The organism is Salmonella sp. SG203 (assembly GCF_013350575.1).
Lineage (GTDB): Bacteria > Pseudomonadota > Gammaproteobacteria > Enterobacterales > Enterobacteriaceae > Salmonella > Salmonella enterica.
Window position 1 is genome coordinate 1 of sequence record NZ_SNMT01000028.1, and the last position, 50,582, is coordinate 50,582.

Annotated in this window: 40 protein-coding genes and 1 pseudogene; 18 read left to right on the forward strand and 23 right to left on the reverse strand. The window is 52.2% G+C overall.

Annotated elements, in window-relative coordinates; translation table 11 throughout:
* From HV477_RS24265 to napF, 8 genes are all read right to left on the reverse strand, one after another.
* On the reverse strand, positions 1 to 141 hold a 141-nt coding region (locus HV477_RS24265; RefSeq protein ID WP_133308259.1), incomplete at its 3' end, for an ATP-binding cassette domain-containing protein.
* A 20-nt stretch (positions 142 to 161) separates the two neighbouring features.
* Positions 162 to 764, reverse strand: a complete 603-nt coding sequence (gene napC, locus HV477_RS24270; protein ID WP_000431778.1) for a cytochrome c-type protein NapC — start codon at positions 762 to 764, stop codon at positions 162 to 164.
* A 9-nt stretch (positions 765 to 773) separates the two neighbouring features.
* Positions 774 to 1,223: a nitrate reductase cytochrome c-type subunit gene (gene napB / locus HV477_RS24275; RefSeq protein ID WP_000835182.1), complete on the reverse strand. Its 450-nt coding sequence runs from the start codon at positions 1,221 to 1,223 to the stop codon at positions 774 to 776.
* A 115-nt stretch (positions 1,224 to 1,338) separates the two neighbouring features.
* The gene (gene napH, locus HV477_RS24280; RefSeq protein WP_052932173.1) at positions 1,339 to 2,208 is read right to left on the reverse strand and encodes a quinol dehydrogenase ferredoxin subunit NapH; all 870 of its coding nucleotides are present in this window, start codon (positions 2,206 to 2,208) and stop codon (positions 1,339 to 1,341) included.
* The gene (gene napG, locus HV477_RS24285; protein WP_000091679.1) at positions 2,195 to 2,890 is read right to left on the reverse strand and encodes a ferredoxin-type protein NapG; all 696 of its coding nucleotides are present in this window, start codon (positions 2,888 to 2,890) and stop codon (positions 2,195 to 2,197) included. The genes napH and napG overlap by 14 nt, the downstream gene beginning before the upstream one ends.
* A 6-nt stretch (positions 2,891 to 2,896) precedes the next feature.
* Positions 2,897 to 5,383, reverse strand: coding sequence for a nitrate reductase catalytic subunit NapA (gene napA / locus HV477_RS24290; protein WP_000778097.1), 2,487 nt, complete (start codon positions 5,381 to 5,383; stop codon positions 2,897 to 2,899).
* Positions 5,380 to 5,643 carry a chaperone NapD gene (gene napD, locus HV477_RS24295; protein WP_001260058.1) on the reverse strand — a complete coding sequence of 88 codons (264 nt, stop codon included), beginning with the start codon at positions 5,641 to 5,643 and terminating at the stop codon, positions 5,380 to 5,382. The genes napA and napD overlap by 4 nt, the downstream gene beginning before the upstream one ends.
* Positions 5,633 to 6,124 carry a ferredoxin-type protein NapF gene (napF, locus tag HV477_RS24300; RefSeq protein ID WP_079899019.1) on the reverse strand — a complete coding sequence of 164 codons (492 nt, stop codon included), beginning with the start codon at positions 6,122 to 6,124 and terminating at the stop codon, positions 5,633 to 5,635. Before napF ends, napD begins: the two co-directional genes overlap by 11 nt.
* Before the next feature lie 413 nt (positions 6,125 to 6,537).
* Here napF and eco point away from each other — a divergent pair, with 413 nt between their 5' ends.
* On the forward strand, positions 6,538 to 7,032 hold the full coding sequence (gene eco / locus HV477_RS24305) for a serine protease inhibitor ecotin (RefSeq protein WP_000781589.1): 495 nt from the start codon (positions 6,538 to 6,540) through the stop codon (positions 7,030 to 7,032).
* A 208-nt stretch (positions 7,033 to 7,240) separates the two neighbouring features.
* Here eco and HV477_RS24310 read toward each other — a convergent pair whose 3' ends face one another.
* The 5 genes from HV477_RS24310 to HV477_RS24330 form a co-directional block, all read right to left on the reverse strand.
* Entirely contained in the window at positions 7,241 to 8,884 is a 1,644-nt protein-coding gene (locus HV477_RS24310; protein ID WP_023237740.1) for a multidrug ABC transporter permease/ATP-binding protein, read from the reverse strand.
* 75 nt (positions 8,885 to 8,959) lie between these two features.
* Positions 8,960 to 9,610: a DNA oxidative demethylase AlkB gene (alkB, locus tag HV477_RS24315; protein WP_079899018.1), complete on the reverse strand. Its 651-nt coding sequence runs from the start codon at positions 9,608 to 9,610 to the stop codon at positions 8,960 to 8,962.
* Positions 9,611 to 9,612: 2 nt separating this feature from the next.
* Positions 9,613 to 10,674 carry a bifunctional DNA-binding transcriptional regulator/O6-methylguanine-DNA methyltransferase Ada gene (gene ada, locus HV477_RS24320; RefSeq protein ID WP_038393899.1) on the reverse strand — a complete coding sequence of 354 codons (1,062 nt, stop codon included), beginning with the start codon at positions 10,672 to 10,674 and terminating at the stop codon, positions 9,613 to 9,615.
* 80 nt (positions 10,675 to 10,754) lie between these two features.
* On the reverse strand, positions 10,755 to 11,807 hold the full coding sequence (apbE, locus tag HV477_RS24325) for an FAD:protein FMN transferase ApbE (protein ID WP_023138042.1): 1,053 nt from the start codon (positions 11,805 to 11,807) through the stop codon (positions 10,755 to 10,757).
* Between the two features lie 114 nt (positions 11,808 to 11,921).
* Positions 11,922 to 13,058 (reverse strand): porin OmpC, encoded by a 1,137-nt coding sequence (locus HV477_RS24330; RefSeq protein ID WP_052932177.1) that lies wholly within the window; start codon positions 13,056 to 13,058, stop codon positions 11,922 to 11,924.
* Positions 13,059 to 13,786: 728 nt separating this feature from the next.
* Between HV477_RS24330 and rcsD the strand changes: the two genes are divergently transcribed.
* Positions 13,787 to 16,456 carry a phosphotransferase RcsD gene (gene rcsD, locus HV477_RS24335; protein ID WP_079899017.1) on the forward strand — a complete coding sequence of 890 codons (2,670 nt, stop codon included), beginning with the start codon at positions 13,787 to 13,789 and terminating at the stop codon, positions 16,454 to 16,456.
* A 16-nt stretch (positions 16,457 to 16,472) separates the two neighbouring features.
* Positions 16,473 to 17,123, forward strand: coding sequence for a response regulator transcription factor RcsB (rcsB, locus tag HV477_RS24340; RefSeq protein ID WP_001061919.1), 651 nt, complete (start codon positions 16,473 to 16,475; stop codon positions 17,121 to 17,123).
* Between the two features lie 102 nt (positions 17,124 to 17,225).
* Here the strand turns inward: rcsB and rcsC are convergent, their stop codons facing one another.
* The 4 genes from rcsC to HV477_RS24360 all read right to left on the reverse strand — a co-directional run bounded on the left by rcsC (position 17,226) and on the right by HV477_RS24360 (position 25,778).
* On the reverse strand, positions 17,226 to 20,072 hold the full coding sequence (rcsC, locus tag HV477_RS24345) for a two-component system sensor histidine kinase RcsC (RefSeq protein ID WP_000876084.1): 2,847 nt from the start codon (positions 20,070 to 20,072) through the stop codon (positions 17,226 to 17,228).
* A 117-nt stretch (positions 20,073 to 20,189) separates the two neighbouring features.
* Positions 20,190 to 22,826 carry a DNA topoisomerase (ATP-hydrolyzing) subunit A gene (gyrA, locus tag HV477_RS24350; protein WP_001281212.1) on the reverse strand — a complete coding sequence of 879 codons (2,637 nt, stop codon included), beginning with the start codon at positions 22,824 to 22,826 and terminating at the stop codon, positions 20,190 to 20,192.
* A 409-nt stretch (positions 22,827 to 23,235) separates the two neighbouring features.
* Positions 23,236 to 24,438 (reverse strand): mandelate racemase/muconate lactonizing enzyme family protein, encoded by a 1,203-nt coding sequence (locus HV477_RS24355; RefSeq protein WP_023207571.1) that lies wholly within the window; start codon positions 24,436 to 24,438, stop codon positions 23,236 to 23,238.
* 14 nt (positions 24,439 to 24,452) lie between these two features.
* On the reverse strand, positions 24,453 to 25,778 hold the full coding sequence (locus HV477_RS24360; RefSeq protein WP_000098078.1) for an MFS transporter: 1,326 nt from the start codon (positions 25,776 to 25,778) through the stop codon (positions 24,453 to 24,455).
* 49 nt (positions 25,779 to 25,827) lie between these two features.
* Between HV477_RS24360 and HV477_RS24365 the strand changes: the two genes are divergently transcribed.
* The 5 genes from HV477_RS24365 (at position 25,828) to yfaE (ending at position 31,661) form a co-directional block, all read left to right on the forward strand.
* Positions 25,828 to 26,712 (forward strand): GntR family transcriptional regulator, encoded by an 885-nt coding sequence (locus tag HV477_RS24365; protein WP_000944714.1) that lies wholly within the window; start codon positions 25,828 to 25,830, stop codon positions 26,710 to 26,712.
* 82 nt (positions 26,713 to 26,794) lie between these two features.
* On the forward strand, positions 26,795 to 27,523 hold the full coding sequence (gene ubiG, locus HV477_RS24370) for a bifunctional 2-polyprenyl-6-hydroxyphenol methylase/3-demethylubiquinol 3-O-methyltransferase UbiG (RefSeq protein WP_001091009.1): 729 nt from the start codon (positions 26,795 to 26,797) through the stop codon (positions 27,521 to 27,523).
* 355 nt (positions 27,524 to 27,878) lie between these two features.
* Positions 27,879 to 30,164, forward strand: a complete 2,286-nt coding sequence (gene nrdA, locus HV477_RS24375) for a class 1a ribonucleoside-diphosphate reductase subunit alpha (protein WP_001076494.1) — start codon at positions 27,879 to 27,881, stop codon at positions 30,162 to 30,164.
* 112 nt (positions 30,165 to 30,276) lie between these two features.
* Positions 30,277 to 31,407 (forward strand): class Ia ribonucleoside-diphosphate reductase subunit beta, encoded by a 1,131-nt coding sequence (nrdB, locus tag HV477_RS24380; protein WP_000332026.1) that lies wholly within the window; start codon positions 30,277 to 30,279, stop codon positions 31,405 to 31,407.
* Positions 31,407 to 31,661, forward strand: a complete 255-nt coding sequence (gene yfaE, locus HV477_RS24385) for a ferredoxin-like diferric-tyrosyl radical cofactor maintenance protein YfaE (protein ID WP_000533921.1) — start codon at positions 31,407 to 31,409, stop codon at positions 31,659 to 31,661. Before nrdB ends, yfaE begins: the two co-directional genes overlap by 1 nt.
* 1 nt (position 31,662) lies before the next feature.
* Here the strand turns inward: yfaE and HV477_RS24390 are convergent, their stop codons facing one another.
* Positions 31,663 to 32,853 (reverse strand): MFS transporter, encoded by a 1,191-nt coding sequence (locus HV477_RS24390; RefSeq protein WP_000660247.1) that lies wholly within the window; start codon positions 32,851 to 32,853, stop codon positions 31,663 to 31,665.
* Between the two features lie 161 nt (positions 32,854 to 33,014).
* Here HV477_RS24390 and HV477_RS24395 point away from each other — a divergent pair, with 161 nt between their 5' ends.
* A complete protein-coding gene (locus HV477_RS24395) occupies positions 33,015 to 33,893 on the forward strand; it encodes a LysR family transcriptional regulator (RefSeq protein WP_000176719.1) in 879 nt (292 codons plus the stop codon).
* Positions 33,894 to 34,007: 114 nt separating this feature from the next.
* Here HV477_RS24395 and glpQ read toward each other — a convergent pair whose 3' ends face one another.
* Positions 34,008 to 35,078, reverse strand: coding sequence for a glycerophosphodiester phosphodiesterase (gene glpQ, locus HV477_RS24400; protein ID WP_000858952.1), 1,071 nt, complete (start codon positions 35,076 to 35,078; stop codon positions 34,008 to 34,010).
* Positions 35,079 to 35,082: 4 nt separating this feature from the next.
* Complete coding sequence (gene glpT / locus HV477_RS24405) at positions 35,083 to 36,441, reverse strand: glycerol-3-phosphate transporter (RefSeq protein ID WP_000948739.1); 1,359 nt, start codon at positions 36,439 to 36,441, stop codon at positions 35,083 to 35,085.
* Between the two features lie 272 nt (positions 36,442 to 36,713).
* Here glpT and glpA point away from each other — a divergent pair, with 272 nt between their 5' ends.
* The 4 genes from glpA to sseL all read left to right on the forward strand — a co-directional run bounded on the left by glpA (position 36,714) and on the right by sseL (position 42,226).
* Complete coding sequence (gene glpA / locus HV477_RS24410) at positions 36,714 to 38,342, forward strand: anaerobic glycerol-3-phosphate dehydrogenase subunit A (protein ID WP_000857218.1); 1,629 nt, start codon at positions 36,714 to 36,716, stop codon at positions 38,340 to 38,342.
* Entirely contained in the window at positions 38,332 to 39,591 is a 1,260-nt protein-coding gene (gene glpB / locus HV477_RS24415) for a glycerol-3-phosphate dehydrogenase subunit GlpB (protein WP_000667152.1), read from the forward strand. Before glpA ends, glpB begins: the two co-directional genes overlap by 11 nt.
* Positions 39,588 to 40,778, forward strand: coding sequence for an anaerobic glycerol-3-phosphate dehydrogenase subunit GlpC (gene glpC / locus HV477_RS24420; RefSeq protein WP_079899015.1), 1,191 nt, complete (start codon positions 39,588 to 39,590; stop codon positions 40,776 to 40,778). Before glpB ends, glpC begins: the two co-directional genes overlap by 4 nt.
* A gap of 425 nt (positions 40,779 to 41,203) precedes the next feature.
* Positions 41,204 to 42,226 (forward strand): SPI-2 type III secretion system effector deubiquitinase SseL, encoded by a 1,023-nt coding sequence (gene sseL, locus HV477_RS24425; protein WP_001017732.1) that lies wholly within the window; start codon positions 41,204 to 41,206, stop codon positions 42,224 to 42,226.
* Between the two features lie 109 nt (positions 42,227 to 42,335).
* Here sseL and HV477_RS24430 read toward each other — a convergent pair whose 3' ends face one another.
* Together HV477_RS24430 and HV477_RS24435 are read right to left on the reverse strand one after the other, a co-directional pair.
* Positions 42,336 to 43,532: a nicotinamide mononucleotide deamidase-related protein YfaY gene (locus HV477_RS24430; RefSeq protein ID WP_023226623.1), complete on the reverse strand. Its 1,197-nt coding sequence runs from the start codon at positions 43,530 to 43,532 to the stop codon at positions 42,336 to 42,338.
* Between the two features lie 114 nt (positions 43,533 to 43,646).
* On the reverse strand, positions 43,647 to 44,189 hold the full coding sequence (locus HV477_RS24435) for a YfaZ family protein (protein WP_001670658.1): 543 nt from the start codon (positions 44,187 to 44,189) through the stop codon (positions 43,647 to 43,649).
* Between the two features lie 278 nt (positions 44,190 to 44,467).
* Here HV477_RS24435 and nudI point away from each other — a divergent pair, with 278 nt between their 5' ends.
* Positions 44,468 to 44,893, forward strand: coding sequence for a nucleoside triphosphatase NudI (gene nudI / locus HV477_RS24440; protein WP_001249900.1), 426 nt, complete (start codon positions 44,468 to 44,470; stop codon positions 44,891 to 44,893).
* A gap of 44 nt (positions 44,894 to 44,937) precedes the next feature.
* On the opposite strand, the gene pmrG is transcribed toward nudI, so the two are convergent.
* Positions 44,938 to 45,543 (reverse strand): lipopolysaccharide core heptose(II)-phosphate phosphatase PmrG, encoded by a 606-nt coding sequence (gene pmrG / locus HV477_RS24445; RefSeq protein ID WP_000879258.1) that lies wholly within the window; start codon positions 45,541 to 45,543, stop codon positions 44,938 to 44,940.
* 298 nt (positions 45,544 to 45,841) lie between these two features.
* On the opposite strand from pmrG, the gene arnB reads away from it, so the two are divergent.
* The 4 genes and pseudogenes from arnB to HV477_RS24465 all read left to right on the forward strand — a co-directional run.
* The gene (gene arnB, locus HV477_RS24450; RefSeq protein ID WP_052932181.1) at positions 45,842 to 46,981 is read left to right on the forward strand and encodes a UDP-4-amino-4-deoxy-L-arabinose aminotransferase; all 1,140 of its coding nucleotides are present in this window, start codon (positions 45,842 to 45,844) and stop codon (positions 46,979 to 46,981) included.
* A gap of 2 nt (positions 46,982 to 46,983) precedes the next feature.
* Positions 46,984 to 47,967, forward strand: a complete 984-nt coding sequence (gene arnC / locus HV477_RS24455; protein ID WP_052932182.1) for an undecaprenyl-phosphate 4-deoxy-4-formamido-L-arabinose transferase — start codon at positions 46,984 to 46,986, stop codon at positions 47,965 to 47,967.
* Positions 47,964 to 49,946, forward strand: coding sequence for a bifunctional UDP-4-amino-4-deoxy-L-arabinose formyltransferase/UDP-glucuronic acid oxidase ArnA (gene arnA, locus HV477_RS24460; protein ID WP_079899013.1), 1,983 nt, complete (start codon positions 47,964 to 47,966; stop codon positions 49,944 to 49,946). The genes arnC and arnA overlap by 4 nt, the downstream gene beginning before the upstream one ends.
* A pseudogene (locus tag HV477_RS24465) lies at positions 49,943 to 50,479 on the forward strand (polysaccharide deacetylase family protein); the annotation flags it as partial. The gene arnA and the pseudogene HV477_RS24465, both read left to right, overlap by 4 nt.
* Positions 50,480 to 50,582: the final 103 nt, after the last annotated feature.

Consider the following 50,582-nt stretch of genomic DNA (forward strand, 5'->3'; position numbering starts at 1 on the left):
CAGCAGGCGCAGCAGGGTGGTTTTTCCGGCGCCGTTGCCGCCGGTGACCTGCACCCACTCCCCGGCGTCCACGGTGAACGACAGCCCGCGAAACAGCGTCCTCTCGTCCCGCTCGCAGTGCAGATCTCTGGCTTCAAGCATTCCCACTCATCAACGTCCTGTCAGAAACCTGGTTTAACATCACGCATATCCGGCAGTTTATGCGCGATCCCTTTGTGGCAATCGATACAGGTCTGTCCATCTTTTACCGCCTGATCGTGCATTTTCGCCGCGACGCCTTTTTGCGCGGTCAGATCCATAAAGTCGAAATTGTGGCAGTTACGGCATTCCTGCGAGTTGTTGTCTTTCATGCGCCGCCACTCATTTTGTGCCATTGTCAGGCGATGAGCTTCAAATTTCTGCGGTGTATCTATCAGCCCAAATACCTTCGCATACAGCTCTTTACTGGCTTTGATCTTACGGATCATCTTCGGCCCCCACTCATGCGGCACATGGCAGTCAGGACAGGTGGCGCGAACGCCGCTACGGTTGTTGTAGTGGACGGTTTCCATATACTCCTCATACACCGTGTTGCGCATTTCATGGCAGCTAATACAAAACTCTTCGGTGTTAGCCTTTTCCATTCCGGTATTGAAGCCGCCCCAGAAGATGATGCCGCCGATAAAACCGATTAACAGCAGCGTCCCCAGCGCCAGGCGGCTGGGGCTGCGCCACCATCGCCAGACGCGCTTTATCCAGCCAGGTTTACGGTTAGAATTTTCCATAATGACCTCTTATTTCCCGTAACCTTGCGAGGGGGTAAAGGTATTGTCGATAATCGGCGCGGTATCAGACTGCGGTACGTGGCACTGCAGGCAGAAATAACGACGCGGCGCGACGTTGCCCGACACTTTACCGTCGCTGTCCATAAAGTGCGTCGGACTGATACGCGGCGCGCCCGTCGTACGATAACTTTCCACGCCGTGGCATTGCAGACAGCGGTTGGTATTGGTCGTCACCTGGTAGCCCTCGACGCTGTGCGGGATCATCGGCGGCTGGTTGACGTAATTTAGCGGCATACGCTCCTGCTCTTTCGGCATACGAATCGCCCCTTCCTGCGTCCCGGATACTTCCGGCGACTGGCTCAGATCCACTCCGTTTGCCGCCCAAACCGCACCACTTACCACCAGGGCAAGCGTGGCCATCCATTGACACAGCGCTTTCATCAGGTCATGGCTTTTCATTGTTTCGCTCCCGAACTCCATCGCATTTACACTTCATCCTTCGAGCTGCCTCTTTGTTGGCTGCGCTCCAAAATCCCAGTCACATCGTTATCTATGCTCCTGGAGATTTCCTCGCTTACCGCCGCGATGCATCCCGAATGATGTTGCGTATCGTTATTGTAAAAACATCCTCAGAACAGACATCCACGCAGCGACCGCAGGTCATGCAGTCGCGGTGAGTGACCTGCGCCGGGCTTTGCTCATCCAGCACCGGCGCACGTAGCACATGCGGTTCCGGGCAAACATGAAAACAATCCATACAGCGATTACATTTCTCACGTTTTTTGGCCGTCACGGTCACTACGCCTTTACTGCCCAGCACGCCATACAGCGCGCCCATCGGGCAAATATGGCCGCACCAACCGTGCTCAACGACTAATAAATCAAATAAAAACAAAGCAATAATCAGCAACGCGCCGCTACTAAATCCCATAATCAGACTACGACCTAACAGCGACACGGGATTAATCCATTCCCACAGCAGCGTGCCGGTCAACGCCGAACCGATTAACACCACCACCAGAAGGACGTACCGTATATGGCGTGGAATCGTCGCAGACTGGTTCAGGTCAAATTTCCTGCGCATCCAGTTAGCCAAATCGGTAACGGGGTTTAGCGGGCAAACCCAACTGCAAAATAGTCGCTTTCCCGCCAGCGCATACAGCACAGCGATAATCACTGCTCCCGTCAGCGCCACGGTAGCGGGAAGATGTCCACTGGCGAGACTTTCCAGAGTAATCAGCGGATCGGTCAACGGGAGGGTATCGAACAGCAAACTACTGCTGTAGTTGCCATGCAAAACCCAAAAGCCCAGCCACGGGCCGCTGAGAAACATCCCCAGCACCATAAACTGGCTGATACGGCGTAACACCAGCCAGCGGTGGCTACGCCACCAGCCTTTTTTCGCCAGCGCTTCTCGCCCGGCGTCGCGTTTACGATTTGCCATCTTTCCCCTCCAGCCAGCCGAAGCGGTAATGGTGTCCTAACTCCCCTTTCGCCAATGACAACGGCAACACTTTTATCGCTGGTTGCTCCAGTACGCAGACTTTTTCGCATTTGCCGCAGCCGGTACAGGCGTCGCTGTGTACGGTGGGCAGAAAGCGCGCATGTTTGCCGGTGCGCATGTTGCGATCCAGTTCCAGCGTGATGGCCTCATCGATTTTCGGGCATTCGCGGTAACAAACGTCGCAGCGCAGCCCCTGAAAGTTGAGGCAGTTTTCCTGATCCAGCAGCACCGCCAGCCCCATGCGCGAGTCATCAATGGAGGCGATATCTTTATTCAGCGCCCCGCTGGGGCAGACTTTGGCGCACGGAATGTCTTCACACATTTCGCAGGGGATGTCGCGAGCGACGAAATAGGGCGTGCCTGCCGATAGCCCGGAGGCCAGCGTCGCCAGTTTTAGCGTGTCGTATGGACACGCCTGAACGCACTGCCCGCAGCGCACACAGGCGCTGGCGAAAACATTTTCATTCAGCGCGCCAGGCGGACGCAGCCGCACGCCCGTTGCGCGCGCGGTTTGCTGTTGCAAGCCCAGCGCCACGCCAACCGCCGCCAGCCCGCCCGCAGTGCGCACAACATCACGCAGAAAGCGGCGGCGGCCATTTTGGGGTTTCGCTGTACGGGACATAACGCGTTACACCTTCGCCAGCTTAACGGCGCACTTCTTGAAGTCCGTCTCTTTAGAGAGCGGGTCCGTCGCATCCAGCGTCAGGTTGTTCACTAGCTGAGCGGCATCGAAGAACGGCATATACACCAGTCCCTGCGGCGGACGGTTACGTCCACGCGTTTCGACAATCGAAATCACTTCGCCGCGGCGGGACGACACTTTAACCTTATCCCCACGACGCAGATCGCGCGCTTTCGCATCCAGCGGGTGAATAAAGACCACCGCTTCCGGGAAGGCGCGATGCAATTCAGGCACGCGGCGCGTCATACTGCCGGTATGCCAGTGTTCCAGCACGCGACCGGTGGAAAGCCACAGATCGTACTCGTTGTCCGGCGACTCCGCCGCGGGTTCAAATGGCAGCGCGAAGATCACCGCTTTGCCATCCGGTTTACCGTAGAATTTGTACCCTTCCCCCGCTTTTACATACGGGTCGTTGCCTTCGCTGTAACGCCATTGCGTCTCTTTGCCTTCGACGACCGGCCAGCGCAGACCGCGCGCGTTGTGGTAATCGTCGAACGGCGCCAGATCGTGACCGTGGCCACGTCCAAACCAGGCGTATTCTTCAAACAGCCCTTTTTGCAGATAGAAGCCCAGCTCACGAGACTCATCGTTTAACTGATCCTCTTTCAGCTCGCTCAGCGGGAATTTGCTGACCGCCGGCGTGGCGAACAGAACGTCATACAGAGTTTTACCGCGCAGCTCCGGCTTCTGAGCCAACAACGCCTCCGGCCAGACCTCCTCGGTTTTAAAACGACGGGAAAACTGCACCAGTTGCCAGAGGTCGGATTTGGCTTCGCCCGGCGCTTTAATTTGCTGACGCCAGAACTGCGTGCGGCGTTCGGCGTTGCCGTAAGCGCCTTCTTTCTCAACCCACATGGCGGTCGGCAGGATCAGATCCGCAGACAGCGCGCTCACCGTCGGGTAAGGATCGGAGACAATGATAAAGTTACGCGGATCGCGCCAGCCCGGCATCCGATCTTCATTGATGTTCGGCCCGGCCTGCATATTGTTATTACACATTACCCAGTAGACGTTCAGCTTGCCGTCTTTCAACGCGCGATCCTGCGCCACCGCGTGTAAACCCACTTTTGCCGGGATAGTGCCAGCGGGGATCTGCCAGTGTTTTTCGCAGATATCACGGTGTTTTTCGTTCGTCACGACCATGTCTGCGGGCAGACGGTGTGAGAAGGTTCCCACTTCACGCGCCGTACCGCAGGCGGAAGGCTGGCCGGTCAGCGAGAAAGGACCGCAGCCAGGCTGGGAGATTTTTCCGGTCAGCAGATGGAGGTTGTAAACCAGGTTATTCGCCCACACGCCGCGGGTATGCTGGTTAAAACCCATCGTCCAGTAAGAGATCACGCGCTTATTCGGATCGGCGTAGAGCTGTGCCAACTGTTCCAGTTGATCTTTCGGCACGCCGGTCATTTCAGCGGTCTTGTCCAGCGTATATTCCGCCACGAAGGCTTTATACTCGTCGAAGCTCATCGGCTCGGAAGCGTCGGAGCCCGGATTCTTCGCCGCTTTTTCCAGCGGGTGCGTCGGGCGTAAGCCGTAGCCGATATCCGTCGCCCCTTTACGCAGGTTCACATGCTTTGTGAAGAAATCCTGATTTACCGCGTTGTTCTGAATAATGTAATTCGCGATATAGTTAAGGATCACCAGATCGCTTTGCGGGGTAAAGACAATACCGTTGTCCGCCAGCTCAAAGCTACGGTGCTGGAAGGTGGAGAGGACAGCGACCTTCACATTCGGGTCGGACAAACGGCGGTTAGTGATGCGCGACCATAAAATCGGGTGCATCTCCGCCATGTTGGAACCCCACAGCACAAACGCATCGGCCTGCTCAATATCGTCGTAGCAGCCCATCGGTTCATCCATGCCAAAGGTGCGCATAAAGCCCACCACCGCCGAGGCCATGCAGTGACGCGCGTTCGGGTCAATGTTGTTAGAGCGGAAACCAGCCTTGAACAGTTTCGCGGCGGCATAGCCTTCCCAGATGGTCCATTGACCCGACCCAAACATGCCGATCGCTTCTGGCCCTTTCTCTTTCAGGGAGGTTTTAAACTTCTCCTCCATCACATCGAAGGCCTGTTCCCAGCTCACCGGCGTAAACTCGCCGTCTTTGTGATAGCTGCCGTCTTTCATGCGCAGCATCGGCTGCGTCAGACGATCTTTACCGTACATGATTTTGGGCAGGAAGTAGCCTTTAATGCAGTTCAGACCACGGTTGACCGGCGCGTCGGGGTCGCCCTGGCAGGCGACCACACGGCCCTGCTGCGTTCCCACCAACACACCGCAACCCGTTCCGCAAAAACGGCACGGCGCTTTATCCCATTTGATGGCTTCCTGCTGCCCGACAACGGCGCGGGCGACGCCCGGCACGCTCAGACCGGCAGCCGCCGCAGCGGCCGCAACGGCGTTAGCTTTCATAAAGCTACGACGACTGAGTTTCATGGTGTTTCCTCACCTTGCTCATCCTGCTGGTGATAAACCAGCGACACCGCCAGTACGCCCTCGACATTGCGTACTGACTCAATTGTTTGCATCAGCGTTTCACTCTGGTCTGCTTCCGCCACCACGATCAGTTGCCCGCTTTCAACGTCGCTTAACGCGACTTCGCAACCCGGCAACGTGTTCAACTGTGTGCCAATGGCGGCGATGTTCTGACTTTTGGCCTGCACGACCAGGCTACAGACCTGCCAGTTAGTGCGCATGGTGGTTCTCCGCTTTGATGGCTGACACGGGACAGATAGCCACACACGCCCCGCATCCGTTACAGGCCTGCGAGTCAAGCTGCGGCTGGTAAATGCCGGATAGCGTGGGACGAAAGGTGATGGCCATAGGTTCACAACTGTCCTGGCAACGATGGCATTCAACCGACTGCCTGGCGAGGCAGTTTTCCGTGAGTGTAAAAATCAGATCCCAGGCCCTGGTGTGGCGCGGAAGAAAGAGAGATTCGGGACAGGCCTGCGCACAGGCATAACAAAAGCTGCACTCGCCCCGTTTGAAATCTACGCTCGGATATCCCCCCGTCCCTCGCTGCAGGATGTCGGCCTCACACGCCTGGATGCAGGCGTCGCAACGCAGACAATGTGCGAGAAAATAGGTTGTTTCTCTGGCCCACGGCGGAAGAATCCCATTGCTGGCGTTGCGCCAACTGCCGGTCAACATGCTTCGACGGGATAAATCAACCATGATATCGCCCTTCCATAACGACACGCTTCCATAGGGAGTGAATACCAATAAAAACCGTACAATTTATGAGTAGTTGTTTTTGTAAATAAGATATTTCAGGATGTGTAAGAGATGCATACCCCGATAGAGGTAAATGCTGTTGCCGGATCAAAAGAGTGCCGGGTAAAGACCCGTAAACGTGCTTTTTCTCACATTTCAATGAGTTATATAGATATTTATATAACGAAAACCACTAATAGCTGATAATTTCATTTGCATTATCAATATCAGAATATTCCACTATATAAAAATACGCTATTTTATTAATAATCTTGAAAATATGAGTAAATACAGATTAATAGATAATATGAATGTGTTAATCTGTTGCCCGTGCATACCGAAAACAGCAGAAAGGAAATACTGTGAACAATCAAATGAAGATGTTTGTCCCTGCCGTCGTCTTCGCCGCCCTCGCCAGCGCCTCTGCCTGGGCTAACAATGGCGATACCGCCCAGCCGCTGGAAAAAATCGCCCCCTATCCGCAGGCGGAAAAAGGAATGAAGCGGCAAGTGATAACCCTTACCCCTCAGCAGGATGAATCTACCCTCAAAGTGGAACTGTTGATTGGTCAAACGCTGAATGTGGATTGTAACCAGCATCGCCTCGGCGGCACGCTGGAAACAAAAACGCTGGAAGGCTGGGGCTATGACTATTATGTCTTTGATAACGTCACCTCTCCGGTATCAACCATGATGGCCTGCCCTGAAGGTAAGAAAGAGCAAAAATTCGTCACCGCCTGGCTGGGTGAAGACGGGATGCTGCGCTACAACAGCAAGCTGCCGATCGTGGTGTATACCCCAGCGAATGTGGACGTGAAATACCGCATCTGGAAAGCGGACGCTAACGTACAGAACGCCGTCGCGCGATAATGTTACGCTGCCCGGTCACACTTACCGGGCATCTGAACACGCCGACTCACGCAGCGCTCCGGGGTTCTTTTTAAAACACGTCTGGAGCCCCGCTCGTCCACCGCAAAAAATACCCCGATGCCTGGTGGCGACGCGTAGCATCTTATCAGGCCTACCCGCGTGCGGACGTAGGGCTGCCATCAGGCGGTTCATCCGGCGCCATAGTCCATTACGCAGTACGCGCAACCGCATCACGCGAAGCGGCGTCACGTTCGTCGCCGGTGAGTTCGGTTAGCTGTCCGTTACGCATTTCAAGCAGACGATCGGCGTGAATAAAATAGTGATCATCATGGCTGATGGCGAAAATGGTTTTGCCCATTTCCTGCATTAACGGCAACAGTACCTGATAAAACTCCCGGCGGAAATGCGGGTCCTGATCGGCGGCCCACTCATCCAGCAAAATAATATCGCGCTCTTCCGCCAGCGCCAGCAGCAGCGCAATGCGCTTTTTTTGCCCTTTCGACAGTTTAAGATTCAAAATGCGCCCGTCGTTTAGCTCCAGCTTGTGCGTCATTTTCAGGTGCTCAAGCCACTTTTCGACCAGAGCGGGATTGGCGGGTTTCCCCTGCGGCCCCAGCAGGCGGTCGAATAACCACACATCGGTGAACACCGCAGAAAACAGTTTGCGATAATCTTCCGGCTGTCCGGCGGCAATAGGTTGACCATCAAGTAAAATCGTTCCCGATTGCGGCTGGTATAAACCGGTCAATAACATGGCCAGCGTCGATTTCCCGCTACCGTTGCCGCCAATTAAAAACAGCAGTTCGCCGCGGTGAATCGTCAGGTTGATGGGCCCCACGGAAAACGCGTTATCCTGATAGTGGAAAACCACGTTGCGCAGCTCCAGCGTCTTCCAGTCGGGAAAGGCTTTCGGCTGTGGAAAATCAGGCTTATACGGGGCGAGCGCGAATTTATTCAGTTTATTAAACGCCACCTGGGCGGTCAGTAGCGTTGGCAACGCCCCCACCGCAGACAGCAGCGGCGTGCGCAGGAACAGCAACGTCAGTGAATAGGTCGCCGCGACGTTGGTATCCGCCCAGCCGAGACTATTCGCCATCCAGAAGACCAGGCCTATCGCCCCCAGCATCATGATATTCGACCAGTTGACGGCGCTCAGGTGAAAAGTATCGGCACGGATAATGTGATGACGGTACTCTTTGGCGTCCGGGATATAGCATTGCTGAAAAATCTGCTCCGCACGCTCGCGGTTTAGCGTCAGCTCTTTGCGTCCTTCCAGCACCGTCTGATAGTCGTTGTACAGCTTATCTTCGGTCTCGCGCAGGGTCGCCATATGCTGGTAAACCCGCGCCACCAGCACAAATCCGCCCCAGATAGTGGCCGCCATCCAGATAGCCGTAACCAGCAGCATTTTTGTCGATAGCATCGCCAGATACGCCGCCGAGCCGACGGTGAGGATAATGCCCTGCACCAGCTCAGGCAGACGCACAAAGGCGATAGTAATATTGCGAATATCGCTGGTCAGACCGGCCAGTAAAGAGGCGCTGCCCAGTTGCTCAATGCGTTCAACGTGCGTATCCAGAATGCGCTTGATAAATTCGCTGCGCAGGCGGTAAACGAAATGGTGTCCCAGAGTGGTGAGCGCCAGTTGGGAACCTAATGTGACGACCATTAGTAACAGGAGCAGACCGAGAAATTCCGGCAGCACCATGACGGTGGTGTCCACCGTTTCAATCAGGCGCTGATTGATAAACGCGATCAGGCCAATCCCCAGCGCCGCGCTGGCGAGGCTCAGCGCCATCACGCTAATAAATGGCCAGCGGTACTGCCGCCAGACAAGAATAAGAAGTTCCATGCATACAACCCGGACCGATAATAACAGCCCGCAGTTTAACTAACTCCACCTGCACAGCAATAATAATTCTTATTTTTATTCTTTTTCAGCCGCCTGACGGAAGGTGAGATTGTAACGAAATTCACCGGTCATGGGATGAAAGCCCGCTTTAAGCGGCTGGATACCATGATAAAACAGCCGGGACTCGCCGCCCCAGACCACGATATCGCCATGCTCCAGTAAGATCCGCTGGATCGGGTCGCTGCGACGCAGGCCGCCAAACTGAAAAACCGCCGGCACCCCCAACGAAACTGAGATAATAGGCGCGCGCAGATCCGGCTCGTCTTTATCCTGATGCAGCGACAGTTTTGCGCCAGGCGCGTAGCGATTGATCAGGCAGGCGTCCGGTTGGAAGCTCGCATACCCTGCCGCGATTGCCGCCTGACGACATACGCTGGCAAACGATAACGGCAGCGCAGGCCAGGGTTTATCGGTCAACGGATCGCGCACGGCATAACAATAACCGTGAAGATCGGTGGTCCACCCTAACGCGCCGCAGTTGGTCATCGCCACCGACATGGTGTAGCCGCCCGGCGTCACCATCTGACGAAACGGAGACTGACTGGCGACAAACCCGATATCGTCTAATAGCGACTGCGCCGCGCGAAACGCAAAGCGGCGCAACACCACCGCGCCAGGCGCCAGGGGCTCTTGCCAGGGCGCTTCATCAGCAAACAGATCCAGCATTGCTACTCCTCTTTTTGTGCTTCTCGCTTTAATAGCTGCGCTTTTCGACGCACGCCCCAACGATAACCGGAGAGCGCGCCATCGCGACGCACGACCCGATGACACGGGATCACCATCGCCAGTTTATTCGCGCCGCACGCGCTGGCGACCGCGCGTACTGCCGTGGGTTTGCCGATAGTCGCGGCAAGCTGTTGATAGCTTACGGTTTCGCCGCAGGGAATCGCGCATAACGCCTGCCAGACCTGCTGTTGAAACGCGGTTCCCTGGATATCCAGCGGCAACGAGAGCAGCACATCGCGTGTGTTGATAGCCGCGACAACCTGCCGCACCCGTTGCTGAAAAGGCGCGTCAGCAGGTTCGTGGCGGGCCGCCGGGAAAAGGGTGTGTAATTCAGCCAGTAGCGCGTCGTCGCTATCACCGGGGAGAATCGCGCAAATCCCCCGCTCGCTCTCCGCCACCAGGCACCGTCCGTAAACCCAGTCCGTCAGCGCATAGCGAACGGAGACATTATCGCCGCCTTTGCGAAACTGTTTTGCCGTCATGCCCAGCGTCTGGTCGGCATGACGATAGTAGCTACTGCTATCCGGGAAGCCGGCGCGGTAAATAGCCGCCGTGATCTGCTCTCCTTTCGCCAACGCCTCACGCAGCCGCCGGGCGCGCCACGCCTGCTGCCACCCTTTCGGCGTCATTCCGGTGCTCGCTTTAAACAAACGGTGCAGATGAAACGGACTCATCGCCACCGCCTGCGCCAGAGACGCCAGCGTTACCGGCGTCTCCTGCTCAAGTAAACGGCAGGCGCAGGCAATCTTATCCAACCGCCGTTGCTGCGCGCGCGCATTATCCGGCTGACAGCGCTTGCAGGGGCGAAAACCGGCGTCCAGCGCCTGCTGCGCGTTGGCAAAAAAGCGAACATTTTTACGTAACGCCCGCTTCGAGCGACAAGAAGGGCGGCAAAAAACGCCGGTGGTTCGCACCGCAAAAACGAAACGCCCATCCGCGCTGGCATCGCGCGCCTGCACCCGCAGCCAGCATTCATCATCGGTAAGTAACGCTTTTTTCATCATAGACTCCTTCATTAAGCATAGTGCTTGCTTACATGCAGTGTGTCCGTAAATCCGCCCACAAAAACCCGTAATCTTGCGTTTTAATTCTTATCGCTCACCAGGAACGTTTTGAACTGCGGCGACATCCAGGTTTTAAAGCCTTCACCTTCTTTCATGATCATAAAGACCGCCAGCCCTTCCCGCCGCACGACCTCTTGCGCCTTTTGCGTACCAAGCACCATCAGGCCGGTGTCCCAGCCGTCCGCTTCCAGCGCCGTTGGCGCGATGACCGTAACCGATACCAGGTTGTGTTCAATGGGGCGCCCCGTTTGCGGATCGATAACGTGCGATACGCGCTTGCCATCCAGCTCATAATAGTTACGGTAGCTGCCGGAGGTGCTGATGCCATGCCCGTTGATATCCACAATCGCCTGCACCGCGTTTTCCCGGTCGGTCGGCTTCTGAATCGCGACGCGCCACGGCAGCCCTTGCGCATTCATCCCGCGACTGCTTAATGCGCCGCCCACCGAGACCAGATAACGCGCAATGCCCTCCTGCTCCATCAGACGCGCCAGGTGATCCGCCGCATAGCCCTCCCCGACCGTGGAGAGATCAACATAAAGATCCGGCAGATCTTTTTGCAAAAACTGATGTCCAGCCCTGTCGATAACCTGCAAATGTTGCAGGCCTGTTTTCGCTTTTGCCGCATCGATTTGTGCTGGTGTTGGGATATGCAGCGGCTGCCGATCCGGCCCAAACCCCCACAGATTGACCAGCGGGCCCACGGTGATATCCATCGCGCCATCCGTCTTCGCGCCAATACGCAGCGCCGAGGTCACGATATCCGCCATGGCTTCGCTGACCGGCCAGGGCGCAAGACTGCGTGAATGGTTAAAACGCATCAGCGCGGAGTTATTTTTATAGGTAGAAAGCAACCAATCATCAGCATCAAGCTGAGTCTGGATTTTAGTCTGTAACTCTGCGGCGCGTTTCGCATCGATACCAACCACGCTCACCCGCCAGAGGGTCCCCATCGTTTTACCTTCCAGCACCTGAGCGGCAGGTGACGCTGTTGTCGTTTCGGGAGCCTCATCGCAGCCCATAAGTAAAAAAGCCGCCGCCAGACACACGGCCCGGCAAAAAGTCATTTTCATCGCTGTTTATCCTCATTCGAATGGACGCAAGCGTATATCAAAACGTCGTATTTGTACGCCGGAATAAGGCATGAAAAAAGGGCCCGTAGGCCCTTTAGCAACATCTTTTGCTGATTAGAACTGGTAAACCAGACCCAGCGCTACGATGTCGTCGGTGTTGATGCCCGCATCGCGGGTAAAGTCGTTTTTATCCAGCAGGTTGATTTTGTAATCAACATAGGTGGACATGTTTTTGTTGAAGTAGTAAGTCGCGCCGACATCAACGTATTTTACGATGTCCTGGTCGCCATAACTGGCGCCGTAACCGTTGCTGATGTCCTTACCTTTAGACTGCAGGTAAGCCACAGACGGACGCAGACCAAAGTCGAACTGGTACTGAGCAACCACTTCAAAGTTCTGCGCTTTGTTGGCAAAACCGTAAGAGGTGGACGGGTTGCTGCCGTTAGAGGTACCAAAACGGGTTGCGTTATAGGTCTGAGAATACTGCGCTGCCAGATAGATGTTGTTCGCATCGTATTTCAGGCCGCCGGTGTAAACCGTGGCGCGATCGCCGTTACCATACAGGCGAGCTTCAGCGGTGTTGTTCTGATCAGCAGTACGTTTAGACGTGGTGATAGCGCCACCGACAGAGAAGCCTTCGCCGATTGCATAAGTCAGCGATCCGCCGTAACCGTCGCCGTTCTGGTTCAGCAGGCTGCGACCGTTGGTGTTTTCACCGCTCACGCTGCCGTTTTTGCCCTGATACTGCAACGCGAAGTCCAGACCATCCACCAGACCGAAGAAGTCGGTGTTACGGTAGGTGGCATAGCCGTTACCACGCTGCTGCATAAAGTTGTCAGCGCCGTAGGTGTCGCCGCCGAACTCCGGCAGAACGTCGGTCCAGGAGGTCACGTCATAGGTTACGCCGTAGTTACGACCATAATCGAAGGAACCTGCGTCAGCGAATTTCAGACCCGCAAACGCCACACGCGTCCAGGAGTCGTTGCTGCCTTCAGTCTGGTTGCCCTGAATCTGATATTCCCACTGGCCATAACCGGTCAGCTGATCGTTAACCTGCGTTTCGCCTTTGAAGCCGATACGCATGTAGGTCTGGTCGCCGTCGTTGCCTTTGTCGTCAGAGAAGTAGTGCAGGCCATCAACTTTACCAAACAGGTCTAATTTGTTGCCGTCTTTATTATAAATTTCAGCCGCATTCGCTGCGCCCGCCACCAGCAGAGCTGGTACCAGGAGGGACAGTACTTTAACTTTCATGTTATTAACCCTCTGTTATATGCCTTTATTGCTTTTTTATGCCACTGCTTACTGGTTAACCCTCATTAACCAGTCGGCAAGTCCATTCTCCGCAAAAATACAGAATAATCCAACACGAATATGATACTAAAACTTTTAAGATGTTACAGTTATCTACATAGATGTTTCAAAATATTAATTTTACGGAACTTTTTTAAAGCAAAAATCAAGTAAAAATAAGCACAAATAGACAAAATATATTCACGAAACTTTTAAAATCAACGGGTTAAATTGATGAAATTCATAGCACTGAATGATAAAACAGAATCTTCATTCGCAACTAAAATAGTGACCGCTATCATCATTAACTTTATTTATTACCGTCATTCACTTCTGAATGTCTGTTTACCCCTATTTCAACCGGATGCTTCGCATTCGGTTTTTTTTACCCTTTTTCAGACACACCCGGCTGATTTATGCTACCTGCCTAAAACTATCACGGTTATTCACTACACTCCCCTGCTCGACCGTTCGTAAGACATTAGCAAATAATTTCTTGATATTTAGTGCTAAACATTTATAAGTAGTCTTAATATTTGTACCGTTCTGCGAAGGTTGTACGCTTTTCCCGTCCCGCCGACGGAGCGCGTGTTAAGTTGCCCGGCATGACGTAAGAGTCTGGAAATTCATTCATTACCCTTTATACTGCCCTTCACCTTCAGCGTTGCTTTTACAGGTCGTAAACATAAATGAGTCAGTCTGACACAACGGTCTCTACCCGATTCTCCCTTCTACCGGGAAGCATTACCCGTTTCTTCTTATTGCTGATCATTGTGCTGCTGGTAACGATGGGCGTTATGGTACAGAGCGCCGTCAACGCCTGGTTGAAAGACAAAAGCTATCAAATTGTCGATATCACTCACGCTATTCATAAACGCGTGGACACCTGGCGGTATGTTACCTGGCAAATTTATGACAACATCGCCGCCACCACTACGCCATCGACAGGTGAAGGACTTCAGGAAACGCGTCTGAAACAGGATGTGTATTATCTTGAAAAGCCGCGACGTAAAACTGAAGCGCTGATTTTCGGTTCCCATGACAGCGCCACGCTGGAAATGACGCAGCGTATGTCAACCTATCTGGATACGCTGTGGGGCGCGGAAAACGTGCCGTGGTCAATGTATTATCTCAACGGACAGGATAACAGCCTGATTCTTATCTCTACCCTACCGTTGAAAGATCTCTCTTCCGGCTTTAAAGAGTCCACTATTGGCAATATCGTCGATTCCCGCCGGGCAGAGATGTTGCAGCAGGCGAATGCGCTGGATGAGCGCGAAAGTTTCTCCTCATTGCGAAAACTGGCCTGGCAAAACGGTCACTATTTTACGCTGCGCACGACCTTCAATCAGCCAGGACATCTGGCGACCGTGGTGGCGTTTGATCTGCCCATTAATGATTTAATCCCGCCGGGAATGCCGCTGGACAGTTTTCGGATAGAGCCTGACGCAACCCAGGCGACGGGGCGAAGCAGTGAAAAGGAAGCGCCAGATAGCGTCACGATTAGCTTTAACGGTTCAAAAATTGAGATCTCCTCAGCGCTTAACTCTACCGGAATGCGCCTGATCTGGCAGGTACCGTTCGGTACGCTTTTGCTTGATACGTTGCAAAATATTCTGCTGCCTTTACTGCTGAACATCGGGCTGCTGGCGTTGGCGTTATTTGGCTACGCCACGTTCCGTCATCAGCCGGGACGGTCGACGGAATCGACATCCGGCAACGCGGCGAATAACGAGCTTCGCGTCTTACGCGCCATTAATGAAGAGATCGTTTCTCTGCTGCCGCTGGGTCTGCTGGTCTACGATCAGGAAGGCAACCGCACCGTGATCAGCAATAAAATCGCCGATCATCTGTTGCCGCATCTTAACCTGCAAAATATTACCAGCATGGCGGAACAGCATCAGGGCGTGATTCAGGCGACAATTAATAACGAACTGTATGAGATCCGTCTGTTTCGCAGCCAGATCGCTCCCCGCACGCAGATCTTTATTATTCGCGATCAGGACCGGGAAGTGCTGGTGAATAAGAAGCTTAAACAGGCGCAGCGTTTGTATGAGAAGAATCAGCAGGGTCGCGCCGCCTTTATGCAAAATATCAGCAACACGCTTAAAGAGCCCGTACGCCAACTGGCGGTTAACGCCGCGGCAGTCACCACGCCGGAAAGCCTGAAACTGGCGGATCAGGCGGATGTATTGGTACGTATGATCGATGAAATCCAACTGGCGAATATGCTGGAAAATGACGCATGGAAGAGCGAAGCCACGCTGTTCTCCCTGCAGGATCTTATTGACGAAGTCGTGCCGGAAGTGCTGCCCGCCATTAAGCGTAAAGGGCTGCAACTGCTGATTAATAACCATCTTAGCGGCAACGATGAACGCTGGGGCGATCGCGACGCCCTGCGTCGGATTTTGCTGCTGTTGATTCAGTATGCCGTCACAACGACCGCTATGGGTAAAATTACGCTTGAAGTCGAGCAGGATGAATCTATCGCGGAGCGTCTGACTTTCCGTATTCTGGATACGGGCGAAGGCGTAACGTTAAACGAGATTGATAATCTGCATTTCCCGTATATGAATGAAACGCAGGGCGATCATTACGGCAAAGCGAATCCGCTCACCTTCTGGCTGTGCAATCAACTGGCGCGCAAACTGGGCGGTCATCTCAACATTAAAGCGCGAGAAACGCTGGGCACGCGCTATACCGTTCATGTCAAAATGCTTCCTCACGATCAGCATACTCAGGTCGAAGAGCGCCTGCTGGACGACGTGAGCGTGATGGTCGATGTGACGTCCAACGAGGTTCGCGCGATTGTGCTGCGTCAGTTAGAAAACTGGGGCGCCACCTGCATCACGCCGGATGAAAGGCAGATAAGTCAAGAATATGATCTCTTTTTAACGGATAATCCGTCTAATCTTACTGCCTCGGGCTTGCTTTTAAGCGATGATGAGTCAGGCGTGCGGAAAATTGGCCCGGGTCAGTTGCGCGTCAACTTTAATATGAGCAATGCTATGCAGGAAGCTGTACTACAACTTATCGAAGAGCAGCTGGCGCAGGAAGAGATTCCCGCCTCCCCGCTCGGCGGAGATGAAAATGCCGAGCTTCATGCCAGCGGCTATTATGCGCTATTTGTAGACACAGTACCGGATGATGTTAAGAGGTTGTATACTGAGGCGGCAACCAGCGATTTCGCTGCGCTGGCCCAAACGGCCCACCGCCTGAAAGGGGTGTTTGCCATGCTTAATCTGGTACCCGGCAAGCAGTTATGTGAAACGCTGGAACATCTGATTCGTGAGAAAGATGCTCCAGGTATAGAAAAATATATCAGCGACATTGACGCCTACGTCAAAAGCTTGCTGTAGCAAGGTAGCCCAATACATGAACAATATGAACGTAATTATTGCCGATGACCACCCGATTGTACTGTTCGGTATTCGCAAATCACTTGAACAAATCGAGTGGGTGAATGTTGTCGGCGAATTTGAAGATTCCACAGCATTGATCAACAACCTGCCGAAATTAGATGCGCATGTGTTGATCACTGACCTCTCCATGCCGGGAGATAAATACGGCGATGGGATCACCTTGATCAAGTACATCAAGCGTCATTTTCCGAGCCTGTCTATTATCGTTCTGACCATGAACAACAATCCGGCGATCCTGAGCGCCGTGTTGGATCTTGATATTGAAGGGATCGTACTCAAACAGGGTGCGCCAACCGATCTGCCTAAGGCGCTGGCCGCGCTGCAAAAAGGCAAAAAATTCACCCCAGAAAGCGTTTCTCGTCTGCTGGAGAAAATCAGCGCAGGCGGTTACGGCGACAAGCGCCTGTCGCCAAAAGAGAGCGAAGTATTACGCCTGTTCGCCGAGGGTTTCCTGGTCACCGAAATCGCCAAGAAGCTCAACCGCAGCATTAAGACCATCAGCAGCCAGAAGAAATCGGCGATGATGAAACTGGGCGTAGAGAATGATATCGCGCTGCTCAACTATCTCTCTTCCGTCACCCTGAGTCCGACAGACAAAGAATAAATCGCTTTCATGTTACCCAGCCTGATGGCGCTACGCTTATCAGGCCTACCAGTCGACTCATCTTTTACAGGCCGGACAGGCGACGCCGCCATCCGGCATTTTTTATGCCCGCGTTTTACGTACCCGCTCGGCATACACCGCCAGCGTCTGTTTCAACACATCCAGCGTCACAGGCTTCGACAAACAGCTGTCCATACCGGACTCCAGGCAACGTTGTTTCTCTTCCGCCAGCGCGTTCGCCGTCACGCCGACGACAGGCAGCGTTAGCCCAAGCTGACGGATACGCTGCGTCAGGCGATAGCCGTCCATGTTCGGCATGTTCACATCGCTCAGAACAATATCGATAGCATTTTTACTCAGCACATTCAGAGCGTCCACGCCATCATTGGCTGTCTTACACTGATACCCCAGCGATCCCAATTGATCGGCCAGCAGACGGCGATTGATCGGATGATCGTCAACGACCAGAATCATCATGTCGTCATTTGAATCTGCGGTTTTATCCGTCGTCGGCAATGCGCTGGAAAGCGCTTCACTATCCAGCTCAATACTATAAATACGCGCCAACAGTGCGGGCAACTCATGCACCGACGCCACACTATGCACCCACTCGCCCGGCGCTCTTTCCAACGGAATCCCGATATGACGGCGGCAAAAGACGACCGCCGCCCTCCCCTGCCAGGTATGCTCCAGCGCGTCATCGACAATCAAAATATCGTCCGCGGCGGGTTCTTGCCCTTCATAACGCTGCGTATGAACGCCGCTACGCGCCAGACTGGTCTCAATAAACTGGCACAAAGAAGTATTGCGCACCGCCAGCCAACAGCAGGTTCCGGCGAGTCCTTCCACGCTCTTTTTCACAGGGTATTGCGCGCCATAAAGCGGGATGCGCAGCGTAAACTGGCTTCCCATGCCAGGCTCCGAATCGACGGAAATATCGCCGTCCATCATGCTGATCAATTTTTCGCAAATCGCCAGCCCCAGACCGGTCCCCTGAAAGTTACGCTGTACGCCGGTTCCCACCTGGAAGAAGGGATCGAACAGGCGAACCACCTCTTTTGCCGGAATACCGACGCCGGTATCCCGCACGCGAATGCTGAGATAATCCCCATCACAGCGCACATGCAGCACGATGCAGCCAATATCGGTAAACTTAATGGCGTTACTCAACAGGTTTGAAATGACCTGCTGTAAACGCATCGGGTCGCCGTTCAGCGATACCGGCACGTCAGGCTCAATAAAACAATATAGGCCGAGCTGCTTACGCACCACCAACGGCAGATAATTGGCGGTGATATGATTCATCACCTCTCGCGGTGAAAATTCGCGCGGCTCAATCTTTAGCTGTTCCGACTCAATTTTCGAGAAGTCGAGAATGTCGCTGATAATTTTCAGCAACAGGCTGGAGGAGTTATTCATCGCCGTGACCAGCCGATCCACGCCTTTTGGCAGCTCTTTGGTTTGCAGCAGATCGAGATTGCCGATGATACCGTACAGCGGTGTGCGCAATTCATGGCTGACCGTTGCAAGGAACATGGATTTAGACTGGCTAGCCTGCTCCGCCGCCTGCGCCATCTCCTGCAGCGACTCTTCCATTTTGACGCGCGTACTCACATCTACCAACACGCAAATCGCGACGTTTTCATTGCGATAGCGGGAATGGACGAAGCTAATTTGCAAATTGGTATTATTGCTGGTCAATACATCAACAAAGTTGACCTGCTGGCCGCAAATGATTTGCGTCAGGCGCTGTCTGTCTTCATGCGTGAGCATGTTCAGGTAGGTGTGCGCCAGTTCGTTACTCAGAATATTGACACCATCAATAGTGCGCAGAATACAGATCCCCACCGGCGCGGAGGCAACGATTTTACGGTTGAACTGTTCATGCTCCTCCAGGCGCTGAGCATCGCTCTCCGCCGGAATGAAAATTCGCCGCTCATACATCCGCGCAAGCGTAAACAGCCCTGCACCCACCAGCACGTTCAGCAGGATAGCGTTCAGGATAAGAATACGAATACGCTCCAGGACTAAATCTACAGGCACAGAATAGACAATACTGAGCGAGGATGGCGGCAGGCTTTTTTTGAGTACCAGTTCGCGAAAACCTGGCGTATAACCAAACCAGGAGCGCTCCTGCATCCAGCGCGGCTCCGCTTTAATATTGCCGTCAGGACCGGTCAACGAAATCAGCGAATGGCCGTTCTCATCAATAATAGTGACGCCCATCGGCAAACTGCCGGGCGTGAAAAAATTTTCCATACGGATGGACTGCTCGACGCCCAGCAGCGCCTGCAGACGGTTGGCCAGATACACCGGCGTCAGCGCATAAAAGTAGCCCACGCCCTGACGCGCGCCCTGGCTTATCCAGAAAAGGTTATTCCCACTTTCTTCCTGCGGCGCGTTGCGGTATTTCATAATCCGCTCATGTAACGCTTTTAACGCATCATCGCGCTCCACGGGCATTTCACGCAGGCCGAAATTCGCCATACAGAGGTTATCGCTGCCAATCAGGAAAACGCGGTTAAGATCATACGCCGCTGAAAAGTTGTCGCGCCAGTAACGCATAAACCAAGCCAGCGACTCCAGCGAACCGCGCCAGGCGGAGCCCATCGCCGCACAGTCTGAGTCGGCGAATAGCGGTTCAAAGTCCGGCACCACCATTTTGTCATCACGCGCACGCGACGACATGACGCCGTTTTCCGCCGTTAAACGGTTCTCGGCGATATATTTGAGCTCTTTCATCACGTCCGATGTGCGCTGGATAAAACGCTGCGCCTGATCGGAGCTAAGGTTGAACTCCTGACGAATTTCAGATTCCCGCTGGTGCAGGGCATTGACGATGTAAAACACCGAAACAAAGGCGATTAAGAGCCAAATGAGTAACGCTAACGCTCTGAATAAGTAGCGCGAGACTTTCAGCGTAGTTCGAAAGGAAGCAAGGTATTTCAAAGGGGCGAAGCTCCGCCTCAGGATGTAAATAGAGTGTGACTAAGGTAGCGGTAAATGACGTAGCCCGCAACGGCAAAGAAAAAGGGCCGGATATCCGGCCCTCGCACAGCAATAACATTACTCGTCAGCGTCATCCGCAACGTCGTCATCGCTTTCCGCTTCCGGGGCGATATCCTCATCCCCTTCCGCCACGCTGCCGTCGATAGCGTCGAGTTCTTCGTCATCTACCGGTTCAGCAACGCGTTGTAGACCCACCACGTTTTCATCTTCCGCCGTGCGGATAAGGATAACGCCCTGGGTATTACGTCCCACCACGCTGATCTCAGACACTCGGGTACGCACCAGAGTACCGGCATCCGTGATCATCATGATCTGGTCGCAATCGTCTACCTGTACCGCACCGACAACGGAACCGTTGCGCTCGGTCACTTTGATAGAGATAACGCCCTGCGTCGCACGAGACTTGGTCGGGTACTCGTCCGCTGCGGTACGCTTCCCGTAGCCGTTTTGCGTTACGGTCAGAATAGCGCCTTCGCCGCGTGGGATGATCAGAGAGACTACTTTATCATCTCCCGCCAGCTTAATACCGCGCACACCGGTCGCGGTACGCCCCATCGCACGGACGGCGTCTTCTTTGAAGCGCACCACTTTACCCGCGGCCGAGAACAGCATGACTTCGTCAGAACCAGAAGTCAGGTCAACGCCAATCAGCTCGTCGCCGTCGTTGAGGTTCACCGCGATAATACCGGCGGAACGCGGACGGCTGAATTCGGTCAGCGCCGTTTTCTTCACGGTACCGCTGGCGGTCGCCATAAAGACGTTGACGCCTTCTTCATACTCACGAACCGGCAGAATCGCGGTGATACGTTCGTTGGCTTCCAGCGGCAGCAGGTTGACGATCGGACGACCGCGCGCGCCGCGGCTGGCTTCCGGCAGCTGATAGACCTTCATCCAGTACAGACGGCCCCGGCTGGAGAAGCAGAGGATGGTGTCATGGGTGTTAGCCACCAGCAGGCGGTCGATAAAGTCTTCTTCTTTAATACGCGCGGCAGATTTACCTTTCCCACCACGACGTTGCGCTTCGTAATCCGTCAGCGGTTGATATTTGACGTAACCCTGGTGAGACAGCGTCACGACAACATCTTCCTGGCTAATCAGATCTTCGATATTAATATCGGCGCTGTTGGCGGTGATTTCGGTACGACGCTCATCGCCGAACTGATCGCGAATTAACTCCATCTCTTCGCGGATCACTTCCATCAGGCGATCGGCGCTGCCCAGAATGTGCAGCAATTCAGCAATCTGCTCCAGCAGCTCTTTGTATTCGTCGAGCAGTTTTTCATGCTCCAGGCCGGTCAGTTTCTGCAAACGCAGATCCAGAATCGCCTGCGCCTGCTGTTCAGTCAGGTAGTACTGACCGTCACGCACGCCAAATTCTGGCTCCAGCCATTCCGGACGCGCGGCGTCGTCACCGGCGCGCTCCAGCATCGCAGCAACGTTGCCCAGATCCCACGGACGCGAAATCAGCGCCGCTTTCGCTTCCGCCGGCGTTGGCGCACGGCGAATCAGTTCGATAATCGGATCGATGTTGGCCAGCGCAATCGCCAGAGCTTCAAGGATATGCGCGCGGTCACGGGCTTTACGCAGTTCAAAAATAGTACGGCGCGTCACCACTTCACGGCGGTGGCGCACGAACGCTGAAATGATATCTTTCAGGTTCATGATCTTCGGCTGGCCGTGATGCAGCGCCACCATGTTAATACCGAAGGAAACCTGTAGCTGGGTCTGGGAGTAGAGATTATTAAGCACCACCTCGCCCACCGCATCGCGTTTCACTTCAATCACGATGCGCATCCCGTCTTTGTCGGATTCGTCACGCAGCGCGCTGATGCCTTCCACGCGTTTATCTTTCACCAGCTCGGCGATTTTCTCGATCAGGCGCGCTTTGTTCACCTGATAGGGAATTTCATGGACGATGATGGTTTCACGGCCCGTTTTCGCGTCAGCTTCAACTTCCGCGCGGGCGCGGATGTACACTTTGCCACGACCGGTACGGTAGGCTTCTTCGATACCACGACGACCGTTGATGATCGCGGCGGTCGGGAAGTCCGGACCCGGAATATGTTCCATCAGCCCTTCAATGCTGATGTCTTCGTTGTCGATATACGCCAGGCAGCCGTTAATCACTTCCGTCAGGTTGTGCGGCGGGATATTCGTCGCCATACCTACTGCGATACCGGAAGAACCGTTCACCAGCAGATTCGGAATTTTGGTCGGCATGACGTCCGGAATTTTTTCCGTACCGTCATAGTTATCCACGAAATCCACCGTCTCTTTTTCGAGATCGGCCATCAGTTCGTGGGCGATTTTCGCCAGACGGATCTCCGTATAACGCATTGCCGCCGCGGAGTCGCCGTCAATAGAACCGAAGTTACCCTGACCATCCACCAGCATGTAACGCAGCGAGAATGGCTGCGCCATACGAACGATGGTGTCATACACTGCGAAATCGCCGTGGGGATGGTATTTACCGATTACGTCACCAACGACACGGGCAGATTTTTTATAGGCTTTGTTCCAGTCATTGCCCAATACGTTCATGGCGTAAAGTACGCGACGGTGTACCGGCTTCAGGCCATCTCGGACATCCGGCAGCGCACGGCCAACAATGACCGACATCGCATAATCCAGATAGGAGCTCTTCAGCTCTTCCTCAATGTTGACCGGTGTAATTTCTCTCGCAAGGTCGCTCATCTAACCGCTATCCCTCTACTGTATCCCGGATTCAAAGGTCGCAAATTATAACACATTCGCCCACGTACTGGTAAACGGAATGCAGCCAGACAATGCTTTATTCGGGTGCCGCATGCTCTCTTCATTTATAACCGTGGTCCCGGCGTTTATCGGCGATCGGCTTCAGAGGCGACACAGGGGAGATCGGGGCCTGGCCAGGAAGAGGCTGGAAAATCAATACCTCCCATGTCTACCCGTCATACTTCAAGTTTCATGTGCGTTGGCGGCAAGTTACTCGGCCCATCCCTGGGCCTCGCCCCGTCGGGGTTAGCGCAAGCGCTGTTCAAGACGGTTAACCATTTTATCCTGCAACTCGAATTATTTAGGGGATATGCCGGGAGGCATAAACCATAATCAGTATCACCAGATGCTATTTAATCACATAGGCCAGGTATTCTTTCACTACCTCATCGTTTAATTCCTGACCCAATCCGGGCTGTTCCGGCGCGACATAATAGCCATTTTCCGGTTGATAATCGTGGGTACAAAGTTCCCGAATAGATGCTTTCATCGCATTGGTATGATGCTCATGAATAATAAAGTTGGGAATTGCTGTTTCCATATGCAGCGCGGCTACCGTGGAAACAGGACCGCCGCAAACATGCACCTGTACAGTGGTGTCATAAATATTAGCATAGTCACAGATTTTCTTTCCTTCGGTAATTCCGCCGCAGAGACACAAATCAGGTTGCGCTACGGCAATAGACTGCTTCTCCAGTAATTCCCTGTATCCCCATCTTGTGTAGGAACGCTCGCCAGTGGCGATTGGAATCGTTGTTGAACGGGAAACTTTCTGCATATTATCAGAATTTAATGGATGAATCGGTTCTTCATAAAGAAAGATACGATACTTTTCTATCGCCTTCGCAAATTGAATAGCTGAGTTTGTACCGAGAAGAGAATGGATTTCTACGATAATATCAGCATCATCCCCCATTGCTTCACGCATAGCGGCAATTCGCGCTTCCCCCATTTTTAATTGATCGGCCAGTAACAATCCTGAATAGTTACGATTTCTATTCTGAAAAACACAGTCATCGCCATTACGATCGATTTCGAGTGGATCCACTTTAATCGCATCATATCCATCGTCAAGAGCCGCACGCGCCGCCTCAGCATATTCATCAGGTGTCACTAATATCTGGCGTTTATCCCCCCAACCAAATTGTAACTGACTAGCATAGGTTCTTAATTTTTCATTAGTTTTCCCGCCAAGGAGCTGATAAACAGGTACACCTAAATATTTACCTTTGATATCCCAAAGAGCAATATCAATAGCGCTCATTCCGGCATAAAAAACGTTCCCGCCCCCCATCCCCCAAAAAGTCTTTCTGAAAAAGAACTCCCAAATTTTTTCGATATTTAGTGGATCTTCACCCACAATCAATGGCGCCAGATCTCTGATGATCCCTACGCCAGCTTTAGCGCCTGCGCCATAGGCCAGTCCTACTTCGCCAATACCACTTAATCCTGAGTCGGTATTCACCCGGATAAGTACTGGATTATAGGATGACATCGTTTGATCTCTTTTTTTTAATTCACAGTCAAAAACTTCAATAGACGTAATTTTCATAATTTCTCCATTTATCAGGTTCGTGATACAACATTTGTTTGTTGGCTTTTTTCTTTTTTCACATCAATTTTCATTAACGCCAAAACGGCTACCGCAGCGAAGCAAAGTATTGCCTCTACAATAAATATTCCTGTCGCACCATAATGAGTAGAAACGAATCCCAGTGACTTATTAATCAGGAATCCGCCAAGACTTGAACATGAGTTAATAAACGCAATGCTGATAGCCAACCCTGACGGCGACAATAATGCAGAAGGCAGCGCCCAGTAAGGTCCGTAATAGCTGAGGATCCCAACACCATAGAACGTTAGCCCCAGCATTCTCAGCGACATTGAGGGGACAAGAGCAATCATCAGAAAACCACAGCCTGCCAGAAACATGGGTAATGCAGCATGCCATTTTCGTTCATTCTTTTTATCGGAATGCCAGCCCCACCAGGGCATGCTGAACATAGCGAAAATAAACGGAATACTCATGATTAAACCAACGTCAGTATCCGTAAAATCAGCTGAAAATCCCTTCACCAACCCCGGCAACCAGTAGTTTGCCGCCAGAGCAGCCGCCTGAATCAACATGTAGGCGAAAGAAAGCTGAAGCAAAACTGGATTTTTGATTACGGAAAGAAAGGATGAGTTGGTATTTTTATTTAATGCAGCTGCGGTTTCATTGTCAGTACGTAATTTATTAACTAAGGCCGATATCTGCTGTGGCGTAAGCCATTTAGCCTTTTCTGGACTGTCAGGCAGTAAATAAAATGTCAGGATGCCAAGGAATACGGTAGGGATACCTTCAATAGCAAAAAGCCAGCGCCAGCCTTCATAATCCGGGGTATTCAAATGCTCGATGATCCAACCAGACATCGGTGCAGCCAATACCGATGCAACAGCAATAGATAACATGAAGAAACTATTGACTTTTCCGCGTTCACGAGCCGGGAACCAGCATGCAAGATAATAAACCATGCCCGGGAAAAAGCCAGCTTCAAATACCCCCAAAAAAATGCGAGCCAGCAAAATATGTTGAGTATCTTTAGCAAAAAAAATCAGCCCAGTTACCGCTCCCCAGCCGATAATAATGGAACTAATCCATTTTCTTGCACCAAGCTTTTGCAAGCCAATGCTACTCGGAATTTGAAAGATTAAATATGATATGAAGAATATAGAAGAAATATTAGCGAAATCCTCAGGCGTAATACCGAGAGATTCATTCATGCGTAATGCAGCAAACCCAATATTGACACGATCCATATAGTTAAAAAAGTAAAGAATAAAGGCCAAAGGAATGATTTTCCTTTTTACAATACGAATTGCATCGTATAAATTTTCTTGTGGACTACTCATTTTGCATCACCTTTTATGATTCAATGAATAAGGGTATTAACCGGAATCGATGTTACGTAAAAAACAATACAATTCAAAAGCTAATGTGTCATATCTGATATATCAGCAAGCAAACTTAATGAAATATACAATAACAACAATAAAGTATGTAAATTTCCTTATATCTGATATATTAGATCCGTTAATTTTGAATAAATTAATTACAATGGAGCCGGGTTTAACCATGGAGGAGAAGAAAATGAAAAATAGATTAAAGCGTGACTTTAGTCACATATCAATTGAAATACCCAAATCCATCACCCAGGTGATTAAAGAGAAAATAAGGGAGATGATTATCCATGGCGATTTCGATCTTGGGCAAGCGATCAGTGAAAATGAACTATCAAATATTCTGATGGTAAGTAAAACACCAATTCGTGAAGCTTTTATTTGGCTGAGCTATAATGAAAACTTAGTCAACATCATTCCCCGCAGTGGGACATTTGTTTTTTCTGTCACCGACGAGGATATCAATGATCTCATCAAAATGAGGGTTATCCTTGAACAGGGCGCAATTCGTGAAGCGATGGAGAAAAATGCTAACAATGTCATAGTCGAATTAAGCAATATTTTATCGAAGTCAGCAAAAATTAATGCAGAGCGAGATACGCAAGCTTACCTCAAACTGGATCATGATTTTCATTATGTTTTTGTGAAATATGCCGATAATAAATACATTTCACAAGCACACCTGTTGATCTCTGCACGTTTATTGGCAATTCGCTACAGACTGGATTTTACCGCTGAATATATCACCAGCTCTAACCGTGGACATGCCACTATTTTGGATATGTTAAAAAACAACAACGTCGAGGGCGTCTGTAATTTTATCACGCACCACATCGGTAGCGGTTTTACAGAACGCGCAAGAAAACTTCTTGCGCTGAAAGCGTAATAAAGACGGCAGTAGATATAACGCAGCGACTTTGCACCTGCTATACTGCCCCGATAGATCAATAGCGGAATCTCATGTACTCATGAACACTGAAAAACCGTCGGTAGCTCACAACGTTGACCATAATGAAATCGCCAAATTCGAAGCCGTCGCGTCGCGCTGGTGGGATCTGGAGGGCGAATTCAAGCCATTGCATCGCATCAACCCCCTACGCCTTGGCTACATTACTGAGCGCTCAGGCGGCCTGTTCGGTAAAAAGGTGCTCGACGTCGGCTGTGGCGGCGGTATTCTGGCGGAGAGCATGGCGCGCGAAGGCGCTACCGTTACCGGGCTGGATATGGGCTTTGAGCCTTTGCAGGTCGCCAAACTGCATGCGCTGGAAAGCGGCATCGAGGTAGAGTACGTGCAGGAGACGGTTGAGGAACATGCGGCAAAACACGCCCAGCAATACGACGTCGTCACCTGTATGGAAATGCTGGAGCACGTTCCCGATCCGCAATCGGTCGTCCACGCCTGCGCCCAACTGGTTAAACCCGGCGGCGAGGTGTTCTTCTCAACGTTGAACCGCAATGGAAAATCCTGGCTGATGGCGGTCGTCGGCGCTGAGTATATTCTGCGCATGGTGCCAAAAGGCACGCACGACGTGAAGAAATTCATTAAGCCTGCTGAACTGTTAAGCTGGGTAGATGAAACCGTCCTGAAAGAGCAACATATCACCGGGCTGCACTACAACCCGATAACTAATACTTTCAAACTCGGTCCCGGAGTAGACGTTAACTACATGTTGCATACCCGCGCTAAAAAAGCCTGACATCAAAGAATTTTCCTATAAGGGTTGCGTTAGATCATCGGGCGCAACCTTTCTCTTCGATGAAGAAATCAGCATTCGATCAAATTTTGATTTTTTTTTATGAATTGTTGACATCCTCTCCAGGCCTTATCAGACGCGCATTTAGCGATTCTTACGCTTTTGCAACCGCAATTTAACGCCAAAATCAACTCTTGTACTCAAAAGAATCCCTACTAGAATACTCACCATATAGCGTTTCACTTATCGATTACCCCCTATATATAGTATTTATCCACAGAGTTAGTCACAACGTGGCGTTGTGGATAAGCGGGGGGATATTTTTCTTTCACGGACAGGTAAACAGGTAGAAAACCACATGAATCAGAGTCTGCTGGTGACAAAGCGTGACGGCCGTACTGAGCGCATCAATCTCGACAAAATTCATCGCGTGCTTGATTGGGCGGCAGAAGGACTGAATAACGTATCGGTTTCTCAGGTCGAGCTACGCTCGCATATTCAGTTTTATGATGGGATTAAGACCTCCGATATCCATGAAACTATCATTAAGGCCGCCGCAGACCTGATCTCTCGCGATGCGCCGGATTATCAATACCTGGCTGCGCGTCTGGCGATTTTCCACCTGCGTAAGAAAGCCTTCGGCCAGTTTGAGCCGCCCGCACTTTACCACCATGTGGTAAAAATGGTTGAGCTTGGCAAATACGACAATCATCTGCTGGAAGACTACACGGAAGAAGAGTTCAAGCAGATGGATTCGTTTATCGTTCACGATCGCGATATGACCTTCTCCTACGCTGCCGTTAAGCAGCTGGAAGGGAAATATCTGGTGCAAAACCGCGTGACCGGCGAAATCTATGAAAGCGCACAGTTCCTCTACATTCTGGTAGCGGCCTGCCTGTTCTCGAACTACCCGCGTGAAACGCGTCTTGACTATGTAAAACGTTTTTACGATGCGGTCTCTACGTTCAAAATCTCGCTGCCGACGCCCATCATGTCCGGCGTGCGTACCCCGACCCGTCAGTTCAGCTCCTGCGTACTGATCGAGTGTGGCGACAGTCTGGATTCCATCAACGCCACCTCCAGCGCGATTGTGAAATACGTTTCTCAGCGCGCCGGTATCGGTATCAACGCTGGCCGCATTCGTGCGCTGGGCAGCCCGATTCGTGGCGGCGAGGCCTTCCACACCGGCTGTATTCCGTTCTACAAGCACTTCCAGACGGCGGTGAAATCCTGCTCGCAGGGCGGCGTGCGCGGCGGCGCGGCGACACTGTTCTACCCGATGTGGCATCTGGAAGTGGAAAGCCTGCTGGTGCTGAAAAACAACCGCGGCGTGGAAGGCAACCGCGTACGTCACATGGACTACGGCGTACAGATCAACAAACTGATGTATACCCGCCTGCTGAAGGGCGGCGACATTACGCTGTTCAGTCCGTCCGATGTACCCGGGCTATACGATGCGTTCTTCGCCGACCAGGACGAATTCGAACGCCTGTACGTGAAATATGAAAACGACGACAGCATCCGCAAACAGCGTGTGAAAGCGGTCGAACTGTTCTCGCTGATGATGCAGGAACGCGCCTCTACCGGTCGTATCTATATCCAGAACGTTGACCACTGCAATACTCACAGTCCGTTCGATCCGGTTGTCGCCCCGGTACGCCAGTCTAACCTGTGTCTGGAGATTGCCCTGCCGACCAAACCGCTGAACGATGTCAACGATGAAAACGGCGAAATTGCGTTGTGTACGCTGTCTGCCTTCAACCTGGGCGCCATTAAAACTCTGGACGAGCTGGAAGAACTGGCTATTCTGGCAGTACGCGCTTTGGATGCTCTGCTCGATTATCAGGATTACCCGATTCCGGCTGCCAAACGCGGCGCAATGGGCCGTCGTACGCTGGGCATTGGCGTGATTAACTTCGCCTACTGGCTGGCGAAAAACGGTAAGCGTTATTCCGACGGCAGCGCCAATAATCTGACGCATAAAACCTTTGAAGCCATTCAGTACTATCTGCTTAAAGCGTCCAACGAACTGGCGAAAGAGCAAGGCGCCTGCCCATGGTTCAACGAAACCACCTATGCAAAAGGCATTTTGCCGATCGACACCTACAAAAAAGATCTGGATGCGATCGTCAACGAACCGCTGCACTACGACTGGGAACAGCTGCGTGAGTCGATCAAAACCCACGGTCTGCGTAACTCCACGCTATCGGCGCTAATGCCGTCGGAAACGTCGTCCCAGATCTCCAACGCCACCAACGGCATTGAGCCGCCGCGCGGCTACGTCAGCATCAAGGCCTCGAAAGACGGTATTTTGCGTCAGGTCGTGCCGGATTATGAGCATCTGAAAGACGCTTACGAACTGTTGTGGGAGATGCCGAACAACGACGGTTATCTGCAACTGGTGGGTATCATGCAGAAGTTTATCGACCAGTCGATTTCCGCTAATACCAACTACGATCCATCACGTTTCCCGTCAGGAAAAGTGCCGATGCAGCAACTGCTGAAAGATTTGCTCACTGCGTATAAGTTTGGCGTGAAAACTCTGTACTATCAAAATACCCGCGACGGCGCGGAAGATGCGCAGGACGATTTGGCGCCTTCTATTCAGGACGATGGCTGCGAAAGCGGCGCTTGTAAGATCTGATGAATAGTGCCGGGTAGCGCTATGCTTACCCGGCCTACGATTGTACGGTTTGTAGGCCGGATAAGGCGCTTGCGCCGCCATCCGGCGCTCATCCCATAAAGGATTCACTTCAATGGCATACACCACTTTTTCACAGACGAAAAACGATCAGCTCAAGGAACCCATGTTCTTTGGCCAGCCGGTCAACGTTGCACGCTATGACCAGCAGAAATATGACATCTTCGAAAAACTGATCGAAAAACAGCTCTCTTTCTTCTGGCGTCCGGAAGAGGTCGACGTCTCCCGCGATCGTATCGATTATCAGGCGTTGCCGGAGCACGAAAAACATATCTTCATCAGCAACCTCAAATACCAGACGCTGCTGGATTCCATTCAGGGACGTAGCCCGAACGTCGCCCTGCTGCCGCTCATTTCCATCCCGGAGCTGGAGACGTGGGTAGAGACCTGGGCGTTTTCTGAGACGATTCACTCACGATCCTACACCCACATTATTCGTAACATCGTCAACGATCCGGCTGTCGTTTTTGACGATATCGTGACCAATGAGCAAATTCAGAAGCGCGCCGAAGGTATCTCCGCCTACTACGACGAACTTATTGAGATGACCAGTTACTGGCACCTGCTCGGTGAAGGCACCCATACCGTTAATGGCAAAACGGTTGTCGTGAATCTGCGTGAGCTGAAGAAAAAACTGTATCTGTGCCTGATGAGCGTGAACGCGCTGGAAGCCATCCGCTTCTACGTCAGCTTCGCCTGCTCTTTCGCATTTGCCGAGCGTGAACTGATGGAAGGCAACGCCAAAATTATCCGTCTGATCGCCCGTGACGAAGCTCTGCATCTGACCGGCACGCAACATATGCTGAACCTGTTGCGTAGCGGCGTGGACGACCCGGAGATGGCGGAAATCGCCGAAGAGTGTAAACAGGAATGTTATGACCTGTTCGTGCAGGCGGCGCAGCAGGAAAAAGAGTGGGCGGACTATCTGTTCCGCGACGGTTCGATGATCGGCCTGAATAAAGATATCCTGTGTCAATACGTTGAATATATTACTAATATTCGTATGCAGGCGGTAGGGCTGGATCTGCCGTTCCAGACCCGCTCCAACCCAATCCCGTGGATCAATACCTGGCTGGTGTCCGATAACGTTCAGGTCGCGCCACAGGAAGTGGAAGTTAGCTCTTATCTGGTCGGACAAATCGATTCGGAAGTCGATACCGACGATCTGAGTAATTTCCAGCTCTGATGGGACGCGTCACGCTGCGTATCACTGGCACACAGCTGCTGTGCCAGGATGAACACCCTTCTCTGCTGGCCGCGCTGGAATCGCATAACGTTGAGGTGGAGTATCAGTGCCGCGAAGGATATTGCGGCTCCTGTCGTACCCGGCTGGTTGCCGGTCAGGTTGACTGGATTACGGAACCTTTAGCGTTTATCCAGCCGGGAGAGATTTTGCCCTGCTGCTGCAGGGCAAAAGGCGATATCGAAATCGAGATGTAACTCAGTGCAACTCGCTGGTGGAAACCAAAGGCATCACGCCACGTTTTTTCATCTGCACGGCATACAGTGCGCCAGCGAGTACCACCAGCACCGCGCCAGCGACATAAATCATACGATAGCCAACCGACTCAACCATCATTCCCATGATAAAGGCGCCAATCGCCATTCCGGCGTCCATCGCGTTAAAGAACAGTGAATTCGCCACGCCGATTTTATGCGGTTCAACCGAGCTGATAATTTGCGTCTGGAAAACCGGCGTGACCGAACCGTAGCCGATACCGATGAGACCGCCGGAAATAATCATCATGATGCTGCCATTGGTGTAGCCCAGCGCCACCAGACCGATGGTAAAAGCCAACAGGCATGGGAAAACAACATATTTCGGCCCTTTTTTATCACAAATATTCCCGGTGAAGGTACGGCATATCATCAGGAAAATCGCGTAACACAGCAGGAAATTACTGGCCGCCGCCATTAAATCCAGCTCACGCGCATACAGCGCCAGGAAAGCCGACACGCCGGCATAGGAGAAAGTCATAAAAAAGGTGACCAGCGCAAAAGGCAAGGCGGCGCGGTCAAACATCGCGGCAAAACCCAGATTCGGTTTCGAACCATCGGCATGACGAATTACCGGAGGGACCGTCACAATCAGGGAAAGTACAATCCCTAACGCCGCTACAGCGGAACAAAGCCAGAATGCGGCAGTGAACGCGTTCCAGCGGGCCATATTCAAACCGATCCACGGTCCTACGACCATCGCCAGGCCCATCGCTAAAGAGAAAAAGCTGATGCCCTCTCCACGTCGGGAGGCCGGAATTAACCGCGCTGAAATAGTTCCTTTTACCGTGGTAATAACACCAAACGTAATCCCATGAAGTACGCGGATAAAGAGCAGCGACTCGATAGAATGGCAAACCGGATACAGCGCGGTAATCACCAAAAAAGCCAGAGAAGAGAGCACCAGAATCTTTTTATTCGAATATTTTCCCACCCATTGTCCGGCAAACGGCCGAATAACAATTGCCGCGGCCAGGAAACATGTCACTAGCAGCCCGGCCTTATCTGCAGAAGCATGCAGGCGGTCAGCGATATAAATGGGTAATAAAGTTAGCAGTACATAAAAAACAAAAAAGATAATAAAACTGACTATGGTGATTGCCCAAAAATCCTTCGTCCATAATTTTTCTTTCATTCTTAACGACCCGTTCAGATGGCGCACGCAGGCAACGCTCAGCTCAACTGAACACCTATCAGGTGCGTCAAAATGTGATGTATTCGATAGAATCACAGTATAAACAAGTGCACTCTATTAGAAAAATTAATCGTTTTAATTATATTGATTAGGTTTTACTAATGACGCTAACCCAAATCCACGCCCTGCTTGCCGTACTGGAGTACGGCGGATTTACCGAAGCCAGCAAACGGCTATACATGACGCAATCCGCCGTCAGCCAGGCCATCTCCGCGCTTGAGGAGGAGCTCGGCGTTGACATATTGATTCGTGAGCGTCGTAAAGAGATTGAGCTTACCGCCGCCGGTAGCCGCATCGTCAGGCACTTACGCGCGATCCAGCGCGACGTCAACGCGGTAAAAGAGATTGCCGAACAAGAAAAAAAGAACCCGGCCCGTACGCTACGGATTGGCTGTTTTCCCAGCGCCTGCGCCTGCATTTTACCCGGCGTCATTCGCTATTTTGAAAGCCATCATCCAAATGTAAAAATTATCCCTTATGAAGAGAACAGTACGGCTATTATTGATTCGCTGCAGGACGGAAGTATTGATGCCGGTTTCGTTCCTTTTCCGGTCAACGGTATGTATTGCGTCCCCATTTACCGGGATAAATTCACCGTAGTGGTGCCTGAAAATCATCCCCTGGCGGCCAATAGTACAGTAACGGTCGAAGAACTGATGGACGAACCACTTATTGTCAGTAAAGGTCGTTATGAATTAAGCATTATGGCGTTGTTTAAAGAAAAGGGTATTGAGCCGATATTTAAATATGAATTTAACCATCCCGATACTGCGCTGAATTTTATTCGCCAGGGATTAGGTATCGCCTTATTGCCAGAATTAACCTTAAAAGCCACGACAGGAAAATTATGCTCCGTGGCGCTGGAACCCACCTTTTATCGACAAATTTCCCTGTTAGCAAAAGAACCGCCGGTAGAAGGAAGTCCGTTATTTTTATTACAAAAATGTATGGAAACACTGACCGATGAGGGGTTGCTATAAAACAACCCCGCCTATGGCATTGCGTTTACCAGACTTACGCTGGCAAACATTGCGCCAGGCCGGATGAGGCGTTTATGCCCTCATCCGGCGCGTCACTTCGACTATGGCAAACCTTTAGTCATTTTTTTGCAGGAACATAACCGCCTTATCCGGGAAGTCAGTGAACAGCCCGTCGACGCCCGCCTTGTTATACAGGATGTCGTACAACTGATTGACGTCTGTGGCATAGTCCGGCAATTGATCGGCACGCACAGTGTAAGGATGCACTACCATCTTATTCTGATGCGCGTCTTGCACCATTCCAGTCAGCTTGATATTCCCTTTCGTTGAGCCTTCCGCAACCAGCATATGGTAATCCGGACCAATACCGTCCGCATATTCCGCCACCTGCTTCATAGCGCCCGGCTTAAACATCCAGTCGTAGTTGTAATTTACCCAACGACCGTCCGGCTGTTTCTGCTGTGTTTCATTCCAGTCGGTATACGCAATAAGTTGAACCAGATTGAGATCCATCCCCATTTTGGGTTCCAGTTCATTCTTAATACGTTTCAGCTCAGCGACATCAAAACACTGCAAATAGACATTGTCCTGCTTGCCGGTGTAACCATACTTCTTCAGCACTTCCAGCGTTTTCGCGGCAATATCTTTCCCTTCCTGATGATGGAACCACGGCGCTTTAATTTCCGGATAAATACCGATATTTTTACCGGTAGAGTGATTTAATCCCTGAACGAATTCAATTTCCTCTTCAAAGGTATGAATGCGGAAATCAGATTTTCCCATCGGGAAACGGCCCGGATAAGTTTGTACTTTTTTGCCGTTTTCAATATCAAACCCTTCGGTAAACTTCAGGGATTTAATTTCATCCAGCGTAAAATCGATAGCGTAATAGCGCCCATCTTTACGCGCCCGGTCCGGAAAACGGTCAGCGACGTCAGTCACCCGGTCAAGGTAGTGGTCATGGAGGACGACCAGATGGTCGTCCTTTGTCATCACTAAATCCTGTTCCAGATAATCTGCCCCTTGCGCATACGCCATCGCTTTCGCTGGTAGCGTATGCTCCGGCAGATAACCGCTGGCGCCACGGTGGGCGATAACGACTTTTTCAGCCGCCACAGCGCCGCTTCCGATGGTCATTCCTGCCAACATTAACGCCACGCTAAGGTTTTTCAGTGTGGTTTTCATGTTATTAGCCTCCGTTGCGTTTTAACTGCAGCTCATCATGATGGCGTTTTTCACCAATCATCACGACTACCAGCAGGATTACCGCCAGAATGCTGCCGCCAATCATCACCATAAAGCCGCCATCCCAACCGAAGAAGTCAACGGTATAACCCACAATGGCGCTTGCAGCGACAGAACCGCCCAGGTAACCAAACAGACCGGTAAAGCCCGCCGCAGTACCCGCCGCTTTTTTCGGCGCCAGTTCCAGCGCGTGCAGACCGATCAACATTACCGGGCCGTAGATCAGGAAGCCGATGATAATCATACAAGCCATATCAACGTTCGGGTTCCCTGCCGGGTTCATCCAGTAAACGATGGTCGCGATAGTCACCAGGGTCATAAAGAACACGCCGGTCGCGCCACGGTTGCCGCGGAAGACTTTATCCGACATCCAGCCACACAGCAGCGTGCCCGGAATACCCGCGTATTCATACAGGAAGTAGGCCCAGGAGGATTTATCCAGTGCGAAATGCTTCACTTCTTTCAGGTAGGTCGGCGACCAGTCGAGGATACCGTAGCGCAGCAGGTAGACGAACACGTTGGCGATAGCGATATACCATAGTAATTTGTTCGGCAGTACGTACTGCATGAAGATCTGCTTCGCAGTCAGCTCTTCTTCCGCTTTTTCGTTGTAGTCGTCCGGATAGTCGTTTTTATACTCTTCGATAGGCGGCAGACCGCAGGATTGCGGCGTATCGCGCATCATTGCGAAAGCGAACAGCGCCACCACAATCGCGCCAAAGGCTGGCATATAGAGCGCCGCTTTCCAGTCGTTAAACCACGCCATCCCCAGCAGGAACAGCAGTGGCGGGATCCCGCCGCCGACGTTATGCGCACAGTTCCAGACCGACACAATGCCGCCGCGCTCTTTCTGCGACCACCAGTGAACCATCGTACGTCCGCACGGCGGCCACCCCATCCCCTGGAACCAGCCGCAAAGGAACAACAGCACAAACATCACGGCGATGCTGGATGTCGCCCACGGCACAAAGCCCATAAACAACATGACTGCTGCGGCCAGAATCAACCCTGCCGGCAGAAAAACGCGCGGATTCGAACGATCAGACACCGAACCCATTATAAATTTCGAAAAACCATAAGCGATGGAAATCCCGGACAGCGCAAAGCCCAGATCGCCGCGTGAAAAACCCTGTTCTACCAGGTAGGGCATCGCGAGGGCAAAGTTCTTGCGCACCAGATAATACGCGGCATAGCCAAAGAATATCCCCAGGAAAATCTGCCAGCGTAATCGGCGATAGGTCGGATCAATCTCCGCCGCTGGCAAGCGCGCTTTATGCGGCGCTGGTTTAAAAATACTCAACATATTGTAGCCTCCGTGGCCCGTATTTTATTTAGAGGTAAACACCGCAGTTTGTTCAAACAACCCCGCTGCTCCCAGTGTGGCCGCGATGTTAAGTAAAGATACGTCACGTTAATGTGAATTACAGCACATATTGTTACAGTTTTATGACCAATGTTCAGAAAGGCGCACGAAATCACGTTTCATTTTCGAATAGTGAGCGATTATGCGCGAAATCAAACATTCCATATGATTTGTATGGCTAAATGATAAAAAACGAACTGTGAGGAAAAACAATGAAAACTCGCGACTCGCAAGCAAGTGACGTGATTATCATTGGCGGTGGAGCAACAGGCGCAGGGATCGCCCGCGACTGCGCGCTGCGCGGTTTACGTGTCGTTCTGGTGGAGCGGCATGATATAGCGACCGGCGCGACCGGGCGTAACCACGGGCTGCTGCACAGCGGCGCTCGTTATGCGGTTACCGACGCGGAATCCGCGCGCGAGTGCATTAGTGAAAACCAGATTTTAAAACGGATCGCCCGCCATTGCGTCGAACCGACGGATGGTCTGTTTATTACGTTGCCGGAAGATGATCTTGCGTTTCAGGCCACCTTTATTCGCGCCTGTGAAGCGGCAGGCATTCGCGCTGAAGCCATCGATCCGCAGCAGGCTCGCATCATCGAACCTTCCGTTAACCCTGCGCTCATCGGTGCGGTAAAAGTGCCGGATGGCACCGTGGACCCTTTCCGCCTTACCGCCGCCAATATGCTGGATGCCAGAGAACATGGCGCAATCGTGTTAACGGCGCATGAAGTGACCGGGCTCATTCGTGAAGGCGCAACGGTCTGCGGCGTCCATGTGCGCAACCATCTCACTGGCGAAACCCAGACGCTTCACGCGCCGGTGGTGGTCAATGCGGCAGGTATCTGGGGGCAACGGATCGCCGAATACGCCGACCTGAGTATTCGCATGTTCCCGGCGAAAGGCTCGCTGTTGATCATGGACCATCGGATCAACCAGCATGTCATTAACCGCTGCCGGAAACCATCGGATGCCGACATTCTGGTACCTGGCGATACGATTTCACTGATCGGCACCACCTCTACCCATATTGATTACAATGAGATAGACAGCAACCGCGTCACCGCAGATGAAGTCGATATCCTGCTGCGTGAAGGGGAAAAACTGGCCCCTGTCATGGCGAAGACGCGTATTCTACGCGCGTATTCCGGCGTCCGCCCGCTGGTGGCCAGCGATGACGATCCCAGTGGTCGTAACGTCAGCCGCGGTATTGTGTTGTTCGACCACGCCGAACGCGACGGGCTTGAAGGCTTTATTACCATTACCGGCGGGAAGCTAATGACTTACCGCCTGATGGCGGAATGGGCGACCGATGCCGTGTGCCGCAAGTTGGGCAATACTCGCCCCTGCATCACGGCGGATACGCCGTTGCCTGGTTCAAAAGAGTCTACGGAACATACGCTGAAACGCATTATCTCGCTTCCCGCGCCGCTACGCGGATCGGCGGTTTATCGGCATGGCGATCGCACGCCGGGGTGGCTGAGTGAAGGCCGCCAACACCGTAGCCTGGTCTGTGAATGCGAGGCCGTCACGGCGGGGGAAGTGCAGTATGCCGTCGAAAACTTAACCGTGAATAGCCTGCTGGATCTGCGCCGTCGCACCCGCGTAGGGATGGGCACTTGCCAGGGCGAACTGTGCGCCTGCCGCGCGGCCGGGCTATTGCAGCGTTTTAATGTGACGACCGCGGCGCAATCTATTACGCAACTCTCTGAATTTCTGAATGAGCGCTGGAAAGGCGTACAACCTGTCGCCTGGGGAGACGCGCTGCGCGAAAGCGAATTCACGCGCTGGGTTTATCAGGGATTATGCGGTCTGGAGAAGGAGCACCAGGATGAAATTTGATACGGTTATTATGGGCGGCGGTCTCGCCGGTTTGCTATGCGGACTGCAGCTCCAGCAGCATGGATTACGCTGCGCCATCGTCACCCGCGGACAAAGCGCGCTGCATTTTTCCTCCGGCTCGCTGGATCTGCTCAGCGCCCTGCCCGACGGCCAACCGGTGACCGACATTACCGCCGGGCTTGATGCGCTGCGCCGCCAGGCGCCTGAACATCCTTATTCACGTTTAGGCGCGCAAAAAGTCCTTACGTTGGCGCAACAGGCGCAAACGCTACTTAACGCCAGCGGCGCGCAGTTATACGGCGACGTACAGCAGGCGCACCAGCGTGTCACGCCGCTTGGCACATTGCGTTCAACCTGGCTTAGCTCGCCGGAAGTACCGGTCTGGCCGTTATCCGCACAGCGAATTTGCGTCGTCGGCGTTAGCGGATTACTGGATTTCCAGGCGCACCTTGCGGCAGCGTCGCTGCGCCAACGCGACCTCAACGTGGAAACCGCAGAAATCGACCTTCCGGAACTGGACGTACTGCGTGATAACCCGACGGAATTTCGCGCGGTCAATATTGCGCGTCTGCTTGATAACGAAGAAAAATGGCCGCTGCTGTACGACGCGCTGTCGCCAATAGCGACAAACTGCGACATGATCATCATGCCCGCCTGTTTCGGGCTGGCGAACGATACGCTGTGGCGCTGGCTTAACGAACGTCTGCCCTGCGCGCTCACGCTGCTGCCGACGCTGCCGCCATCGGTGCTCGGTATTCGTCTGCACAATCAGCTCCAGCGCCAGTTTGTCCGTCAGGGCGGCATCTGGATGCCGGGCGATGAAGTGAAGAAAGTCACCTGCCGTCGCGGTACCGTGAGCGAAATATGGACCCGCAACCATGCCGATATCCCACTGCGCCCGCGTTTTGCCGTACTTGCCAGCGGTAGCTTCTTTAGTAGCGGTCTGGTTGCCGAGCGCGAAGGGATCCGCGAACCTATTTTAGGGCTCGACGTACAGCAAACGGCCACCCGCGCCGAATGGTATCAACAACATTTCTTCGACCCACAGCCCTGGCAGCAGTTTGGCGTCGTGACGGATGACGCCTTCCGCCCCTCCCTTGCGGGCAACACGGTAGAAAATCTGTATGCAATAGGTTCTGTGCTGGCGGGATTCGATCCTATAGCTGAGGGATGCGGCGGCGGCGTCTGCGCAGTCAGCGCCCTCCAGGCCGCGCACCATATCGCTGAGCGTGCAGGAGAACAGCAATGAGCGACACACGTTTTGAAAGTTGTATTAAATGTACGGTGTGCACCACCGCGTGCCCGGTCAGCCGCGTTAATCCTGGCTACCCTGGCCCTAAACAGGCCGGACCGGATGGCGAACGCCTGCGTCTGAAAGACGGCGCCCTGTATGACGAGGCGCTGAAATATTGCATTAACTGCAAACGGTGTGAGGTCGCCTGTCCGTCGGACGTGAAGATTGGCGATATCATCCAGCGCGCCCGCGCGAAATACGATACGACGCGCCCGTCATTGCGTAACTTTATTCTCAGCCATACCGATCTGATGGGCAGCGTTTCAACGCCGTTCGCGCCGGTGGTCAATACCGCCACCGCATTAAAGCCAGTGCGCCAGTTGCTTGATTACGCGCTCAAAATCGATCATCGCCGCACCTTACCAAAATACTCTTTCGGCACCTTCCGCCGCTGGTATCGTAGCGTGGCGGCGCAGCAGGCTAAATACAAAGATCAGGTCGCCTTTTTCCATGGCTGTTTTGTGAATTACAACCATCCGCAGCTCGGAAAAGATCTGATTAAGGTGCTGAACGCAATGGGTACTGGCGTACAGTTACTGAGTAAAGAGAAGTGTTGCGGCGTACCGCTGATCGCTAACGGTTTTACGGATAAAGCTCGCAAACAGGCTATCAGCAATGTGGAGTCGCTACGCGAGGCGATTGCCGTCAAAGGTATTCCGGTCATCGCCACGTCATCCACCTGTACGTTTGCGTTGCGCGATGAATATCCTGAAGTGCTGGACGTGGACAACGCCGGGCTGCGCGAACATATCGAGCTGGCCACCCGCTGGCTATGGCGCAAACTGGATGCCAGGAAAACGCTGCCGCTTAATCCTTTGCCGCTGAAAGTGGTCTACCATACGCCGTGTCATATGGAAAAAATGGGCTGGACGCTTTACACGCTTGAACTGTTGCGGCAAATTCCGGGGCTTGAATTGACGGTACTTGATTCACAGTGCTGCGGCATTGCCGGTACGTATGGATTTAAAAAGGAAAACTATCCGACATCACAGTCCATCGGCGCGCCACTGTTCCGCCAGATTGAAGAGAGCGGCGCCGACATTGTCGTCACCGATTGTGAAACCTGTAAGTGGCAAATTGAGATGTCTACAAGCAAACGCTGCGAACACCCCATTACGCTACTGGCGAAAGCGCTGGGCTAAGTAAAAAGCGCCGGAGCCCCTCCGGCGCTATTACCCTACTCACCAGGGACGATTTTCCATCAGACATATACCCTTCATACTTCAAGTTGCTTATGTGTTGGCTACGGATTATTTTGGGTATAAACGCGGATGTCTCTTTGCAATAACCTGCCCTATTTGGTTAACCATGACCGCTAACCCACGGTGGCATGACAGATAACGACGTTACTGTTTATAGAGCAATATCTCTTGTATCGCCGCGTTACCAGCCTCCTTTAAAGAGGGGGATAACTGAATATCTCCAATAATAATTGAGTGTTATGTGAATAATAATAAAATCAGGTCTATGCCTGATTTAATATATCTCCCACTAACAATAATATTTTTACAAATAATTATACATGACATCATATTCGTTACTTTCACCTACCAGGAAACAGAGCAAAATGAATATATGTGTAAATTCACTTTACCGATTGAGCACACCGCAATTTCACAGTTTATATTCAGAAGATGTGAGCGATGAGGCGCTTGCGTTGTTGATTGGCGAAGTAGAGAACGGTAATCAGAATTGTATTGATCTGTTATGCAATCTTGCGTTACGCAACGATGACCTGGGACATAAAGTTGAGAAATTACTTTTTGATCTCTTTAGCGGAAAAAGATCGGGATCACCAGATATAGACAAAAAAATCAATCAGGCTTGCCTTGTATTACATCAAATCGCCAATAACGATATAACAAAAGATAATACTGAGTGGAAAAAGCTACATGCCCCTTCCAGATTACTTTATATGGCAGGTTCCGCGACAACCGACCTTTCTAAAAAAATAGGAATAGCACATAAAATTATGGGCGACCAGTTCGCTCAGACAGATCAAGAACAGGTAGGAGTTGAAAATCTTTGGTGTGGTGCGCGAATGTTGTCGTCAGATGAGCTAGCAGCTGCAACGCAAGGTCTGGTTCAAGAATCACCTCTTCTCTCGGTAAACTATCCTATTGGGCTGATTCATCCTACCACCAAAGAAAATATATTAAGCACTCAGCTACTTGAAAAGATTGCTCAATCAGGATTATCTCACAATGAAGTCTTCCTGGTAAATACAGGAGATCACTGGCTTCTCTGTTTATTTTATAAACTTGCAGAAAAAATAAAATGCCTTATATTTAATACTTATTATGATTTAAATGAAAATACTAAGCAAGAGATTATAGAAGCAGCAAAAATTGCAGGCATATCAGAAAGCGATGAGGTTAATTTTATTGAAATGAATTTACAGAACAATGTACCCAACGGCTGTGGTCTATTTTGTTACCATACAATTCAACTCTTATCGAATGCCGGACAAAACGATCCTGTTACCACACTACGAGAATTTGCGGAAAAATTCTTAACGCTTTCAGTAGAAGAACAAGCACTATTTAACACCCAAACCCGGCGGCAAATATATGAATACAGTCTCCAGTAATGGTGAGTACTTAGAGCCTATCCCATTAGGCTCTTATCCTGAAATGATGCTCTGCGAAGAATTTATAAGTATATAAGGATGGGAAGGCCAAGCCTTCCCACTAAAAGTTCTATGCCGTCAATGATTCAACCACGTCTATCCAGCCATGCTCGCTGATAATGTCCTCGCCATTAAGCCAGCGGCGCAGCATATTTAGCGCCATCATCGCGCATACCTCCTGACGTATTGCCAGACTATACCGATTGGCGCTAAAACGCACGCGTAAGGCATACGTGCCATCCGGCGTCGCCAGCGCGAAATTAAGATGTTCGTTTTCCAGCCCCGACACGGCCAGCGCCAGACCGGCATAATGATTGCTGCGTCGTTCTGTCGTCCAGTGCGCCGTTTGCGCCAGCGTCTCTTCCTGAGAAGGAACGACTTCGCTGGCAAGAACAGGCGCCCCGGCGCGGGAAAGCTGTAGCGCCAGTAAGCCGCTGGTGTATTGCTCGCTCAACGTCAGACTCAACTGCCTTTCCTGCAGGCGGCGGGCTATTTGCGCCGGCAGATTTTCCGTACCTTCAAAAATCAGACTCTGCCCGGCAACCCGTTTGACCTCTGGCCATAACGCCAGCATCGCCTCCCGTTGCGTCGCCGGGCCGGTCAATTTCAGTTCAATGATCGGCATTGATGAGCGATACCCCATCGTCACGCCGGGCGGCAACGGCAGTGAATCGAGACGCTGCGCGAGGTCGCTTTCTGAACGTCCAAAAGTCGTTAACCGCAGGCAAAGCGGCGGCTCCGGCAGCGAAAAACGCGCGCGTAACCGCGGTAAGATTTCCTTCTCCACCATAACCTTAAATTCCGACGGTACGCCGGGGGTGAAAAACATCAGGCAGCGGTTGAGCTGTAGCGCAAATCCACAGGCCGTGCCGACCGGATTATTAATAAACTCCGCGCTGGCAGGCAGTTCCGCCTGTTTACGGTTGCTCGGCGCCATCACGCGACCGCGCTGCTGAAAGTAACGTTCCATTTCGGTCAGCCACGCCTGGTGCAGTACTAATCCTTCGCCTTTTGCCGTTGCCGCGGCGAGCGCGCTTAAATCATCGCTGGTCGGCCCTAACCCGCCATTAACAATCAAAACATCAGCATGTTGACTGCGTTCACGCAAGATAGCGACCAGACTGTCCAGGTTATCGCCTACCGTATTTCGCCGTGATAACGGAACGCCCTGATGAAAGAAAAAATCAGCCAGCCAGGCGGCATTGGTGTCAACGATTTGTCCGTGCAACACCTCATCCCCGGTGGATAGCATTTCCACATTTAGCATTGTGTTCTCCTGCTCTTATGATGAAAACACTATAACGCAAAGAGGAATAGGACGTGGAAAGAAGAATGACGGGAAAAGGAGGAATATGGCGCGACGATTGCCGCGCCGTTAGCATCAAAAGCTGGCGTTTACGCCAACATAAGGGCCGTCAGCAATCGCATTATCGCGGTTGCCGTCTTTACCCGCCAGGTTCAGGTAACGATAACCGGCTTCAATGCTCAGCGGGCGCATAATGGTGAAACGCGCGCCTGCATTCGCTTCTTCATAACTGTCGATACCGCTGGACAGCGAATCTGGTGAATAATAATACTCGCCGAACAGACGGAAGCTGTTGCCGATTTTCCATTGTAGCCCACCGCCGACAGCCGCCGCATAGCCTTCATCGCTGTCTTTCGGATTGGTATAAATACCTTTACCGCCGACCGTCGCCAGCAGCGGTCCCACCGGAATGTTCAGCCCCAGACCCACGCCCGCAGCATCGCCATCATCATCGTTGTGCATCCAGTTGCCGCTTAGCGCCAGTCCCGTCGATTCCGTACCAAAACCCACGCCAATGTTGGTGTAATCCTCGCCCGCCTGGCCGCTAATACTGATGGCCTGCGCCGATGCAGAAACGAACAGCATTCCGGCAAAACCTAATAATATGCTTTTTTTCATTTTTACCCTTTCCAGCAAGCACATAAAGAAAAACTCCCCAAAACGGCAGAATTGTACTGCCAGACGCTGAGGAATCAATGCACTAAGAAACCATTCCAAAAACATATTGTAACGAAATACTACTTTCGCCATGACGCATCATTGCGCCATCACATGGCGACGCCTGCATCAACAAAATTAACAAAAAACGCAGTCTGCGTTATCGCTTCCATTTTTCACAAAGAATTTCGCAGAATGATTTGTTAAGCTGATGGCCTGGTGGTTTAAGGAAGCGACTTATGCGTCAACGAACTATAGTTTGCCCATTAATTCAAAATGATGGCTGTTATCTGCTGTGCAAAATGGCCGACAACCGCGGCGTCTTTCCCGGTCAGTGGGCGCTGTCGGGCGGCGGGGTCGAGCCGGGCGAACGCATTGAAGAGGCGCTGCGTCGGGAGATTCGGGAGGAACTCGGCGAACAACTGATTCTGAGCGATATTACGCCGTGGACCTTCCGCGACGATATCCGCATTAAAACCTACGCTGATGGCAGACAAGAAGAGATTTATATGATTTATCTCATCTTCGACTGTGTTTCCGCTAACCGCGATATATGTATTAACGACGAATTTCAGGACTACGCCTGGGTCAAGCCAGAAGAACTGGCGCTGTATGATTTGAATGTAGCGACACGCCACACATTAGCATTGAAAGGGTTATTATAATGACGACAGCCGCTTCAGGCTGTCTTTACGCTTTTAACATGCGGCTAGCCGGGAACAAATTCACCATCTAAAAAGAGTTTTCCGTTTTCCGCATGCATAACGAGCGCATTAAGATAGTCCGGATCAAACTTTACGCCGCGCTTATTTTTTGCAATATACGTCAAACAATGATTATGGGTAAAAATGACTATATTTTTATTCTGCGACTTTTTCAGTAACGTATTGATTGAAGCATAAATACCGCTGCCGCAATCCATCATTTTTTTATCCACCGTAAGCGACCTGCCCGCAGAAAACCAGGTTGCCGACTGGATGGTGCGCACCGTATTACTGGAATAGAGATTGTAATTTTGTATATCGGCACTGAAGGCTTTACCCAGCGCTCTGGCATCTTGCGCACCGTTGACCGTAATCCCCGTGCTGTCTGACAGGCAGGTATTATCGGAACGATCGCACCGCTCGGCATGGCGGAATAACACGACTACCGGATGCTGCTTCGCCAGCGCCGCCAGCGCTTTACCGTTAATCTGCGGTAGACCGTTACCACTCCAGGCATGTTGTGAGGTCAACCCGGCGATAATAACCAACGCCCCCGCCAGAGTCGCGAGATAGCGTTTGTTTTTAATAAAGCGTAGGGTAAATGCCAGCACATTAACCTCTCAGGCACACAGTGCAGCTAACTTAATAGCAATACGATTAAAATGAAATTCCGCAACGGAAGACCAGGCCAGAAACATAAAAACAGCTTTTGGGCATGCATAAAATGCCTTAAACTTTCGGCGAAAGCAAAGCATAATTCCGTTAAAAATTATCTTTTTACTTCACCTTAATTTCTTAATGTTAATTTAATCTTCATCCAGTAGGGTTCAGCTAAATGCGTTAAAAAATAAGCCCTTTTCTATTGCCGAAATATTTGAAAAGCGGCTTTCAATGGCTGAAGGAAAAATGATGTCGGACTTTTTGCCTTTCTCCCGTCCGGCGATGGGCGCGGAAGAGCTTACTGCCGTTAAGACCGTACTGGACTCAGGTTGGATAACAACCGGCCCGAAAAATCAGGAACTGGAAGCGGCGTTTTGTCGGCTAACAGGCAATCAATATGCCGTTGCCGTCAGTTCAGCCACTGCCGGTATGCACATCGCGTTGATGGCGCTGGGCATTGGTGAAGGCGACGAGGTCATTACACCGTCAATGACGTGGGTTTCTACGCTAAATATGATCGTTTTACTCGGCGCGACCCCCGTCATGGTCGATGTCGATCGCGATACGCTGATGGTCACGCCTGAACATATCGAAGCCGCGATTACGCCACAAACCAAAGCAATTATCCCCGTCCACTACGCTGGCGCGCCCGCCGATCTGGACGCTATTTACGCTCTTGGCGAGCGTTATGGCATCCCGGTGATTGAAGACGCGGCGCACGCGACAGGAACCAGCTACAAAGGTCGCCACATTGGCGCCCGGGGCACCGCGATTTTCTCCTTCCACGCCATTAAGAACATTACCTGCGCTGAAGGCGGTATCGTCGTCACGGATAACCCGCAATTCGCCGATAAACTGCGCAGTCTCAAGTTTCACGGGCTTGGCGTTGATGCCTGGGATCGACAGAGCGGAGGACGCGCGCCACAAGCGGAAGTCCTGGCGCCGGGCTACAAATATAATTTGCCCGACCTCAACGCCGCTATCGCGCTTGCTCAGTTACAGAAACTGGATGCGCTTAACGCTCGCCGCGCCGCCATCGCAGCGCAGTACCACCAGGCAATGGCAGACCTGCCTTTTCAGCCTCTGAGCCTTCCGTCGTGGGAACATATTCACGCCTGGCATTTATTCATTATCCGGGTCGATGAAGCCCGCTGCGGTATTACCCGGGATGCTCTGATGGCATCGCTGAAAGCGAAAGGCATCGGCACAGGGCTGCATTTCCGCGCCGCGCATACGCAAAAATATTATCGCGAACGTTTCCCAACGCTCACACTGCCTGACACCGAGTGGAACAGCGAGCGGATCTGCTCACTGCCGCTCTTCCCGGATATGACCGAGAGTGACTTTGATCGGGTCATTACCGCCCTTCATCAGATAGCAGGACAATAAGCATGTTTGACGCCGCCCCCATAAAAAAAGTCTCGGTGGTTATTCCTGTCTATAACGAACAGGAAAGCCTGCCGGAATTGATAAGACGCACCACCATCGCCTGCGAGAGCCTGGGCAAAGCGTGGGAGATTTTATTGATAGATGATGGTAGCAGCGATAGCTCGGCGGAGCTGATGGTTAAGGCGTCCCAGGAGGCCGATAGCCATATCATCTCTATTTTACTCAACCGTAACTACGGTCAACATGCAGCGATTATGGCGGGGTTTAGCCATGTAAGCGGCGATCTTATCATTACGCTGGATGCCGATCTGCAAAACCCGCCGGAAGAGATCCCGCGCCTGGTGGCGAAAGCCGATGAAGGGTTCGATGTGGTAGGCACCGTGCGCCAGAACCGACAGGACAGCCTGTTTCGCAAATCGGCGTCAAAAATCATTAATCTACTGATCCAGCGCACAACGGGCAAAGCGATGGGCGATTACGGCTGCATGTTACGCGCCTATCGCCGCCCTATTATCGATACCATGTTGCGCTGCCATGAACGCAGCACCTTTATCCCTATTCTGGCCAACATTTTCGCTCGTCGGGCTACCGAAATCCCGGTGCATCACGCTGAACGTGAATTTGGCGACTCTAAATACAGTTTTATGCGTCTCATTAACCTGATGTATGACCTAGTGACCTGCCTGACGACGACGCCTCTGCGCCTGTTGAGCCTGCTGGGCAGCGTTATCGCCATCGGCGGGTTTAGCCTGTCGGTATTGCTTATTGTACTTCGCCTGGCGCTGGGGCCGCAGTGGGCGGCGGAAGGCGTATTTATGCTCTTTGCCGTCCTGTTTACCTTCATCGGCGCGCAATTCATCGGTATGGGGCTGCTGGGCGAATACATTGGTCGCATTTATAACGATGTCCGCGCCCGCCCCCGCTATTTTGTTCAACAAGTTATCTACCCGGAAAGCACGTCGTTTACTGAGGAAAGTCACCAATGAAAGCCGTTATTTTTGCCTATCACGATATGGGATGTCAGGGCGTGCAGGCCGTACTGGATGCCGGGTATGAGATTGCCGCGATTTTCACTCATGCCGATAATCCTGCGGAAAACACCTTTTTTGGCTCCGTCTCCCGGCTGGCGGCAGGATTAGGGATTCCGGTTTATGCGCCGGATAACGTAAATCATCCTATCTGGGTCGACCGCATCGCTGAGCTTGCGCCGGATATTATTTTTTCGTTCTATTACCGCAACCTGTTAAGCGAAGAAATTCTGCACCTCGCCCCGGCTGGCGCGTTCAATCTGCACGGTTCTCTATTGCCTGCCTATCGTGGCCGTGCGCCGCTAAACTGGGTTCTGGTTAACGGCGAAAGCGAAACGGGCGTAACGCTGCATCGTATGGTCAAACGTGCCGACGCCGGAGAGATTGTCGCCAGTCAACGCGTTGCTATTGCGCAGGACGATGTTGCGCTTACCCTGCATCATAAGCTATGCCAGGCCGCGCGCCAGTTGCTTAATAGCATCCTGCCCACCATGAAATGCGGCGATATACCTTCTGTTCCCCAGCGTGAGTCTGACGCTACGTATTATGGTCGCCGCAGGCCGGAAGATGGCCTTATCGACTGGCATAAACCGGTTTCCACTGTGCATAACCTGGTGCGGGCGGTAGCCGCCCCCTGGCCCGGCGCGTTCAGCTATAACGGCTCGCAAAAATTCACTATCTGGTCTTCCCGAATTTGTCCGGATGCGCAGGGCGCGCTTCCCGGCTCGGTAATTTCGGTCTCTCCGCTGCGGGTCGCCTGCGCTGATGGCGCGCTGGAGATTATTACCGGCCAGGCCGGAGACGGTATTACTGTACAGGGCTCGCAGCTTGCACAGACGCTTGGTCTGGTGGCGGGCGCGCGTTTGAACCGTCCACCAGCGACCAGCGGTAAACGTCGCATTCGCGTTCTCATCCTCGGCGTCAACGGTTTTATCGGCAATCATTTGACCGAACGGTTACTGAATGAAGAGAATTACGAGGTCTACGGTATGGATATCGGCAGCAACGCCATTAGCCGATTCCTGCTCCACCCTCGATTTCATTTCGTGGAGGGAGATATCAGCATCCACTCAGAATGGATCGAATATCATGTCAAAAAATGCGATGTCGTACTGCCGCTGGTAGCAATTGCAACCCCGATTGAATACACCCGCAACCCGCTGCGCGTCTTTGAACTTGATTTTGAAGAAAACCTGCGGATTATCCGTTATTGCGTGAAATACCGTAAACGCGTGGTTTTCCCGTCTACCTCTGAAGTGTACGGCATGTGTACGGACGCCTCTTTTGACGAGGACAAATCGAATCTGATCGTCGGGCCGGTGAATAAGCCACGCTGGATTTACTCCGTTTCCAAACAGCTTCTCGACCGGGTGATTTGGGCTTATGGCGAAAAAGAGGGATTGCGCTTCACGCTTTTCCGCCCCTTTAACTGGATGGGGCCGCGGCTGGATAGCCTGAACGCGGCGCGTATCGGCAGTTCACGCGCGATAACGCAGTTGATTCTGAACCTGGTAGAAGGGACGCCGATCAAGCTTATCGACGGTGGTCAGCAGAAGCGCTGTTTCACCGATATTCGCGATGGGATCGAAGCATTATTCCGCATTATTGTGAATAATGGCGATCGGTGCGATGGCAAAATCATTAATATCGGCAATCCTGACAACGAAGCCAGTATTCAGGAACTGGCGACGCTGTTGCTCGACAGTTTTGATAAGCATCCGCTGCGCTGCCATTTCCCACCGTTTGCCGGTTTCCAGGTCGTCGAAAGCCGTAGTTATTACGGCAAGGGTTATCAGGATGTCGCACACCGGAAACCCAGTATCGACAATGCCAGGCGCTGTCTGGGCTGGGAGCCGTCTATTGCGATGCGTGATACGGTTGAAGAAACGCTGGACTTCTTTCTGCGCAGCGTAGATGTCGCGGAACGCGCATCATGACGAAAGTCGGTTTACGCATTGATGTTGATACCTTGCGAGGAACGCGTGAAGGTGTTCCCCGGCTGCTGGCGACATTGCATCGCCACGGCGTTCAGGCCAGCTTTTTCTTCAGCGTCGGGCCGGACAATATGGGACGTCATCTTTGGCGTCTGATAAGACCGCGATTTTTATGGAAAATGCTACGTTCAAACGCCGCCTCGCTCTACGGTTGGGATATCCTGCTGGCCGGCACCGCCTGGCCGGGAAAAAATATCGGCAACGCTAATGCCGGGATTATTCGTGAAACGGCAACATACCATGAGACGGGACTACATGCCTGGGATCACCATGCGTGGCAGACTCACAGCGGCCACTGGAGTATCCGCCAGCTTGAAGAAGATATCGCGCGCGGCATAACGGCGCTTGAGGCCATTATCGGAAAACCCGTCACCTGCTCAGCCGCGGCCGGCTGGCGAGCGGATGGGCGCGTTGTTCGTGCGAAAGAGCCGTTCAACCTGAGGTATAACAGCGATTGCCGTGGAACCACCTTGTATCTTAAAATTTGTTTAAAATATCCATGGTTAGATTTGGCAAGGTGTATGCAGCCTGATACCTCCAGGGGTTCATAGCCCGTGAATAAGCGACCGGCGCATACAC

Coding starts and splice junctions, on each gene's coding strand:
- glpA (WP_000857218.1), top strand. CDS start 36,714: ATGAAAACTCGCGACTCGCAAGCAAGTGACGTGATTATCATTGGCGGT.
- glpB (WP_000667152.1), top strand. CDS start 38,332: ATGAAATTTGATACGGTTATTATGGGCGGCGGTCTCGCCGGTTTGCTA.
- HV477_RS24435 (WP_001670658.1), bottom strand. CDS start 44,189: ATGAAAAAAAGCATATTATTAGGTTTTGCCGGAATGCTGTTCGTTTCT.
- HV477_RS24430 (WP_023226623.1), bottom strand. CDS start 43,532: ATGCTAAATGTGGAAATGCTATCCACCGGGGATGAGGTGTTGCACGGA.
- eco (WP_000781589.1), top strand. CDS start 6,538: ATGAAGATGTTTGTCCCTGCCGTCGTCTTCGCCGCCCTCGCCAGCGCC.
- nudI (WP_001249900.1), top strand. CDS start 44,468: ATGCGTCAACGAACTATAGTTTGCCCATTAATTCAAAATGATGGCTGT.
- arnA (WP_079899013.1), top strand. CDS start 47,964: ATGAAAGCCGTTATTTTTGCCTATCACGATATGGGATGTCAGGGCGTG.
- nrdA (WP_001076494.1), top strand. CDS start 27,879: ATGAATCAGAGTCTGCTGGTGACAAAGCGTGACGGCCGTACTGAGCGC.
- glpC (WP_079899015.1), top strand. CDS start 39,588: ATGAGCGACACACGTTTTGAAAGTTGTATTAAATGTACGGTGTGCACC.
- napH (WP_052932173.1), bottom strand. CDS start 2,208: ATGGCAAATCGTAAACGCGACGCCGGGCGAGAAGCGCTGGCGAAAAAA.
- alkB (WP_079899018.1), bottom strand. CDS start 9,610: ATGCTGGATCTGTTTGCTGATGAAGCGCCCTGGCAAGAGCCCCTGGCG.
- nrdB (WP_000332026.1), top strand. CDS start 30,277: ATGGCATACACCACTTTTTCACAGACGAAAAACGATCAGCTCAAGGAA.
- glpT (WP_000948739.1), bottom strand. CDS start 36,441: ATGTTGAGTATTTTTAAACCAGCGCCGCATAAAGCGCGCTTGCCAGCG.
- HV477_RS24355 (WP_023207571.1), bottom strand. CDS start 24,438: ATGAAAATTACGTCTATTGAAGTTTTTGACTGTGAATTAAAAAAAAGA.
- glpQ (WP_000858952.1), bottom strand. CDS start 35,078: ATGAAAACCACACTGAAAAACCTTAGCGTGGCGTTAATGTTGGCAGGA.
- gyrA (WP_001281212.1), bottom strand. CDS start 22,826: ATGAGCGACCTTGCGAGAGAAATTACACCGGTCAACATTGAGGAAGAG.
- napD (WP_001260058.1), bottom strand. CDS start 5,643: ATGCGCACTAACTGGCAGGTCTGTAGCCTGGTCGTGCAGGCCAAAAGT.
- ada (WP_038393899.1), bottom strand. CDS start 10,674: ATGATGAAAAAAGCGTTACTTACCGATGATGAATGCTGGCTGCGGGTG.
- napG (WP_000091679.1), bottom strand. CDS start 2,890: ATGTCCCGTACAGCGAAACCCCAAAATGGCCGCCGCCGCTTTCTGCGT.
- arnB (WP_052932181.1), top strand. CDS start 45,842: ATGTCGGACTTTTTGCCTTTCTCCCGTCCGGCGATGGGCGCGGAAGAG.
- napF (WP_079899019.1), bottom strand. CDS start 6,124: ATGGTTGATTTATCCCGTCGAAGCATGTTGACCGGCAGTTGGCGCAAC.
- HV477_RS24365 (WP_000944714.1), top strand. CDS start 25,828: ATGTTACGTAAAAAACAATACAATTCAAAAGCTAATGTGTCATATCTG.
- HV477_RS24360 (WP_000098078.1), bottom strand. CDS start 25,778: ATGAGTAGTCCACAAGAAAATTTATACGATGCAATTCGTATTGTAAAA.
- arnC (WP_052932182.1), top strand. CDS start 46,984: ATGTTTGACGCCGCCCCCATAAAAAAAGTCTCGGTGGTTATTCCTGTC.
- napA (WP_000778097.1), bottom strand. CDS start 5,383: ATGAAACTCAGTCGTCGTAGCTTTATGAAAGCTAACGCCGTTGCGGCC.
- sseL (WP_001017732.1), top strand. CDS start 41,204: ATGAATATATGTGTAAATTCACTTTACCGATTGAGCACACCGCAATTT.
- HV477_RS24310 (WP_023237740.1), bottom strand. CDS start 8,884: ATGGAACTTCTTATTCTTGTCTGGCGGCAGTACCGCTGGCCATTTATT.
- yfaE (WP_000533921.1), top strand. CDS start 31,407: ATGGGACGCGTCACGCTGCGTATCACTGGCACACAGCTGCTGTGCCAG.
- napC (WP_000431778.1), bottom strand. CDS start 764: ATGGAAAATTCTAACCGTAAACCTGGCTGGATAAAGCGCGTCTGGCGA.
- HV477_RS24330 (WP_052932177.1), bottom strand. CDS start 13,058: ATGAAAGTTAAAGTACTGTCCCTCCTGGTACCAGCTCTGCTGGTGGCG.
- HV477_RS24395 (WP_000176719.1), top strand. CDS start 33,015: ATGACGCTAACCCAAATCCACGCCCTGCTTGCCGTACTGGAGTACGGC.
- ubiG (WP_001091009.1), top strand. CDS start 26,795: ATGAACACTGAAAAACCGTCGGTAGCTCACAACGTTGACCATAATGAA.
- napB (WP_000835182.1), bottom strand. CDS start 1,223: ATGAAAAGCCATGACCTGATGAAAGCGCTGTGTCAATGGATGGCCACG.
- rcsD (WP_079899017.1), top strand. CDS start 13,787: ATGAGTCAGTCTGACACAACGGTCTCTACCCGATTCTCCCTTCTACCG.
- rcsB (WP_001061919.1), top strand. CDS start 16,473: ATGAACAATATGAACGTAATTATTGCCGATGACCACCCGATTGTACTG.
- HV477_RS24390 (WP_000660247.1), bottom strand. CDS start 32,853: ATGAAAGAAAAATTATGGACGAAGGATTTTTGGGCAATCACCATAGTC.
- apbE (WP_023138042.1), bottom strand. CDS start 11,807: ATGAAAATGACTTTTTGCCGGGCCGTGTGTCTGGCGGCGGCTTTTTTA.